The organism is Haloferax sp. ATCC BAA-644, from assembly GCF_000336975.1.
Taxonomy (GTDB): domain Archaea; phylum Halobacteriota; class Halobacteria; order Halobacteriales; family Haloferacaceae; genus Haloferax; species Haloferax volcanii.
Genome location: NZ_AOLF01000027.1, coordinates 1 through 52,556, shown reverse-complemented (window position 1 = coordinate 52,556; position 52,556 = coordinate 1). Strand labels below are relative to the sequence as shown.

Genomic DNA, 52,556 nt, shown 5'->3' with positions numbered 1-52,556 from the left:
CGCTCGCGCTCAACCTCCATTGGGGGTACACCGGGCTGTTCAACATCGGCATCGTCGGCTTCATGGCCGTCGGCGTCTACGTCACGGCAATCGTGACGAAGCCGACGTACGTCGCCGGCGGCGCGGCGCAGGTCGGCGGCCTCGGCCTGCCGCTTTGGGTCGGCATCCTCGCCGGGATGCTCGCGGCCGCGCTCTTGGGGCTCGTGGTCGCGCTCCCGGCGCTCCGGTTGCGGGCCGACTACTTGGCCATCGTCACCATCGCCATGTCGGAAATCGTCCGGTTCAGCTTCCTCTCGGGCGAACTCCAGCAGTTCCAGCTGTTCGGCAACCGCGTCGGCTTCGGCGGCGGTTCGGGGCTCATCCTCGACTTCGCCCCGCCGCTGGAGGCGCTGCTTCGCGGCGTCGGCCTCTGGGACGCGTATCTCGGCTTCGTCGACGCCTCCCAAGTGCTGGTGCCGACGAACCCCAAACCCGTCGTCGACGGTCTCGTCTACGGGCTGTTGCTGCTCGGGTTCGTCGGGGCGTTCTACTGGCTGCTCAAGCGCACCGGCGAGTCGCCGTTCGGTCGCGTGCTGAAGGCCATCCGCGAGGACGAGGACGTGGCCAACGCCCTCGGCAAGAACACCGACCGGTTCAAAATCAAGTCGTTCATGCTCGGCTGCGCGCTCATGGGGCTCGCGGGCATCCTCTGGCTCGTCCCGCAGGGCGCGGTGACGCCGAACTTCTTCCGGCCGCGCGTGACGTTCTTCGTCTGGATTGCGCTCATCATCGGCGGGGCCGGCTCGAACACGGGGAGCGTCCTCGGCGGGGCCGTCTTCGCCGCGGTGCTCTACCAGGGGCCGCGGTACTTCCAGAACCTCGTGACGGCGGTGTTCCCCAACTTCGACTCGCCGTCCGGCTTCGGACAGGCCATCTCGCCGCTCATCTCGCAGTTCGACCCCGTGCCGTTCCTCCTGTACACGGTCGACAGCATCCGGCAGCTCCAGTTAGTCGTGATGGGCCTCGTGCTCATCTGGCTGATGCACAACCGGCCGGAGGGGATGCTCGGCTACCGCAAGGAGACGGCGTCGGTCATCCCGCTGTCGCGGCCGCAGTCGATGGCCGCGGACGGCGGCGACGACGACTCGGTCCGCACCGACGGCGGCGTCGACGCCGCGGCTCAGGGAGGTGAGACCGATGAGTGACGCCGCCGACCAGCCCGTCGAAGACGTGGCGAACAAGGTCGACGAGGGCGCGCTCGGCGCGTTCGCCTCCGGCGTCGATACGTCGGTCGATTACCCGCTGCAAATCGAGGGACTGGAGAAGTCCTTCGGCGGCATCACCGCCGTGGACGGTGCGACCTTCGAGGTCGAATCGGGGACGCTCACGGGGCTCATCGGTCCGAACGGGGCCGGCAAGTCGACGACGTTCAACCTCATCACGGGCATGCTCAAGCCCGACGCCGGCACGGTCACGTTCAACGGCGAGGACATCACCGGCGAGGAACCCCACCAAATCGCCAACCGCGGGATGGTCCGGACGTTCCAAATCGCCCGCGAACTGAGCGAGATGACCGTCCTCGAGAACATGATGCTCGCGCCGAAACACCAGCGCGGCGAGGCGCTGTGGCGCTCGGTCATGCCGGGCGTCCGCGACGACGTCCGCGAACAGGAAGAAGAACTGCTCGAACGCGTCTGGGAGGTGCTCGACTTCTTCGACATCGCCCACATCGCGGAGGAGTACGCGGGCAACCTCTCCGGCGGCCAGCGCAAACTGCTCGAGATGGCGCGGGCGCTCCTGACCGACCCCGATATGCTGCTTTTGGACGAGCCGTTCGCCGGGGTCAACCCGACGCTGGAGAAGAAGCTGCTCGAACACGTCCACGAACTCCGCGAGCAGGGCTACACGTTCCTGCTCGTCGAACACGACATGGACCTCATCATGGACAACTGTGAACACGTCATCGTCCTCCACCAGGGCTCGGTGCTCACGGAGGGGACGCCCGACGAGATTCGGAGCAACGAAGCGGTCATCGAGGCCTACCTCGGAGGCAACGTATGAGCGTCGACGCCAACACCGACGCGACGAGCGGCGCGGGCGTCGAGGGCCGCGACGACGTGCTCTTGCGCGTCCGCGACCTCGACGCCGGCTACGGCGACCTCCAGATTCTCACCGACGTCGACATGGACGTGTTCGACGGCGAGTACGTCACCATCGTCGGGCCGAACGGGGCCGGCAAATCGACGACGATGAAGTCCGTCTTCGGCCTGACCGCCCACATGGGCGGCACCGTCCGGTTCAAAGACGAGGACATCACCGGCCGCCGACCCGAAGACATCATCCACGTCGGCATCGGTTACGTCCCGCAGAACGACAACATCTTCCCGACGCTGACGGTCGAAGAGAACCTCGAGATGGGCGCGTACATCCTCGACGAGGTGCCGCAGGACGCCATGGAGGCGGTCTACGAGCGGTTCCCCATCCTCAGAGAGCGGAAAGACCAGAAGGCCGGCACCATGTCCGGCGGCCAACAGCAGATGCTCGCGATGGGCCGCGCGCTCATGCTCGACCCCGACCTCCTGCTCTTAGACGAGCCCTCGGCGGGCCTCGCGCCCGACCTCGTCGAGGAGATGTTCGACAAAATCGACGAAATCAACGAGGCCGGCACGGCCGTCCTGATGGTCGAACAGAACGCGAAGGAGGCGCTCCGACGCTGTGACCGCGGCTACGTCCTCGCCAACGGACAGAACCGCTACATGGACACCGGCACGGCGCTCCTCGACGACGAACAGGTCCGGCAGGACTTCCTCGGCGGCTAGTCCGTCTCGGCGGGCCACGCTCTTTTTCGGCGCTCATTCGCAGACGTACTGGAACGACTCGACTGAGAGACCGGAATCCCCACCGTCACCGTTGCCGCCTTCGTCGCCGGCGTCGCCGCCACCGTCACCGCCTGAACTCCCGCTGAGCGTCACCGTCGTGTTCGTGTTCCAGCAGTAGCACGCCGCGTAGGCGACTGTTTCGGACGCCGTGGCCGTTTCGATAGTGAGTTCGTACACGTCGCCGATAGGGACCCCGAATCCGACGGTCGACTCGCCGGGCGGGACAGTCCGGGTCGTCTCCGAGACGACCGCGTCACCAGAGCTAGTCCCACCCACGTCGTCACTGTCGGCGTCCGCACCGTCGGGCCGAACGAGCGTCAGCGTCAGGTCGCGCTTCGCCTCGCTCTCGTTTTCGACGTGAACCGAGGCCGTCTTGGGCCAGCCGGAGCCGACCCGGAGCGAGCCATCTGCCGCGACGAGCACCGCGAGGGCTGGCCACCCCCATTTCTCCGGGATGTCCCATACGTGGGTCGCGGTGCGGCCGTCTTCGGTCTCCACGACGACCTCGTAGGTCCCGTGGGACGCCACGAGCGGCGGCGTCGAAACCTCGCGGTCGGTCGCCGCGTCGAAAGTGCGTTCGAAAACGCGGCTCCCGTCGTGGTCGATGGCGACGGTGAGCCGAGCGTCGGCGTCGCTCCGGTTCCGAATCGTCGCCCCCGGCGGCGCGAAGATGTCCGTCGCGCCCGGAACGGTGTACGGGAGGTCGGCGTCGTCGAGTACCGGCGTCACGCGCTGCCGCGCTTCGAGGTCGGCGTCAGACGTGACGACGAGTTCGAGGCGGCGCGCCTCGTTCGTGACCGTCCACTCGTAGTCGAGCGTCGCCCCCGTTTCGAGTTCCGCGACGACGCGGTAGCTGCCGTCGCCGACGAGGTCGTTCGCGACGTTCCGGCCGTAGCCGGGCCCGGCCCCGACATCGAGCGACCCGTCGAAGTGTGTCTCGTCGCCGTCGGTCACTCGGACCGACAGCGTGTGCGGTTCGTCGTCCTCGTTGACGACTGAGAGGCCGACGCCGGGGTCCGGCTTCGGTCCCGACGTGTTCGTCTCAGTCGTCGAATCGGCCGTCGAGTCGGTGGTTGTCGTGGTCGTCTGTGGGTTCGTTGGGGTCTCGACTGACTCGTTCGAGTCGGTGAGACAGCCGGCTGCGAGCCCGAGTGCCGAACAGGCGACCGTCGAGAGGAGGGCGCGGCGCTTCATCGACGCATAGCTGTCAGCGGTCGTATGAGTGTCTTGTGTCGGCCGAGTCGTGCGCGACAGCCGAGCGCGGCCGCTCGCGTCGGCGGCGACGAAGAAAAAACCGGGTCTGTCGAGTCGGTCTTAGCTATCCGGGCCGGAGAGCGCCGTCTCGATGACGGAGGAGTACGACGACTCGCCGATGTTGAACGCGACCTGGTTGTACACCTCGCCGTCGAACGAGTCGCTGAACACGCTCGCGAAGCGCTCCGAGAGCTGCTGGCCGTAGTCGTTGTTGACGTACAGCGTCGAGACCGAACTGGCTTCGAGGCGCTCGGCCATGACCTGCGCCATGACGCGGCCCTGCAGGAAGTCCGAGGGCGCGGTCCGGAAGATGAAGTCGTTGTCTTCGAGGTTCGAGACGGACAGCGCCGTCGAGGACGGCGAGCAGCCGACGATTTCGTTCGGGATGAACGCCTGCTGCGAGACGGGGACGTTCACGCCGGACGACGCGGACCCACAGACGGACGGAACGCCCGCGGAGACGAGCGACTGCGCGGCGGAGACACCGGCGTCCGGGGACGTTTGGGTGTCTTCGATTTGCGCGTTGACGGAGAGTCCGGCCGGGTTGGCGTCGTTGACCTGCATGACCGGAATCTGACCGGCCTGAATCATCGGCGCACCGACGGCCGCGAGGTCGCCGGTCTCGGGCAGGAGGATACCGATCGACATCTCGCGGTCGGAACCCCCGGGGCCGCTGTCGGCCGCCGGTCCGGAGCCGTCAGGACTGTCGCCTTCGAAGCTCTGGACGTCCTCTTGGCTCGTCGCGTTGTTGTCGGCGTCGAACGTCCAGATGGCGTACGCGGCTTCCGCCGGGTCGCCGTTCTCGTCGAAGTTGACGGACGACGACGCGCCCTGGTAGTCGATGTCTTCGCCGTTCGCGGCGGCCTCGACGCCCTCGACGAGGTTGTCGGGGCCGACGGTCATCCCGCCGGGGTTCGCCATCCGCCGCATCTGGTCTTTGATGGCCGGCCCGGAGTTTTCCCCCGCGGCGGCGTTCGCGAGAAGCTGAATCGCGACCGAGTCGTACGTCTGCGACGTGAAGACGCCCGGCGCAGCGTCGTACTCGTCTTCGAACAGCTGATTGAACGTGTCTTGGTTCGGGCCGCCCGCTGCGGGTGCCGTCCCGGTCACGTTCGCCATGTCGTTGCCGACCTGCCCGGGCATCGACCCGGAGCGCATCCCGTCGGGAACGAGTATCTCCTCGCTCCCGTCGGACGCACTGTAATAGTCGCGGAACAACTGAATACCGCTTTCGGGGTAGCCGATGACGACGAGTCCCTCGGGGCCGCCGCCACCGCCACCGCCGCCACCGATACATCCGGATAAGCCAGTCAAGCCTGCCGCGCCCGCGGCTCCCACTCCCTTGAGGAAGTCGCGGCGTACGATATCACGTACCATGTGAAAGCCAATGGCAACTCCTACTTATAAAACTTACCCCCTGAGTTTGAAAAGCCATGATAATTGCGACCGACGGCGGCGCGAGAATCGGTTGTGTGAAACTGCCTGTCAATGTGTTTTATATACTCGTCAGTCGAAGCCGGCGAACCGCTGCGTTCAAACCCGGTCGCGGGCGTCTTTGGGACAATGACCATCCCGTCGTTCGTCATCGGTATCGCCGGGGGCAGCGGTGCCGGAAAGACGACCGTGGCTCGACTCATCACGGAGAACGTCGGTGAGTCCGTGACCCGGATTCCGATTGACAACTACTACAAAGACCAGAGTCACCTCGATATGGCCGAACGCGAGCAGTTGAACTACGACCATCCCTCCGCGTTCGAGTGGGACCTGCTGTACGAACAGCTCTCGGAGCTCATGGAGGGGCGGGCGGTCGAGATGCCGCAGTACGACTTCGAGATTCACAACCGAAAGCCCGACCGTGAGACCGTCGAGCCGACCGACGTCATCATTCTCGAAGGGATTCTCGCGCTCTACGACGAGGACGTAAACGAGATGCTCGACCTTCGGCTCTACGTCGAGACCGACGCCGACGTTCGCATCCTCCGGCGCATCCAGCGCGACGCCATCGACCGCGGGCGCGACCTCCAAGGCGTCATCGACCAGTACCTCTCGACGGTCAAGCCGATGCACGAGCAGTTCATCGAACCGACGAAGAAACACGCCGACCTCATCATCCCCGAAGGGGCAAACAGCGTCGCCGTCACGCTGCTCGAAGAGAAGGTTCAGGCCGAAGTCGAGGGCGACGAGACGCGAACCTGGGAGCGCGACGCCATCGAGCGGGAGGTCCAAGAGCGGACCTCGTCCCGCGGGTCCGGAAACTAACTCGCCGTCGCGGGCCGAAAACAACCTCGAAACTTACGCCTTCTTACCGGTGACGAACTGCGCTGCGCCCTCGTAGAACCAGAAGTCGTTTTCGCGCATCGCCTTGCCGACGGCCTTGTGCAGTTCGACGAAGTCGTCGAACTCCTCGCCTTCGACGTGTTCGAAGATGTCCGAGAGCGAGACGACGCGCTCGGAGTCGAGTCGGATGGGGTGGTCGCCGTACTCCTCGACGAACGCCGCTTTGTTCAGCGGGAAGTCCTCGTCTTCGTCGACCTTCTTCGCGATGACCGCCTGGCCGTACTTGCGTCCGCCTTCGCTCCCCTCTTCGCCGTCCGGGTCGTGTGGCCAATCCATACCCGAGTGTTGGCAGGCCGATTCAAAGCCGTTACGCATCTGTTGATATCTGTCATGCGGAACGCCGCGTGGAATTGGTGTTTGCTACCGATGAACAAGAAATATACGCGTGGCACGTCATCGTTCTTGGAGTCATGCGAGCGACCGAGCGCCCGACGTTCGAATCCGAGGCGAGCAAGGTTATCTACGAGTACGTCGAGCGGCACGGCACCGCCAAGCGAAACGTCCTCCTCGACGTCGCGCCCGTGCCGTCCGACGAGTTCCGAACCGAACTCGACCGGCTGAAGTCCCGCGGCTACCTCGAAGAAGACGGCGGCACGCTCCAGTTGGCGCTCGACGTAGGCACCATCGAGGAACACGACACCGACGCCGGCATCGTCACTATCCGGCCCGGCCGTCAGCGCGACTTCGAGGGCCTCATCGACGCGATTCGAGACGTGACCTCCGAGGAGACGTACGTCGTCGCCGAAACAATCGCCGAACAACTCCTCTACGACGAGGCGGTCACGCGCCACAACCGCGTCGAGTCCCGCGTGTTCTTCGTCGCGACGCTCGGCGAGGAGGTCGTCGGCTGGACGCACCTCGACCTCCCGCAGGTGTCGCGCATCCGCGAGACCGCCCAGCAGACCGTCGGCGTCAAGGAGGACTACCGCGGGGCGGGCATCGGCAGTCTCCTGTTGCGCCGCGGCCTCGACTGGGCCGAAGCCAACGGCTTCCGGAAAGTGTACAACAGCGTCCCGATGACGAACGACCGCGCGCTGGAGTTCCTCGGCGACCACGACTGGGAGACCGAGGCGATTCGCAGAGACCACTACACCATCGGCGACGAACACGTCGACGAGGTGATGATGGCGTATCGGTTCTGAACTAGTCGGGGACTGTGGTCGCTTTTTCGGGGTCGTTGGTGTGGTTTGGAGCGGATGCGGTGGGACTGGGAGGTGAACAACGCCGAGACGGTCCCTCGCTCCGCTCGGGCTGCGACTCGTCTCGTTCAAATCCAAGTTGACCGAACCGACGCTCACGCCGGCGAGCACACGCTATGCGGTGCTCGCCGAGTTGTTCGCGTCAGAATGCGGTGGGACTGGGATTTGAACCCAGGATTCCGTGAGGAAACCTGCTTTCAAGGCAGGCGCGTTAGGCCACTCCGCCATCCCACCTTCACACGGGGATTTTGAGTCGGATACCTAAGAGTTGTCGCTTCGCTCAGTCGCGGACGAGTTCCAACACGCCGGCGGTCGGTTCGACCCGAAGCCCCTTCTCGAAGACGAACGTCGTCGTGTGCTCGGGGACGAGCCGCTCGGATTCGACCCGCGAGCGGAGCATCGGCACGACCGTGGCGAGGTCCGCGCCCGTTTCGAGGACCGGAAGCATCGGGACGTAGTCGAGGCCGTGACCCGCGTCGTCGGCGCGGCGAGCGAGCGTCTCGACTTCCGGCTCCGCGTAGGCGTCGGTGAAGTCGATGGGGTCGAGGAAGCCCGAGAAGTAGACGCGGCCCTCCGTCGAGGGGCCGAGGACGACCGGCGTGCTCCGGAGCTTCATCGCCGCGCTGTCGAGGTGCGTGCGGCCGAGCAGCGGCGCGATGGGTCGAACGACTGCCGCCGAGTGGACCTCCTCCTCGTTGAGCAGATGCGAGACGGTGTTACCCGCGCGGGCGGAGAACGTCGAGCCGACCTGCGGTTCGAACCGCGCGTCGTCGGTGCCGCCGAGGGCGTCGGCGACGACGCTCCGAATCTCGGCTACCGAGTCGTGGTCCCCGGCGAACTCGTCGGGGAGGTCGTCCTCGGCGCGGTAGTTGACGAGGAGGTCGCCGCCCGACCGCTCGACGGCGATACAGACGTCTTTGAGCATCGCGGCGTAGAGGTCCGCGGCTTCGGACTCCGAGAGCGGACTCGTCTCCGCGAGTTCCGAAAGCACCAGTCCCGGCCGCGGCGGTTCGGCGAGTACGGCGATGACCGTCATACCCTCCCCTCGCGCCGGGGAACCCTTGAACCCGCCGCTTGCGGGACGCGGCCCTGGACGCGACAAATCCCGTCCGCCCGACTCAGCGACTCTGCCGTCCCTTCGTCTGCCGGTAGTCCCGGCCGAACACGGACTCGCGGACGTGTTCGACGAACGCTTCGGCGTCTGCGTCGGTCAGGCGCTCCGGCTCCTTCATCGGGACGAGTTCGAAGCCGCGGCCGCGGATGGTCGTCGCGTGCTCCGCGTCGACGTCGAAGCTGTCGGCCGCGCGCGTGGTGTAGTCGAACGCGAGCGCCTCCAGCGCGGCCTGTCCGACGGGGACGATGATGTGCGGGTTTATCATCCGAATCTCCGCGTTCAGGTAGGGCTCGCAGGTCGCAACCTCGTCGTCGGTCGGCCCGCGGTCGGGGTGGCGACAGCGCGTGAGATACGTGAAAAAGACGTTCTGTACGTCCGGCTCGTCGGCGTCCGGATCGGACCGGACGAAGCCGAGGTCGCCGAGGATGCGCTGGACGCGCCGGCCGGCCTCGTCGCCGGTGAAGGGGACGCCGGTCCGCTCGGCGGCCGCCGTCGGAGCCTCGCCGACGAACAGGAACTCCGCGCCCACGTCGCCGTAGCCGTGGACGACCTGCTCGCGCGTCTCGCAGAGCGCCGAGCAGTTCGTGCAGTCGGTGTCCATCGAGAAGGGGTTCCGGAACTGGCGTTGGTGTGCGTCCACACCCTCGAATTCGGCTCCGGGACCAAAACCCGCCCGGTCCGCGCAGCTAGTCCATCACTCTCGACCCCGCCCCTGCACCGCCCGTCCACCTCTCGCTGACGGGCTTCGGCCGAGCCGGCGGTGGTGCGCGGTGAAAGTAAACGTGGGACGAGCAGGCGGACTCGTGGGTGAAGACGGCACTGTCGCTCGAATCGCGGAATCGAGAAAAGCGGAAGTGAAGCGACTGGCGTCGGTCGCGGGCCGGTTGCGAGGCGGGAGAGAGGCGAGGTGGGGAGTCAGTTCAGCGGTCGATGCCGCCCTGCGCCTTGATGTCCATGATGTGGCGGACGTTCAGGTAAATCTCCTCGGGCGAGGTGTCGCCGTCGGGGTCGTAGAGGTCGCTGACGCGGTAGAGGATGGCCGACACCTGCCGGCTCTCGGAGGACTCGCCGTAGATGTCGTCGGCGATTTCGCGGAGGAACGCGACGCGCTCGGGGTCCGCGGGGAAGTCGGCGTTCGAGTCCGGAGCCATCTCCCAGTCGACCTCCTCGGTATCGCCGTCGGTGTCCGCCCCGGCGTCCGCGCCGGCGTCAGCATCGGTGTCCACGTCCGCGTCAGCGTCGGGTCGCCCGTCGTCGCTCATCGCTCGCTGACGCTCCGCCGCTGGACGACACCGACCATGTCGGCGATGTTCTCGGTCATCACGCGGAACGCGTCGGCCGTCTCGTCGTCGTCTTCGAGGACGATGGGCTTGCCGCCGTCGCCGCCCTCGCGGACGGCCGGGTCGAGCGGGAGCGCCCCGAGGAACGGCAGGTCGTTCGAGGCGGCGAACTCGCGGCCGCCGCCCGCGCCGAAGATGTCGTGGCGGTTGCCGCAGTCGGGACACCGGAACGTGCTCATGTTCTCGACGATGCCGAGGACGTTCGTGTCGTGCTTGCCGAACATCCGGAGGCCCTTGTTGGCGTCGTCGAGGGCGACGTTCTGCGGGGTCGTGACGATGACCGCGCCCGTGAGCGGGAGCGTCTGGAGGATTGATAGCTGGGTGTCGCCCGTGCCCGGCGGCAGGTCGAGCACGAGGTAGTCGAGACTGCCCCACTCCACGTCCTCGACGAGCTGGGTGAGCAGCTGGTGGACCATCGGGCCGCGCCAGATGACCGGGTCGTCGTCGCCGACGAGGAACGCCATCGACATGAGCTTCATCCCGTACTTCTCGGGCGGGACGATGGTCTGGTCTTGGGTCGCCTGCGGCGCTTCCTCGGCGGCGACCATCCGCGGGACGTTCGGCCCGTAGATGTCGGCGTCGAACAGGCCGACGCGCGCGCCGAGCTTCGAGAGCCCCGCCGCGAGGTTCACGGCGACCGTCGATTTTCCGACGCCGCCCTTCCCGGAGGCGACGGCGATGATGTTCTTCACGCCGGGGAGCACCTCCTCGTCGGGGTCGCGGTCGGTCGGCACTTTGGCGGTGAGGTCGACCTCCAGCCCGTCCTCGGCGAGCACCTCGCGGATTCGGCGGCCGATATCCGTCTCCGCCGGGGAGTACGGCGCACCGAGCGCGAGCGAGATACGGACGGTGTCGCCGTCCACCTCGACGGCGTTCACCAGTCCGAGCGAGACGATGTCGTCTCCGAGGTCGGGGTCCTCGACCGCACGCAAGCGGTCGCGTACGTCGGCTTCGTCCATGTCCGTCACTCCGGCGGTGCGGCCGATAAGGGTTTTGTAAGGTCTCGTCGCGCGGTGACGGTCGCAGGCGACGACCCGACCGACACCGGCTTCGAGACGCCGACAGCGTAACTGATTCCAGTTACCACGACACGGTCATCGACAGCGAATTTATCAACGTACGCTCCCAGGATTCGGTATATGGTGCTGGTGGACGACTTCGGCCGCGAGGTAACCGGCGTTCGAATCTCTCTGACCGACCGGTGCAACTTCGACTGCGTCTACTGCCACAACGAGGGGCTGGGCGACACCCGCGGGCCGATGGACGCCTCGGACGAGGAGATGAGCGCCGACGACGTGGTCAGATTTCTCGAAGTCGTCGAGGAGTACGGCGTCGAGAAGGTGAAGTTCACCGGCGGCGAGCCGATGCTCCGCGCGGACCTCGAAGAGATAATCCGGCGGACGCCGGACTCGATGGAGACGTCGCTCACCACCAACGGGACGTTCCTCGGTGACCGCGCCGAGGACCTCGTCGCGGCCGGCCTCGACCGCGTGAACGTCTCGCAGGACGCCCTCGACCCCGAGGCGTTCGCTCAAATCACGAAGTCCGGCGCGTACGACAAGGTGATGGAGGGCGTCAAGGCCGCCGTCGACGCCGGCCTCACGCCCGTGAAGCTCAACATGGTGGTGTTCACGAAGACCGCGGGCCACGTCGAGGAGATGGTCGAGTACGTCGCAGAAAACCCGGGGTTACAGCTCCAACTCATCCAGTATATGCCCGAACTGACGGGCAAGCCGGAGTGGAACATCGACATCGAGCGCGTCCACCGGTGGCTGACCGACCTCGCCGACGAGGTGGAGGTCCGCGATATGCACCACCGCCGCCGCTACTACGTCGGCGAGGGCATGGTCGAAATCGTCGACCCCGTCGAGAACCCCGAGTTCTGCGCCAACTGCCATCGCGTGCGCGTGACGCACGAAGGATACCTGAAGGGCTGTCTCAACCGCAACGACGACCTGCGCCCGATGGGCGAGATGACCCGCGAGGACATCCGCGAGACGTTCGAAGCGGTCGTCGAAAACCGCGTGCCGTACTACGGCGAGTACCTCGTCCGCGACGGCGACGACGGCTGGACGATAAACGAGGAGTACATCGGGGCCTGAGCACGCCCCCTCCGACGCGCGAGTTTTTCCCCTCCGGGGACCTCTCGGGGCGCATGACCGTCACCGGTCGAGCGAGTGGTTCTCGCGACGGACGGAAGCGCCTCCGCGGCGACCGCCGCGACCCACGCGCTGTTTCTCGCCCGCGTCCTCGACGCGTCGCTCCACGCCGTCTCCGCGACCGGCACGCCACAGTCCTCCGCGGCCGAGACGACCGAAACCGAAACCGCCGGAGCGTCCGCCAGCGCCGCCTTCGAAGCGGAGGAAGCCGTCGGCGCGGTCACGCGCCGGGCGCTCCTCGCGGGCGTTCGTCTGACTTCGGAAGTCGTCGGCGGACCGGTCGCGACAGCGGTCGAACGCGTCGTCGGTGACGGCGACCTCCTCGTTCTCGGCCGCCACGGCCGCTCGGGTCCCGGTCGGTTCCTCGTCGGGTCGGTCGCGGAGCGCGTCCTCGACGCGCCGCCGGTTCCGATGCTCGTCGTCCCACCGAGCGCGGGCGACGGCGAGACTTCCGGGCCGCGCGGGTGACGATGAAACGCCGAATCCGTTTGTAGTTCTGTTCAATTTATACGTGCTCGCCACGAACCGTCGCGTATTGCTCGGGCGTCCGGGCGGCCGCAACGGACCGCCCGAACCCCTACAACCCGAACCGTCGCATCCGTTTACCGCTCCCCGGCCGCTGTATCGCACGCGAACTGGCTCCGGCTTCCGACCCCGACCGCGACTCCACCGACGCGTTACGAACGGAACTCTCATGAGCGAATCCCAATCGAGTCCACGTATGTCCGCACTCACGAAACTCCGCCCCTGGCTCGCCGCGATACTCGGCCTCGTCATTACGGGCCTCGGGCATCTGTATCTGCGACGCTGGCGGCGGGCCGCGTTCTGGGTGCTTCTCACGTTCGCGGTGTCCGCGCTGTTCGTTCCGGCGGAGGCGTTCGACCCGCTGACCGGCGGTGCGGTCATCCCGCCGTCGGAGTTCGCCGCGGTGCTCAGGGAACTGGTTCCCATCCTCGTGGTGAGTTTCGCGAGCGTCCTCGACGCCTTCTTCCTCGGCTTGCGGCAGGCCGCGGCGCGGGCGGACCGCCCCGCCGTCGAAGATGCCGAGGAGTCGGCGGCCACCGTCACCGACCCCGTCGCCGACCCCGACGCGGACACCGTTACGTGCCCCGAATGCGGCCGCGAGGTCGACGCCGACATCGACTTCTGTCACTGGTGTACGACCCCTCTCGACGACCCGGCCGACCGCTGAGATGCCACCGCGGGGTCGAAGAGTGCCCCCATCCGCACCCCCGACGGAGTCCACGCCGAACTGGCGCGACCCGACCTTACCGCTCTTTCTCGACGAAGTCGACGACCGCCTGCGCCCCCTGGAAGCCGTCGGCGAGGCGGTCGACGAGTTCGCCGTCTTCGAACAGGAGGAGCGTCGGGACGCTCCGAATCGTGTACCGCTCTGCGACCGACATATCCGTCTGCGGGTTCAGCATCGCGACGACCACGTCGGTTGCTTTCGAGACGTTGCCGAGGACGGGTTCGATGCTCTGACACAGCGTACAGCCCTTCGTGTAGATGTCGAGGAGGACGCGGTCGTGTTCGGCCACGAGGGCGTCGAGTTCCTCGACGGTGTCGATCCGAACGGGCTTCGTCGGCGCGGTCGCGGGCTCTGTCGAACTCATTGCCGGAAATACGTAACCTGAGTTCTTATGATTTTGGAGCGGTGGTGTACCATACCACGATTCGGCGGCGAGCGGCGGTGAATCGGGCTGTCACGCGAGGTTCCTTTCGTGATGTTTAAGTAATGCCCCCGTCTCGTAACGGATGCAATCGATGTAGGGGAATGTCGTCCCCGAGTCCGGAAGGGCGAAACTAACACGACCGAAGTGTTGCGGTAGCCAAGCCTGGCCCAAGGCGCTGGGTTGCTAACTCAGTGGCGTCAAGCCCCCGGGGTTCGAATCCCCGCCGCAACGCTCACAACACGACTTCCAAAGTCATGAGTGCAGAAGAACCACAGGACGGCTCTCCGGAGGAGGAAGAGGACCTCCGTTACTTCATCCGAATTGGTCAGACCGACCTTGACGGAACGAAGACGGTAGAGCGCAGTCTGACGGACATGAAGGGTATCGGCAAGCGCACAGCGCGCATCATCGCCGACGCCGCGGAAGTAAACCGAACGGCGCTGTTCGGTAAGCTCCCCGAAGGCGAGATCGACGCCGTTGTCGATGTCGTCGAGAACTTCGAGGACCACGCCCCCGAGTGGATGGCAAACCGACGGAAGGACTTCTTCTCCGGTGACACCGACCACATCACGGGTTCGGACCTCGAAGAGAAGCGGCGGCATGATATCAACCGCATGAAGATGATCAGCTCCTACAAGGGCGTTCGACACCAGCGCGGCCAGAAGGTTCGCGGCCAGCGGACGAAGTCCACTGGACGTACCGAAGGCACCATCGGTGTCAACGTCGAGGAGATCAAGGAGGCGCAGGCTGAAGAATGACGACGGGTAACAACACCAAGTTCTACGAGACTCCGAACCACCCGTTCCAGGGCGAGCGCATCGCGCAGGAATCGGACCTCCTCTCTCGGTACGGTCTCAAGAACAAGGAAGAGCTCTGGCGCGCGCAGTCCGAACTGCGCAACCTCCGCCGCGAGGCGCGACGCCTCCTCGGCGAGGCCCAGGGTGACGTCGAAGAAGCCGAGTCGCTCGGTGCCGAGTTCATGGCGCGAATGCGCCGCTACGGCATCCTCTCTGCGGAGGACGACATCTCCCAGACGCTGCGTCTCGACGTGACCGACATCCTCGAGCGTCGGTTCCAGACGGTCGCTTACCGCAAGGGGCTCGCACAGACGCCCCAGCAGGCCCGTCAGTTCATCGTCCACGGTCACGTGACCGTCGGCGGTGCGCGGACGACCGTCCCCTCCCGCAAGGTCGAGGTCGACGAAGAGGACACCGTGGCGTTCGACGAAACGTCGAAGCTCGCGGACGAACTGCACCCTGAGCGCGCGGAGGCCCAAGAATGAGCGAATCCGAAACCGGTGACAAGTGGGGCATCGCCCACGTTCACGCATCGTTCAACAACACGCTCATCACGGTGACTGACATCACGGGCGCCGAGACGATTGTCAAATCGTCCGGTGGTTCCGTCGTCAAGCAGAACCGTGACGAGGCATCTCCGTACGCGGCCATGCAGATGGCAGAGAGCGTCGCCGACCAGATTAAGGCGGCCGGTATCGCCGGTCTGCACGTCCGCGTTCGCGGTCCCGGTGGCAACGGTAACAAGAGCCCCGGACCCGGCGCACAGGCAACGATTCGCGCCCTCGCTCGCGCCGGTCTCGAAATCGGTCGCATCGAGGACGTGACGCCGATTCCGCACGACGGAACTCGCGCGCCGAAAAACAGCCGACTCTAACACACCATGGTAAACGACTTCCAGGTCGAGTTCATCGAACGCGAAGACCGACGCGCCCGTTTCGTCGCGCGCGGTCTGACCCCGGCGCTAGCCAACGGCATTCGCCGGGCGATGGTCGCCGACGTGCCGACGTTCTCCATCGACACCGTTCGGTTCGTGGAGAACACCTCGGTCATGTTCGACGAGATGATCGGGCTTCGTCTCGGTCTGGTTCCGTTGACCACGCCTCTCGACGACTTCGAGCCCGGTGACACCGTCACCGTCGCGCTCGAAGTCGACGGGCCGGCAACCGCCTACTCCGGGGACATCGAATCCGCGGACGACATGGTCGTCCCGGCGGACGAGAACATCCCCATCATCGAGCTGAAGGAGGGCCAACGCCTCGAGTTCGAGGCCGACGCCGTCCTCGGCTACGGAAAGGACCACGCCAAGAACCAAGGCGGGGTCGCCGTCGGCTACCGACACCTCCAGCGCGTGGAGGTTGTCGGCGATGCCGGCGAGTTCGATGAACAGGAGCCGAACATCCTCCGCGGCGTCATCGAAGAGGCCGCGGCGGAGCACGCCGAGGGGGACGCCGAAGACGGCGACCTCGTCGCGACGGAGACGTTCGGCAACGACCTGACGGAGCGGTACCCCGGAAAAGAGGTCGAAGTACACGACGTGCCCGGGGCGTTCGTCTTCAGTGTGGAGACGGACGGTTCGTTCGATGTCGACGAGCTCGTGACGCGCGCCGTCGCCTCCTTGGGTGACCGCGCGGCCGAACTCGAAGAGAAGGTCGCACTGTAAGAATGAACACTGCCCCGTCTCAACACCGGCGTTCGCCCGCCCCACGAGGGGTTACAGCCACCGATAGCGTGGCGTGTGACTCCCTCACGGCTGCGGGTCGGACCGAAGGTGTTTTTACGGGGCATGAAGTACAGCGGAATGCTTGCAGGGATAGCCAAGTCTGGCCAACGGCGCAGCGTTCAGGGCGCTGTCTCATAGGAGTCCGCAGGTTCAAATCCTGCTCCCTGCACTCCGCTTTCTCTCTGGAGGTAGACAATGAGTAAGACGAACCCGAGACTCAACAGTCTCATCGCCGAGCTGAAGGCGGTCTCGCGTGAGTCCGGTGCCAACGTCTGGCAGGATGTCGCGGACCGTCTCGAAAAGCCACGGCGCACCCACGCGGAAGTCAACCTTGGTCGTATCGAACGATACGCTCAGGAAGACGAGACCGTCGTCGTGCCCGGCAAGGTGCTGGGTAGCGGTGTGCTGCAGAAGAACGTCACAGTCGCGGCCGTGGACTTCTCGTCCACCGCTCGAAAGAAGATCGAGCAGGTCGGCGACACCGTGACGCTAGAACAACTCGCTGAACAGAACCCCGACGGGTCCAACGTACGGGTGATCCGATGAGCCTCGCAGAATTCGACGCAGACGTCGTCGTCGACGCTCGAAACTGCATCGTCGGTCGCGTCGCCTCGGAGGTCGCACAGCGCGCCCTCGCGGGCGAGACGGTCGCCGTCGTCAACGCGGAAGACGCCGTCATCACGGGCTCGGAAGAGGACGTGATGGCCAAGTACAGAAAGCGCGTCGAAGTCGGTTCGGACCAGGGTCCGTACTACCCGAAGCGTCCCGACCGCATCTTCAAGCGTGCCATCCGCGGCATGCTTCCGTACAAGAAGCCCCGCGGCCGCGAGGCGCTCTCGAACGTCCGCGTCTACGTCGGCAATCCGTACGACGAAGACGGCGAGATGCTCGAAGACACCTCGCTGGACCGCCTTTCGAACATCAAGTTCATCTCGCTCGGAGAGGTCTCCGAGAAGCTGGGTGCTAACGTCACATGGTAACGAACACGTCCGGTAAGAAGAAGACCGCAATCGCCCGCGCCACCGTGCGCGAAGGCGAGGGTCGAGTCCGAATCAACTCCCAGCCGGTCGAGCTGGTCGAGCCGGAGATGGCCCGCCTCAAGATGCTGGAGCCGTTCCGCATCGCAGGCGAGGACCTCCGCTCGCAGGTCGACATCGACGTGCGCGTCAACGGCGGCGGCGTGGCCGGTCAGGCCGACGCAGTCCGCACCGCGCTCGCTCGTGGGCTGGTGCAGTACCTGAACGACGCGGAGCTTCGCGACGCGTACATGGAGTTCGACCGCTCGCTTCTGGTCAACGACGTTCGCCAGTCCGAACCCAAGAAGTGGGGCGGACCGGGCGCGCGCGCTCGTTACCAGAAGTCCTACCGCTGAGGTGATCTAACCATGATGATTCCCGTCCGGTGTTTCACCTGCGGCACAGTGATCGGCGAACACTGGGACGAGTTCAAAGCCCGTGCTCGCGAGGGAGACGAGGACCCCGCTGACGTCCTCGACGACCTCGGGGTCACGCGTGCCTGCTGCCGGCGGATGATGGTGTCGCACAAGGACCTCGTGGACGTCGTATCCCCCTACCAATGATGCAACGGTACAACCGATACGAGAAGGCACGCATCCTCGGCGCACGAGCGCTGCAGGTCTCCTACGGGGCACCGGTTCTCGTCGATTCGGAACAGACAGAACCGATATTAATCGCCGCTGAGGAGTACGACGCAGGTGTACTTCCGTTCACCGTCAAACGAGAGGGTAAGTGACAACATGACTCGAATCACATCCGTAGCTCTGCGCCGCGTGCTCGACTCCCGTGGAAACCCGACGGTCGAAGCCGACGTGCTCACCGAATCCGGTGGGTTCGGTCGCGCTGCGGCCCCCAGCGGGGCATCCACCGGCGAGTACGAGGCAATCGAACTGCCGCCGACCGAAGCCATCGCCGCCGCGCGGCGACACGCCGTTCCCCGACTCGTGGACGAGGTCCACGCGGGCAACCAGCGCGAGGTCGACGCGACGCTCCGCGCCGCCGACGGTTCCGAGAACTTCTCGGAAATCGGCGCCAACAGCGCGGTCGCCATCTCGATGGCGGCGGCCAAGGCCGGTGCCGACGTGCTCGGTGCGCCCCTGTACCAGCATCTCGGCGGCGCGTTCCGCGGCGACAACTTCCCGACGCCGCTCGGGAACGTCATCGGAGGCGGTGAACACGCCAAGGAAGCGACGAACATCCAGGAGTTCCTCGCCGCGCCGGTCGGCGCGCCGAGCGTCTCCGAAGCCGTCTTCGCCAACGCGAAGGTCCACGCCCGCGCGTCCGAGATTCTCGACGAGCGCGGCGTGCCCGCCGCGAAGGGCGACGAGGGTGCGTGGGCACCGCCGGTATCGGACGCCGAGGCGTTCGAAATCATGGGCGAAGCGGTCTCCGACGTCGAGGACGAACTCGGCTTCGAGATCGGCTTCGGTCTCGACATCGCCGCCTCGGAGATGTTCGAAGACGGCGTCTACCACTACGGTGACGAGACGAAGACGACCGACGAGCAGATCGACTACGTCGCCGAGATGGTCGACGAGTACGACCTCGTCTACGTCGAAGACCCCCTCGACGAGAACGACTACGAGGGCTTCGCGGAACTCACAGAGCGCGTGGGCGACCGCACGCTCATCTGCGGTGACGACCTGTTCGTCACCAACGTCGACCGTCTGCAGGACGGAATCGACGTGGGCGCCGCGAACTCCATTCTCATCAAGCCGAACCAGATCGGGACGCTGACCGACGCGTTCGACGCCGTCGAACTGGCTTCCCGAAACGGGATGGACGCCGTCATCTCTCACCGCTCCGGTGAGACCGAAGACGCGACCATCGCACACCTCGCCGTCGCAACCGACGCGCCGTTCATCAAGACTGGCACGGTGCAGGGCGAGCGAACCGCCAAACTGAACGAACTCATCCGCATCGCGGACGACGCAGTATGAGCGACAACGAAAACGACGCGGTGGAGGTCGCCGACGAGGAACCCGAGACGGAGACCGAAGCGGTCGCCGAGACGGAACCCGCCGAGGCCGCCACCGAAGACGAGACAGCAGAGACCGCCGAGGCGGCCGACGACGCCGCCGAGGCCGAAGAAGCAGAGCCGGAACCGGCCTTCGACGAGGACGTCATGCCCGACGAAGACGCCGACCTGCTCATCCCGGTCGAGGACTACCTGGCCGCCGGTGTCCACATCGGTACCCAGCAGAAGACCAAGGACATGGTCCGGTTCATCCACCGTGTCCGCGACGACGGGCTCTACGTGCTCGACGTCAGCCAGACTGACTCGCGAATCCGCACCGCCGCGGACTTCCTCGCGAATTACAGTCCGGAGCAGATTCTGGTCACGTCCTCGCGTCAGTACGGTCGCTTCCCGGCCGAGAAGTTCGCTGACGCCGTCGGCGCTCGCGCCCGCACGGGCCGCTTCATCCCGGGTACCCTGACGAACCCGGACTACGCCGGCTACATCGAACCCGACGTGGTCGTCGTCACCGACCCGATTGGTGACGCACAGGCCGTCAAGGAGGCCATCACGGTCGGCATCCCGGTCATCGCGATGTGCGACTCCAACAACCAGACGTCGAACGTCGACCTCGTCGTCCCGACGAACAACAAGGGTCGACGCGCGCTGTCGGTCGTCTACTGGCTGCTGGCCAACGAGACGCTCGACCGCCGCGGCTCCGACACCGTCTACGCCCTCGAAGACTTCGAGGCGGAACTGTAGTTCGGGACGACCTTTCGATTCGACTTTTCTGACACTCGCCCGGTGAGCGGCGGCGCTGTCGCTCAGCTCGGTGCAGCCACGACGCCACCGACGCGAGTCGAGTCGACGCCACGCGAGACCGCGGCCCCGCGTCCGCCACAAACGGTTTTGTGCGCCGTTCCCATAGCTAAACATATGAGCAAACTCCTCCATCAGCTCACTGTGAGCGAACTCGCGGACCGGTTAGACGCGGGAGAGTCGTTCACCGTGGTCGACACGCGGCCGCCCGAGAGCTTCGAGTCGTGGCACATCGAGGGCGCGGTCAACGTCCCCTTCCACCCCGTCGACGGGCTCGGCGGCGACTGGGACTGGGACCGCGTCGGCGACCTCGTCGGTGAGGGGCCGGTCGTTGCCATCTGCGGGAAAGGGCTGTCTTCGACGTCGTTCGGGTTCGAACTGGCCGAACGCGGCTACGACGACGTGGAGGTCGTCAAAGGCGGCATGGAAGACTGGAGCAAGCTGTACGAGGTAGTCGAACTCGACACCGGCGACGACGATTTGTTCGTCGCGCAGGTCCAGCGCCGCGCAAAGGGCTGTCTCGGCTACGTCGTCGGCTCGCGGTCGGCCCGCGAGGCGGTCGTCGTGGACGCCACCCGGCAGATTCACGAGTTCGAACTCGTCGCCGCCGACGCCGGGATGACGGTCGCTGGTGTGCTCGACACGCACGTCCACGCCGACCACGTCTCCGGGGGACGGGCGCTTGCCGACCGCCTCGACGTGCCGTACTACCTCGGGTCGGAGGCGACCAACCGCGACGTAGCCTACGAGTTCACCGCGCTGGACGACGGCGGGACGCTGGCCGTCGGCGACTACGATATCGAGGCGATGTACGCGCCGGGGCACACCTCGGACATGACGAACTACCTCGTCGACGGTCGGTTCCTCCTCACCGGCGACACGCTGTTCGTCGAGTCGGTCGGCCGGACGGAGCTCCAGTTCGGTGATTCGGACGCCGCGACGGGGGCGGAACTCCTCTACGAGACGCTTCACGACACGCTGTTGTCGCTGCCCGACGAGACGCGCGTCCTCCCCGGCCACGTCTCCGTCGGGGCGGACGGGCGCTACGGCGTCGCCGCGCCGGGCGAACTCGTGAGCGCGACGCTCGTCGACCTGCGCGAGGGACTCGATTTGCTGTCGATGGACGAGTCGGCGTTCGTCGCCCGCGTCACCGAGGACACGCCCGAGAAGCCCGCGAACTACGAGCGCGTCATCGACATCAACACCGGGCGGGCCTCGGTCGGCGGCGAGGAGGAGGCGACTGAACTCGAACTCGGACCGAACAACTGCGCCGCCTGAGCCGACCGTCCGGCATCGGTCGGTGATTCGAGGCTTTTCAGGGCGGTATCGGTCGGTTCAGGACAGTTCGACCGCGCCTAACCGGCCGTCGAACAGGTCGTGGTCGAACCACGCCATGCGCCGGTCGCTGTATCGAATCTCGGGACCGAGCGACAGCGCGGTGCGCGCGCGGTCGAGGTCGGTGACGCCGACGAGGAACGCACACGGTCCCTCACCGACCTCGTCGATGCGCGCGTCGAGCGCGCCGTCCCCGGGTTCGCACAGGGCGAGCGGCGTGCCCGGAAGCGTGGCGAACTCGGGAAACGGGCCGTTGATATCGACCGGCGAGGGGTACCGGTGTCGCCGGGCGAACAGCGCCGCGGTCGCCTCGCGGTCGCGGGTGGCGACGACGACGGTCTGGAGGCCGCGAAGCGACGCGTTCGGCGCGGCCTCCGGAACGCGGTAGCCCCGCGGGGTGCGGTCGTGAATGAAAAAGGGGAGTCGCTGGTCCGACCCCTCGAAACACATGTCCCACTCGACGAGGCGGCCGTCCGGTCGGGCGCGGGAGGCCTCGTGCGGGCCGTCGACGGGGAGGCCGGCGTCGATGGCGGTCTTGGCGCTGGCGGCGGCGTCGTCGGTCTCCAGACACCACGCCGCGGGGCCGGCGTCGGCAGCGAGGTAGTCGGGCCAGAAGCCGGCGTCCGTGGCGTCGGTCCCGAGCGTCGGCGCGATGAGTTCGAGGTACGACCCGTCGGGGAACGGCACGACGGCCATGTGGGTCGTCCCGGTCCCGTGTTCGCCGCCGTACGTCGGCGTCAGTCCGACCTCGTTCGCGGCCGCCCGGAGTTCGTACAGTTCGGTCCCACCGAACGCGACGTGGTCGATGGTTCGGTCCATACGCCTTCCACGTCCGACTCGGTATAGTGCTTGGGGGCGGTCCTGTCCGCGAGTTAGCGAGTCAGACTCCCCCGACCGAAGCGTTTTGCGTCCGGCCCCCCCACGGTACGGTATGAACCTCTTTCGGAGCGTCAGAGCGGTCGCGGACGCTTCGGCGACCGGCTCCGGCACCATCGACTGGGACGCCGTTGCCGAGGCCGCAAAAGCCGCGACTGACCCCGGTTCGCTCGACCTCACGGACGCCGAACGCGCGGGCTACGCCGCCGATGTCCGCGACGCGCGCGACCGCCTCGCGGCCGTCGCCGAGGTGGAGTTCGACGTGCCCGAGGTCGTCGAAGTCCAGAACCGACACCACTGGATAGACGCGAACGTGGCGACGTTCCGCCGGGTGATGGTCCCGTTCGAGGAACACGGCCCCACCGTGTTCCCCGGGTTCACGCGCGCCGTCAACACCGGTTCGTTCGCGTTCGTCCTCTCGTTTCTCGGCAACAACGTCCTCGGGCAGTACGACCCGCTGCTCCTCGCCGACGGCGACGACGACCACGGCCTGTACTTCGTCCACCCGAACATCCGCCGGGTCGCGGACAGCCTCGACGTGGACTACCCGCGGTTCCGCCGCTGGATCGCCTTCCACGAGGTGTCGCACGCCGCGGAGTTCGGCGCGGCCCCGTGGCTCTCGACGCATCTCGAATCGCGGATGCAACGCGGGGTCGACGCCCTCGTCGACGGCGACCTCGACCGCGACGCCTTCCGCGAACTCGACACGGCGATGACGGCCGTCGAGGGCTACGCGGAACTGCTGATGGACCGGGCGTTCGACGACGACTACGAGGACCTCCGCCGGAAGCTCGACGAGCGTCGGCAGGGCGGCGGCCCGGTCGCCAAACTCGCGCGTCGGCTCCTCGGACTCGGCCTCAAGCGCCGGCAGTACGAACGCGGCGCTCGCTTCTTCGAGCACGTCGCCGACGAGCGCGGCGTCGCCGCCGCCTCACGGGTGTGGGACCACCCCGAGAACTTACCGACCGACGCGGAACTGGACGCCCCCGAGCGATGGGTCGCCCGGGTGTCGCCCTGAGGGAGGTGTCGCTACCGGCGGTTCACCGCGGTGAACTCGCGGCTCCACCGCCGCAGATACCACGTGAGGAGCCCCCCGATGACCACCCCACAGAGCAGCGCGACTGCGGCCTGAACGAGCGTCGCCCCCGCCTGCACGGCGACGAGCGCGGCCGACGCGCCGACCAGCAGGATGAAGCCGATTTTGAGTCGGCTGTTGGCGAGTCGCGTCTCCTCGTCGCTCATGCTCGAACCGACCATCGTCCCTCCGAAGTCGCGCCGTGCGGGGGGTGCCGCGATCGCCCGCCGAGCCTATCGTCCATATCCGTGTATTGGATGCCGAGGGCTTGAAACCGAGGTTCTCACTGGAAGCCGCGGTCGACGCCGTCGGACTCGATGAGGTCGTCGAGGTCCGACGAGAGCAGTTCGTCGGCGTCCGTGAACTCCTCCGCGAGGTCGTCGAGGCGGTCGGGCCGGGCGTCGAACTCGTAGTCCATCGGGCCGAACGCCGGACTGTCGAGCGCCTCCATCACGTCGGTGAAGAGGTCGTCGGCGGTGGTCGGCGCGTCAGCGTGGACCTTCACGGTCTCTTCGAGCCGTCGCGCCATCGAGTCGGCCTGCGACTCGTCTTCGGGCGGCTGCTGGACGGCGAACCTGCCGGCGTCGTCCTCGCCGTCGCCGCGCCGACGCGGGAACAGCGGGTCGAGGTCGTCGTCGATGCGGCGGGCGACGCGAGCGCCGACGCCGCGGACCTCGTAGGGGTTCTTCGCGTACGTCTTCAGTTGGTAGACACCGGCGTTGGGATGGGCGAGAAAGAGGTCCTCGCCGAGGCTCCGGCGGCGACTCCCCGCGACGGCCCGCCACGCGTCGGGGTCGCGGTCGCGGCCGTCGTCGACGACCTCCGAGAGGATGTCTTGCCACTCTCTGACGCGCATACGTGGGGGTAACGCGCGGGAGCGAAAGAGCGTGACGGTCGCGGGGGGTTCGGGTGCGCCCCGTCGCAGGCGCACGTCCGATCCCCGGGTTCCACCGACGGCTATTTGCCCGCGCCTCACCGACGGTTTCGACGTGAACCTTCGCGGTCCGCTCGTCGAGGTCGGCGAGCCGCGCGACGTCGAAACGAAGTACGGCGAGCGCTCGCTGGCGGAGGTGACGCTCCGCCCCGAACGCGGCACGGGCGAGCCCGTGACCGTCACCCTTTGGGGGAAGTGGACCCACGCCGCCGAGCACGCCGAACCGGGCATGGACATCCTCGTCACCGACGCCGAGGAGTCGGAGTACCGCGGCGAGACGACGTACTCGACGGGCTCCGAGTCGTTCGTCGTCGTCGAACCCGACTTCCTCGTGGACGTGACCGACATCCGCTCGTGGGTGCAGTGCTCGCGGATGTACTACCTGAACAAGCTCTCGGGCATTCCGCTGAACTACCCGGTGGTGAAAGGGACCATCGTCCACGACGTGTTCGGCGACCTCCTCCGCGGCCGCGACCTCGACTCGTCCATCGACGAGCGCATCGACGAGCGCGGCCTCGAACTCGGCCTGCTCGGCCGCGAGGTCGACGAGGTCGCGGACGAGGTGCGCCGCAACGCCGCCGCCATCGAGGGCTGGCTCTCGCAGGGCGTCCTCACCGACGAAGACGAGTGGCGCTCGGAGTACACCCTCATCTCACCGACGTTCGGCATCAAAGGCCGCGCCGACGCCCTCCGCCGGGGGTCGCCCGTCGAACTCAAGACCGGCAAGAACCTCAACCGCGACCCGCGGTTTCAGGACAAGATTCAGGCCGCCTCCTACGCGCTCATCCTCGAAGAGCGGGGCGTGCCGGTCGATACGGGGACGCTCCTCTACACGAAGAACACGACGCTCGACCGCACCGAGGAGTCCGGCGACCTCTCGCCGGCGAAGGACTTCTCCATCGGCCGCGGCCTCCTCGAGTTCGTCGTCCGCACCCGCAACGAAATCGCGGCGATGGAACACGACGCGTCGGTGCCGACCGGCTACGAGGTGAACTCGAAGTGCGAGTACTGCTTCGAGAAAGACACCTGTATGGTCGTCTCCGGCAGGCTCGACCAGGAATCGAAAGCCGGCGCAATCGGCACCCCGGTCCCCGAGGACGAACGCGACTACTTCGACCGCTTCTACCGCGCCGTCGAGGAGGAGCGCCGGGCGGTCCACAACGAGTACCGCAAACTCTGGGACCAGAGCGCCGAGGAGCGCGCCGACGACGACCGGGCGCTCATCGGCCTCGAACCCCTCGGCCGGACCGAACGCCCCGACGGTACGTGGGAACTCCGGGCCAAACAGACCGACGACGCGGTGTCGAAACTCCGGGCGGGCGACGTGGCGCTCGCCAGCGACGGCCACCCCGTCGAGGGCCACGCCGAACTCGCGCGCATCGTCGAACTCGGCGACGAAATCGTCGTCACGACCGACGAACCCGTCCCGCTCCGCCGCCTCGACGTCTACCCCTCCGAACTCACCGTCGACCGCCTGCTCACCGCGCTCCACGACGCGGTGCTCAAGGGTTCGCCCGACCGGAAAGACGTGCTGTTCGGCCGCCGCGACCCCGAGTTTGCGGACCGGTCTGCGGGCCGAACGTTCATCGACAACAACGACGCCCAGGACGACGCGGTGCGCCTCGCGGTCGACGCCGACGACCTCGCGCTCATCCACGGGCCGCCGGGGACGGGCAAGACCTACACCATCGCCCGGACCATCCGCGCGCTCGTCGGAGACGGCAACCGCGTCCTGCTGTCGGCCTTCACGAACCGCGCGGTCGACAACGCGCTCGAAGCCCTGCGCGACCAGGGGTTCGACGATATCGTCCGCGTCGGCACCGAATCGGGCGTCCGCGAGGACATGCAGGACGTACGCCTCTCGCGGAGCGGCGACCCGAACGCGCTCGCCGCCGCCCTCCGCGACGCGCCGGTCGTCGCCGCGACCACCGCCTCCTGCGGGTCGCGCGTGATGCGCGAGCAGTCGTTCGACGCCGCGCTCGTCGACGAGGCGTCGCAGATAACCGAACCCGGGACGCTCGCCGCCGTCAACCTCGCAGACCGGTTCGTCCTCGTCGGCGACCACAAACAGCTGCCGCCGGTCGTCCGCGCCGAAAACGACCTCCAGACATCGCTGTTTCAACGGCTCATCGAGACGTATCCCGACGCCTCGGTCATGCTCGACCGCCAGTACCGCATGTCCCAGCGGATTCAGGCGTTCGCCTCGAAGGAGTTCTACGACGGCGCGCTCCGCCCGGCGACGGGCGCTGTCGCCGCCCAGCACCTCCGGGACCTCGGCGTCGACACCGCGGACCTCCCCGCCGAACTCGCGGGCCAAGTCGCCTTCGTCGACCCCGACGGCCGGTGCGTCGGCAACACGAACCCCGTCGAGGCAGACCGCGTGGCGGAGGTCGTCGCCGCCTACGAGGCCGCCGGCGTCGACGCCGACGATATCGGCGTTATCGCGCCGTTCCGGGCGCAAGTCGCGGAAATCTCCCGCCGAACCGACGCGACCGTGGACACGGTCGACCGGTTCCAGGGCTCCTCGAAGGAGGTCATCGTCGTCTCCTTTGTCGCCACCGGCGAGTTGGACGGCCCGCTGTTCGAGGACCACCGCCGCATCAACGTCGCGTTGACGCGGGCGAAGAAGGCGCTGTGTCTCGTCGGCGACGCCGACGCGCTCGAATCCGACCCGTTCTACGACCGGATGCTCGCGTGGGCGCGGCGGTAGGCGTCTCCGCGGCTCCTCGGCCGCGAACCGCCGGCCCGTCGCCCTGTCGCCCCGTCAGCTCACGTCGATGTCGAGGTCCGCCTCATCGTCGTTGATTTCGGCTTTGACGCGCTCGTGGAACTCCCGGAGCGCCGCGCTCTCGTCTTCGGCGAGGACCACGTCACTCGCGGTCAGCGTGGCGAGGCCGAACGCCCGCGGCGTCGGCGACGAGACCTGCTGGCCGACCACGTCCACGTCGCCCGCCTGAATCGCCGCTATCGCGTCCTCGATGGCGGCGAGGTTCAGTTTGTCTTCGAGAATCTCGCGGTAGGTCTCTTCTATCACCGCGAACTCGTCGAGGTCCTGCGCGAACGACAGCAGCATCTCAGAGGAGACCTGCTGTTGGGCGGCGGACTTCTCGTAGCCCTTGTAGCGCTTGAGAATCATGAGCGAGCGCGTCGCGTTGATGCGGAAGTAGCGCTTCAGGAGGTCGGTCCCGTCGAGGGCGGCCCGCAGGTCGGCTTCGACCGCCTCGGGCGTGAGGTCGCGGAGGACGCCCGCGAGGTCGACTTTTCGGTTGAGCGGCATCGAGAGCGAAAAGCCGTTGTCGGCGACGGCGACCTGCACGTTCGCGTTCGTCCGGCGGGCCGCGTGGTACGCGAGGAGCCGCGAGAGACCGTCGTTGAACCGCCGGCCGTAGGTGCAGTGGACGTAGAACTGCCGGCGGTAGGCCTCGCGGTCGAGTTCGGTCTCCACGACGAGCCTGTCGGGGGTCGCCACGCTCTCGGGGCCGGCGTATCTGACCTGTTCGTCGAACATCCGGGTGACGGCGCGCACGCTGTTCTCGTCGAGCGGGAACTCCCGGAGCCACGACCTGACGGCGGGCGCGCCGCCCGCGTCGAGGCGGTCCACGAGGGCGGCCTGAAACGCCGCGAGTTCGCGGCCGAGGTCGTACGAAAGCGGCAGGCGCTCGGAGAACCACGAGGGGACCGTCGGGCGCTGTGCGGTGCGGTCGACGTACACCTTCGACCCGCGGCGGTAGCGGTAGGCGAAGTGGTCGCCGCCGAGGACGAACACGTCGCCTTTCTCCAGCGTGTCGAGGTAGCCCTCGTCGAGCGTGCCGACCCACTGGTCGGCTCCGCGGACCAGCACGTCGCAGGTGAAGGAGTCGGGAATCGTGCCGATGTTGGTCATGTAGATGACGCGGGCCATCCGGCCGCGCTTGCCGATGAGGGGTTCGCCCACGGGGAACTCCTCGTAGTGGTGTTCGCCGTCCGGTGGGTCGTTGGTGTCGCGCCAGATTTTCGCGTAGACGTTCTTGTCTTCGAGGCCGTCGTAGTCGGCGGTGAGATAGCGGAACAGGCGCTCGAAGTCGTCGTCCGAGAAGTTCCGATAGGGGTAGGCTCGCCGGAGCGTCTCGCGGAGTTCCGACTCGGGGCGAATCGCGTTGATTGCCATCCCGTACACCTGCTGGGCGGCCACGTCGACGGCGTTCTCGGGGATGAACACGCGGTCGACGAAGCCGGATTCGGCCTTCGAGAGCATCACCGCGCACTCGACGAGCTCGTCCCTGTCGAGGGCGATGACGCGGCCCTCGACCGTCTGGCCGAGTTGGTGGCCCGCGCGGCCGACCCGCTGGAGGAGCGCGGCGACCGACTTGGGTGAGCCGACCTGCACCACGAGGTCGATGTGGGGCATGTCGATGCCGAGTTCGAGGCTCGTGGAGGTGGTGACGACGCGCAGCTCGCCGGCCTTCAGCTTCGATTCTATCTCCTGTCTGCGCTCTTTCGAGAGGCTGCCGTGGTGACAGCCGGAGTTCGACTCGTCGATGCCGTCGAACCCCTCGCGGAGGTTGTGAAGGACGCGCTCCGCGCCCGACCGCGTGTTGGTGAACACGAGCGTGTTCGTGTGCGAGGCGACGAGGTCGTGCAGGCGGTCGTAAAACCGGCTCTGGACCTCGCTTCGGGGCGTCCGAATCAGGTCGTCTGTCGGACACTCCAGTCGCACGTCGAAGTCGCGGACGAACCGCGTGTCCACGAGTTCGTAGTTGCGCGGCTCGCCGTCTTCGCGGCCGACGAGGAACTCCGCGACCGTGTCGAGCGGTTCGACGGTGGCCGAACAGCCGATGCGCGTCGGCGACGACGTGGCGAGGTCCTCCAGTCGCTCTAACGACACCGACAGATGCGTGCCGCGTTTGTTCTCCGCGAGGCTGTGAATCTCGTCGACGACGACGTACTCGACGGTTCGGAGCTTCTCTTTGAACTTCGGTGAGTTGAGCAGAATCGCCAGCGTCTCGGGCGTCGTGTTGAGGATGTGCGGCGTCTCCGAGAGCATCTTCTGGCGGTCCGCCGAGGAGGTGTCGCCGTGGCGGATGGCGTGTCTGATGTCGACCGTCTCGCCGCGGTCGGCGGCGATGTCGGCGATGCCCTCTAACGGCTCGGTCAGGTTCCGGTGGATGTCGTTGGCGAGCGACTTCAGCGGCGAGACGTAGAGGCAGTACACCGAGTTGTCGAGGCCGTCCGGCGACTCGCGCTCGCGGCGGAACAGCTCGTTGATGATGGCGGTGAAGGAGGCGAGCGTCTTGCCGGACCCCGTCGGCGCGCAGATGAGAGCGTTGTCGCCGTCGTGGATGTGCGGGATAGCTCCGCGCTGGGGTGGAGTGAAAAAGCCGCCGTTGCCGGGGACGAACTCACCGAATCGGTCGACCCACCACTCCTGGACGGCGGGCTCCAGCAGGTCGAGCACGTCCTCGTCGGCGACCGACACCGACTCGGGGTCGAACTCGTAGTCGCCGCCTCTCGACGCGAGAAGCGAGCGGCCGCGCCGGGTCATTACCTCGGGGTTAGCCTGCGCGGGTATGAGGGTTGTGCCTGTGCCCGCGGCGGCCGACCCGACGAGCACAAGGACTAACGCCGCCGCCGTGGTAGCTCTGCGCATGCGCGTCACGTTCCTCGGCACCGGCAGCGCGATGCCCGTCACCGGCCGCGCCCAGACCGGACTCCTCCTCGAATCGGACGGCAACGCCCTCCTCGTGGACTGCGGGTCGGGCGTCCTCGCCCGCCTCGCCGAGACGGAAGTCGGCTACGAGGGCGTCTCGTCGGTCCTCCTCACGCACCACCACCTCGACCACGTCTCGGACCTCACGGCGCTCGTGAAAGCCCGGTGGCTCGCCGGCGCTGACAGCCTCGAAATCGTCGGGCCGGAGGGGACCGAGGAACTGGTCGAGGGGCTGTTCGACGTCCACGACTACCTAAAGGGCCGCCTCGACGTGCAGGTCCGGGAGGTCGGCCCGACCGAGTTCGGCGTCGCCGGCTTCGACGTGTTGGGCTTCGAGGTCCGCCACTCGATGCCGACGCTCGCCTACCGCTTCAGCAACGAGCGGGGGGAGGCCGACTTCGTCTTCTCGGGCGACACCGAGGCGTTCTCGGCCCTCGGCGACTTCGCCGACGGCGCGAGCGTCCTCGCGCACGACTGCTCGTTTCCCGACGACGTGGACGTGTCGAACCACCCGACGCCGTCGCAGGTGGGCGAGGCGCTCGCCGGGCGGGACATCGATTCGGTCTACCTGACGCATCTCTACCCGCACGCCGACCGCGTCACCGACGACCTCCGGGCGAGCGTGAGCGAACGGTTCGACGGCGAGGTTCGGGTCGCAAAAGACGGGCTGGTCGTCGAACTCTGAGTCCGAGTCCGAATCCGAGTCCGACGCCGACTACTCGCTACTCCCGCGGATGACGGTGCCCGGCGACTCGCCGGCGACGAACGCCGACAGTCCCTCGGGGCCGAAGACGTGCGCCGGCGCGCCGAGCGCGAGCAGTTTTCGCACTTTCGCGGCCATGCCGCCGGTCACGTCGGTGGAGTCCGACCCGCCGAGCGCGTCCGCCGCGTCCGCGAACGCCGTAATCTCGGGAATCACGTCGCCGTCGGCGTCGAGCACGCCGGGGACGGTCGAACAGAGGCCGACGCGGTCCGCGCCGAGCCCCGACGCGAGCGACACCACGAGGTCGTCGCCGCTGACGATGGTCGCGCCCTTGCCCGCGTGCGCGACGACATCCCCGTGGAGGACCGGGACGAAGCCCTCGTCGAGCATCGTCTCGGTCGCCGCGAGCGGAAGCGCCAGCGAGCCGTCGGTCTCGCGCGCGCCGACCGAAAGCGGGTGGACCGGCAGGGCCGCGACGCCGCGCTCTTCGAGGGCGTCGAGGACGGCGTCGTTGAGGCGCTTCATCGCGTCGTGGATGGCGCGGACGCCGCGGGCGTCGTGACTGCCGGTCTCCGAGGAGACGCCGTGTTCGGCGGCGTGGTGGTGGCCGAAGCTCCCGCCGCCGTGGACGACGACGACGCGGTCCGATTCAGCGAGGGTCGCGACCGCGTCCGCGGCGGCCGCCAGTCCCGCCTCGTCGACCGTCTCCGGTTCGTCCTTGTCGGTGACGACGCTCCCGCCGAGTTTGAGGACGACGAGGCTCACGCCGAGTCCGCCCCCGTCTCCGTCCCGTTCCCGTCGTCGGGGGAGCGCTCGCGCTCAGCCTCGACCTCGGCGTCCGCGTCCGGCGGCACCTCGACTCTGACGCCCTCGGTGGCGAGTTCGGCGCGGAAGGCGTCCTCGCAACCGGGGGTGAACCGGAGCGCGGTCTGCGTCTCGGGCGTCGGGTCCAGGGAGACGATACAGCCGCCGCCGCCCGCGCCGGTCAGTTTCGCGCCGTACGCGCCGGCCTCGCGGGCGGCCCACACCATCGAGTCGAGCGAGCGCGAGGAGACGCCGAGGGCTTCCAAGAGGCCGTGGTTGAAGTTCATGAAGCGGCCGAGTTCGGAGAGGAGTTCTTCGGGCGGGTCGTCGGCGTCGGGGTCCGCCTCGGCCAGCAGTTCCTCGCCCCGGCGGACGATGTCACCGACGGTCGAGACGGTGTCGGCGGCGAAGTCGTACTCCTCGCGGAGCGCGCGGACGCCGGAGACGAGCGCGCCGGTGTCGCCCGCGCCGCCGTCGAAGCCGATGACGAACGGGAGCGGCGGCGCATCGATGGTCCGGCAGTCATCGCCCTCGACGCGGACGGCCCCGCCCATCGCGGAGCAGAAGGTGTCGGCGCGGGAGGCCTGTCCGTCTTGGACCTCGTGTTCGGCTTGGTAGGCGCGTTCCGCGAGTTCGCGGGGCGCGAGTTCGACGCCGAGTTCGCGGGTCGCGGCGTCGATGCCGGCGACGACGACCGCCGCCGAGGAGCCGAGGCCGGCCCCGAGCGGGATGTCGCTTTCGACGGTGATGTCGAAGCCGGCGTCGGGCGCGTCGGCGGCGTCGCGGGCTTGGTCGACCGCGGCGTCGATGTAGCCCATCGCGGCCTCCACGAGCGGTGCCGGAACGTCCACGTCGGGCCGGTCGCCGGTCGAGCCGCGGTACTCGACGGTGAAGCCGTTGAGACTCAGGTCCTCGGCGCGGACGCGGACGTGGTCGTCCTCGCGGGCGGCGACGGTGACGGTCGCCCGGCGCTCGACCGCGCAGGGGACCGCCGGCTCGCCGTAGACGACTGCGTGCTCCCCGAACAGGTACACCTTGCCGGGAGCGCTCGAAACGGTCATACCCCGGAGTTGCTACGGGATTCGCTTAAGGGTATCCGACCGCGGTCGAACACGGGGCCGGTCGTCGGGGTGGGCGGTCAGTGGGAACGGTCGTAGAAAAACGGTGTTCGGAGCCGCCGGTTCAGGCGTCGATTTCGACTTCGTCGCGCTCGTCTGCGTCGTCGTCGAGGTCGGCCAGTTCGTCGAGGTCGTCGTCACCCCGGATGTAGCGGACCGCCGCCGCGATGCCGACGAGGAGGACGAACCCGACGAGCAGCGCCATACCGGGGCCGCCGCTCGACTCGGATTCGTCGGTCTCGTCGGCGTCGAGCTCCGCGTCGTAGTCGTCGTGCGATTCGTCGTCGGCGTCGGTGAGGGCGTCGACGCCCTTGGAGAGGAGCGGCGCGCTGTTGGTCGGACTGAACTCGAAGCCGTCGTGCAGGTGAACCTCGAAGAGGGTGAAGTCGGCCATACCCATCAGTACGCTCACAAGATGGATATGCCTTGTGGCGACGGACTGATGCGGGCCGTCTCGGGCCGCCGCGGGACGCCGCGAGCCACGACGCCCTGCTCGGCTTCCGGTGTGGTGTGCTGGAGTCGCTGTGTTCTTGTTTCGCCGCCCCCGAACGTCCCGTATGGACGACGACCGACGCGCCTTCCTCGAAGACCTGCTCACCACACCCAGTCCGTCCGGCTACGAGGTCGCCGGCCAGCGCGTGTGGGTGGACTACGTCTCGCAGTTCGCCGACGACGTGACGGTCGACGACTACGGCAACGCCGTCGCGGTCCACGAGGGAACCGGCGAGGACCCGGAAATCGCCTTCACCGGCCACGCGGACCAAATCGGCTACATCGTCCGCGACATCGACGACGACGGTTTCGTCCGTATCGGCCCCATCGGCGGCGCGGACCGCACCGTCTCGAAGGGCCAGCATGTGACGGTCCACGGCGACGACGGCGACGTGGCGGGCGTCATCGGCCAGACCGCCATCCACCTCCGCGACGTGGGCAGCGAGGAGTACGACGACCTCGAAGAGCAGTTCGTCGATATCGGCGCGACGAGCAAGGGCGACGCGAAGGACCACGTCGAAGTGGGCGACCCCGTGACGGTCGAAGCGCGGGTCCGCGACCTCGCGGGCGACCGCGTCGCGGCCAACGGGATGGACAACCGCGTCGGCACGTGGTCGGCCGCCGAGGGGCTGCGCGCCGCCGTCGAGGCCGACGTGGATGCGACGGTGTACGCCGTCAGCACCGTCCAGGAGGAAGTCGGCGTGCAGGGCGCGAAGATGGTCGGCTACGACCTCGACCCCGACGCGATGGTCGCCGTCGACGTGACCCACGCCACGGACAACCCCGACGTGCCCGGCAAGCGCAAAGGGCCAGTCGAACTCGGTGAGGGACCGGTCGTCTCCCGCGGGAGCGCGAACCACCCGAACGTCGTCGCGCTCGCCCGCGACGCGGCCGGAGAGGCCGACATCGGCGTGCAGTTGCAGGCCGCCGGCATCCGCACGGGAACCGACGCCGACGCCTTCTACACGAGTCGCTCCGGCATCCCCTCGCTCAACATCGGCATCCCGAACCGCTACATGCACACGCCCGTGGAAGTCGTCTCCACGAGCGACCTCGACGACGTGGCCGAACTCCTCGGGTCGATGGCCGCGCTCGCGGGCGACGTGGAGTCGTTCGGCGTCGAACTGTGAGCGTTCCCGTCGACCCGTCGGCTGGCGGGCGGTGACTCCGCCATCTGTGCGTAGTTGTCGCACACGCCTCCGGCCGAAAGAAAACCGTTAAAAGTCGCCACACGGTGTTTCCACGTATGGCTGGAACTATCGAAGTACTCGTTCCCGGCGGGAAGGCGAACCCCGGTCCGCCGCTCGGCCCGGAACTCGGCCCGACCCCCGTCGACGTGCAGGACGTCGTCAACGACATCAACGACCAGACGGCTGCCTTCGACGGCATGGAAGTCCCCGTCACCGTCGAATACGACGACGACGGCTCGTTCAGCATCGAAGTCGGCGTCCCGCCGACGGCGGCGCTCATCAAGGACGAAGTCGGATTCGACACCGGCAGCGGCGAACCCCAGGAGAACTTCGTCGCCGACATGTCCATCGAACAGCTGAAGAAGGTCGCAGAGCAGAAGTCCTCTGACCTGCTCTCGTACGACCTCAAGAACGCCTCGAAGGAGGTCGCCGGGACGTGTGCGTCCCTCGGCGTCACCATCGAGGGCGAAGACGCCCGCACGTTCAAACAGCGCATCGACGGCGGCGACTTCGACGACCACTTCGACGACGAGTAATCGTCTCGGAACCGTCTCGGCGGTTCGAACCGCCCTTTCCGTCGGGCCGAGTCGACTCGGCCCGCTTTCTTCTCTCCACTGACCCGATTCGACCCGGAGCGGCCCGACCGTCGACGACCTCACATCGCTCGCGTGCTCGCCAGCCCGCATGTGTGGCTGTGGCACGCGAAACCCCCGAATTCGAGGGTTTCGGTTCCCGTAGTTCGACGGACTTAAGTTGAGCCTACTCGTCCTGCCGGACGAGGCAGGCAGTAGCCTGTTTCACTGACCCGTAGGAGCAATCCTGCGTACTACGGAGGTGAATAATGGCAGACACAATAGTTGACGCAGTCTCTCGCGCTCTCGACGAGGCACCCGGGCGGAACTTCCGCGAAACGGTTGACCTCGCCGTGAACTTGCGAGACTTAGATCTTAACGACCCGTCGAAGCGTGTCGACGAGAGCATCGTGCTCCCGTCTGGCACCGGCCAGGACACCCAGATTGTGGTGTTCGCGACCGGTGAAACCGCGCTCCGCGCAGAGGATGCCGCCGACGAAGTTCTCGGGCCCGATGAGCTCGAAGACTTCGGCGACGACACCGATGCGGCGAAAGACCTTGCCGACGAGACCGACTTCTTCGTTGCCGAGGCTGGACTGATGCAGGACATCGGTCGCTACCTCGGTACCGTGCTCGGTCCCCGTGGTAAGATGCCGACCCCGCTTCAGCCCGACGACGACGTCGTCGAGACGGTGAACCGGATGAAGAACACGGTGCAGCTCCGCTCGCGTGACCGTCGGACGTTCCACACGCGCGTCGGCGCAGACGACATGACGCCCGACGAAATCGCGGAGAACATCGACGTCATCGTCCGTCGTCTCGAAGCGACGCTCGAAAAGGGCCCGCTCAACATCGATTCCGTCTACGTGAAGACGACGATGGGGCCGTCCGTGGAGGTGCCCGCATGAGCGAATCCGAGGTTCGGCAGACCGAGGTCATCCCGCAGTGGAAGCGCGAAGAGGTCGACGAGCTCGTCGACTTCATCGAATCCTACGAATCCGTCGGCGTCGTCGGCGTCGCGGGCATTCCGAGCCGCCAGCTTCAGTCCATGCGCCGCGAGCTTCACGGCTCGGCCGCCGTGCGCATGAGCCGGAACACGCTCGTGAACCGCGCGCTCGACGAAGTCAACGACGGCTTCGAGGAGCTCAAGGAGTACATCGCCGGGCAGGTCGCCCTCATCGGCACGAACGACAACCCGTTCGCCCTGTTCAAGGAGCTTGAGGCGTCGAAGACGCCCGCGCCCATCAACGCCGGTGAAGTCGCCCCGAACGACATCGTCATCCCCGAGGGTGACACCGGTGTCGACCCGGGTCCGTTCGTCGGCGAACTCCAGCAGGTCGGGGCGTCCGCCCGCATCATGGACGGCTCGATCAAGGTGACGGAAGACTCCAACGTCCTCTCCGAGGGCGAGGAAGTCTCCGAGGAACTCGCGAACGTCCTGGCGGAACTCGGCATCGAGCCCAAGGAGGTCGGTCTCGACCTCCGCGGCGTCTTCTCCGAAGGCGTCCTGTTCGAGCCCGACGAACTCGCCATCGACGTGGACGAGTACCGCGCCGACATCCAGTCGGCCGTCTCCGCCGCGACGAACCTCTCTGTCAACGCGGTCTACCCGACCGCCCAGACCGCGCCGACGCTCATCGCCAAGGCGACGAGCGAGGCCAAGGCCGTCGGTCTGTTCGCCAACATCGAGAGCCCGGACTTCATGCCCGAGCTCATCTCGAAGGCGGACGCCCAGCTTCGGGCGCTCGCGGCGAACATCGACGACGAAGAGGCGCTTCCCGAGGAACTCCGCGGCGTGTCCGCGGCTGACACGGGTGCCGCCGAGGAAGAAGAATCGACTGACGAAGAAGCAGCGGACGCCGACGAGGCAGACGCCGACGCCGACGAAGACGCCGCCGACGACGACGGCGACGACGAAGACGCTGGCGACGCCCTCGGCTCCCTGTTCTAACAACACACAAGGTACACAACAATGGAATACGTCTACGCTGCGCTCATCCTGAACGAGTCGGACGAAGAGGTCAACGAAGAGAACATCACCGCGGTCCTCGAGGCCGCCGGTGTCGATGTCGAAGAATCCCGTGTCAAGGCGCTCGTCGCCGCGCTCGAGGATGTCGACATCGAAGAGGCCATCGAGACGGCCGCCGCCGCCCCCGCGCCCGCTGCGGGCGGTTCCGCCGGTGGCGAGGTCGAGGCCGCTGACGACGACGACGAGGAAGACGCCGAAGAAGAGGCCGCTGACGAAGGCGGCGACGACGACGGCGACGACGACGAAGAAGCCGACGGCGAGGGCCTCGGCGCGCTCTTCGGCTAAACTTCCGCGAGACCCCGCCGCATCCGCGGCGACGCTCGCTTCGAAACTCCGATTTCTTTCGATGGAACCCGCAAGCGGCGGCTCCGTCCGTCTCCTGACTCGGATACTAACCGCGCTGGCAGCGCCAGCATCGCCGTCGGCGTCGGTGGCGGTGAGGGCGCGCTGCGGCGCGCGTAGCTTCATACCCGAAGCCGCGGCCACTCCGCCTCGATGCTCCTCATCGGCGGCGCGGCCGTCACCCACCTCGGCCGAGTGGCGACGCTCGCGTCGTCCGTCGCAGCCGACCCGACGACCGCGGCCCTCCTCGGCGTGATCGCCGGCGTCTGCCTCGGAACCTGCTCGGGGCTGGTCCCCGGTCTCCACGCCAACGCCTTTGCCCTGCTTCTCGCCGGAGTCGCCTCGGAGTTCCCCGGCCCGCCGGTCGCCGTCGCGGCGGCCGTCCTCGCCGCCTCGACCGTCCACACGTTCCTCGACGTGGTGCCGGCGTTGACGCTCGGCGTGCCCGACGCCGCGCTCGCGCCGGGCGCGTTGCCGGCGCACAAACTCGTCCTCGGCGGGCGCGGGCGGGAGGCGCTTCGGCTGTCGGCGCTCGGCAGCGGTGCGGCGCTCTGTCTGGCGGTGCCGGTCGCGGTGCCGCTCACGGAGGTGCTGGTCGAGGGCTACCCCGTCGTCCGCGACCACCTGCGGCTGGTTCTGGTCGGCGTCGCCGCCGCGCTCGTCTGGACCGAACCGAGTCGACGGGCGAAGCTGGCGGCCTGCGTGACCATCGCCGCCTCGACGGGGCTGGGCCTCGCCGTCCTCGACCGGCCGTTCGGGGGGCCGCTCCCCGTCGGCGGGGTGTTGGCCCCGCTTTTGGCCGGGCTGTTCGGCGTCCCGGTCCTCTTGGCGGCGCGGCGGGGCTCCGGCGTGCCGCCGCAGGGCGACGCCGCGCTCGCAACGTCGCCGGGGTCGGTCGCGCGGAGCGTCGCTGCGGGGACCGGTGGGGGCGCGTTCGTCGGCTATCTGCCCGGCGTCTCCGCCGGCGTCGCCGGCACGCTCGCATTGGCCGTTCTCCCCGGCCGCGACCCCGACGAATCGACGCGGGCCTACGTCGCCGCCACCAGCGCCGCCACGACGGCGACGACGGTGTTCGCGCTGTTCGCGCTCGCCGGCTTGGGAACGCCCAGAACGGGCGCGCTCGTCGCGCTCACCGAGGCGAAACTCCCGACGGGACTCGGCCTCGCGGTGCCGGTGACGGTCGTCTCGGGGCTCTGCGGGGCGGTGTTGGTTCCGGTCGTCGGCGACCGGGCGCTCGCGGTTGTCGGACGGCTCGACCAGCGCCGACTCGTCGCCGCCGTCTGCGCCCTGCTCGTCGCGCTCTCGTGGGCGTTCGCGGGGGGCGGCGGCGTCGCCGTCCTCGTCGTCGCCGCGGTCGTCGGGCACCTCCCCGTCCGGTTCGGCTGTCGGCGCGTCCACCTGATGTGCGTCCTCATGGGACCGTTGGCGCTCGGGTGAGTCGTGTCCACGCGGGCCACGGATTTCCCCCGCAGGAACCCGGAAAGACAACGGTTAAAAGTCGCGCGCCGGTTTATGAGCGTATGAGCGAGTCCGAACAGCGACACGCGCACCAGTGTGTGTCCTGTGGCATCAACATCGCCGGCATGAGCGCGGCGACGTTCAAGTGCCCCGACTGCGGCCAGGAGATTTCGCGTTGTTCCAAGTGCCGCAAGCAGAGCAACCTCTACGAGTGTCCCGACTGCGGCTTCATGGGTCCATAATCATGGGAAAAGTAGCTGCTAAAATCAAGGTCATGCCGAACAGCCCCGAACTCGACCTCGACAGCCTCGAGGACGCGCTCGAAGACTCCCTGCCCGAGGGTGCGAAAATCAAGGGCTTCGAACGCGACGACGTCGCGTTCGGACTCGTCGCCCTCCTGCCGACCGTCATCGTCCCCGACGACGCCGGCGGCACCGAGGCCGTCGAGGAAGCGTTCATCGAAGTCGAAGGCGTCGAGAGCGTCTCCGTCGAGAACGTCGGCCGTATCTGAACTGACGACCGACTTTTTTCGCAGGCAAGTCCCGGAGCGACCGCGTCGCCCGTCGTCAGCGGCGCTCCATGAAGTAGACGCCGAGGACGACGCCGAACGTGAGCCCGAGCATCACGCCGATGGGTAGCGAGTTGCCGATGACGCCCGCGACGCCGCCGAGGAGGAACCCGAGAGACAGCCCGATACCGAACTGCTCGGCGCTGTGGCTCGACCCCTCGTGGTCGTCGGAATCGACCATCGCGCGGTCTGTGGGTTCGGTGTAGCTCTGTCGCTGTACGGACTCCGCGCTCAGGGAGACTGACTCCTGGGACATACCTCACTATTCATCGTGCTATTCAATAACCCTTACTCGCGTTCCCAACTCGCGGCAACGACTGGTCGACCACCGGTGCGTGAGGGCGCGCGAGGACGGGCGAGTGCGGACGAGGCGCGGGGTCCGAGCCTCAGAACGCCGCGTCGAACGCCCGCTCGAGGTCGGCTTTCATGTCGTCGATGTGCTCGATGCCGACCGAGACGCGAATGAGGCCGTCGGTGAGGCCCGCTTCGAGTCGCTCCTCGCGGGGGATGGCCGCATGAGTCATCGCCGCGGGTTGTTCGATGAGGCTCTCGACGCCGCCGAGGCTCTCGGCGAGCGTGAACACCTCGGTCTCCTCGACGACGGTCGAGGCCTGTTCGAGCGAGCCGTCGAGTTCGAACGAGAGCATCCCGCCGAAGTCGTCCATCTGCTCGGCCGCGAGGTCGTGTTGCGGGTGGGAGTCGAGCCCGGGGTAGAACACTTCGGAGACCGCCCCGTGGTCGTCGAGCCACGCGGCGAGGTCGCGGGCGTTGTCGCAGTGGCGGTCCATCCGGACCGGGAGCGTCTTCGTCCCGCGAAGGACGAGAAAGCAGTCGAACGGCGAGGGCGTCGCGCCGACGGAGTTCTGGTAGAAGCCGAGTTCCTCGTCGAGTTCCTCGTCGTCGGTGACGAGCGCGCCGCCGACGACGTCGGAGTGGCCGCCGAGATACTTCGTCAGCGAGTGCGAGACGATGTCCGCGCCATGGTCGAGGGGGCGCTGGAGGTACGGCGTGGCGAAGGTGTTGTCGACGGCGCACAGCGCGTCCACCTCGTGGGCGATGTTGGCGAGCGCGCCGATGTCGTTGACGCGCATGAGGGGGTTCGTCGGCGTCTCGACCCACACGAGTTCGGTCTCCTCGCGGACGGCGTCGCGGACGGCGTCGTGGTCGGTGGTGTCGACGAAGTCGAACTCGAGGTCGTACTTCTCGTACACCTGCGTGAAGATGCGGTGGGTGCCGCCGTAGACGTCGTTGCCGGCGACGACGTGGTCGCCCGCCTCGAGGAGGTTGAGCACGGTGTTTATCGAGCCCATCCCCGAGGCGAAGGCGCGGCCGTACGAGCCGTGTTCGAGCGCCGCGAGGTTCGATTCGAGGTCGGTTCGCGTCGGGTTCCCGGTGCGAGAGTACTCGTAGCCGCGGTGGTCGCCCGGCCCGTCTTGGGCGTACGTCGAGTTCGCGTAGATGGGCGTCATGAGCGCCCCTGTCTCCTCGTCGGGCTCCTGTCCCGCGTGGATGGCGCGCGTCTCGATGCGCCGCTCGTCTTCGGACATACGAGAAGCGCGGCGCCGACTCGGGTTAAGTCCGTCCCTCCCGCGCGACCACGCGGGAGATACACACGCGCGGTTCGTAACGTGCAATTTATAATGGCGACGCAAGTATTCGTTCTCACGACTATGCCGAGCTCCAACGGTCCGATGAAGGGGACGCGAGGAAAGCTCTCGAACAAGCCGCGCGAGCGCGGCACTTCGCCGCCGCAGCGCGCCATCGCGGAATTCGAGGAGGGCCAGAAGGTCCACCTCAACATCGACCCGAGCGTTCGCGAGGGTCGCTTCCACCCGCGCTTCAACGGTCTCACCGGTGAAGTCACCGGGAAGCAGGGCCGCGCGTTCAAGGTCCAGATCAACGACGGCGGCAAAGAGAAGACGGTCATCGTCCGTCCCGCTCACCTGCGCGCCCAGCAGTAAGCGATGACCATCTTCAAAGAAAAGCTCGACGAGGAGTATCTGACGACCTCCGAGGTCAAGGAACTGCTCGCCGAGGTTGAGGCGGAACGCGCCGCCGACGAAGAGCGCGAGATGCGCTACGAACTGGCCCGCGCGATAGAACACGTCAACCGGTTCGCCCACCTCGACCCCGAGGAATCTCGCGAACTCGTCGAGGAGCTCGCCGAGCTCGAGAAGGTCGACGGTCCGACCGCCATCAAAATCGCGGACCTCCTTCCGCAGTCGCGCGACGAGCTTCGCGCGGTGTTCGCCCAGCAGCGCTACGCGCTGTCGGGCGACGAACTCGACGAAATCCTCAACGTCGTCGCGAAGTACGTCTGACCGCGTGACAGCGCGGCCAACTATTTAAATATCGGCTCGCCGTAACTACTGGTATGACACGTACGGAGAGCGGTGACGCCGACGCCACGACCGAGTACGTCGTCGTACTCGACGTACTCCGCCACGGGCGTCAAGGAGACGACCGAAGGCGCTTCGACGCGGCACCCATCGCGTACGCGCTCGGAGAGTCCGATTTCCGTCTCCTCGAGTTGACCCTCGTCGAAGACGCCGACGTGAGCATCGGCGACCGACTCGTCGTCTCCCCGGCCGCCGACCGCGAGCTGATTCAGTCCGTCGAAGAACTCTCGTACGGCGACCTCTCGAACACGGCGACGGCCGAAGTCGACTACGTCGTCGAGGACATCGTCGAGGCCGACGAACGGCGGTTCGTCGACTTCTACAACGACGCACAGCCCATCACCCTGCGGCTCCACCAGCTCAACTTGCTGCCCGGCATCGGCAAGAAGCTCCGCGACAAGATTCTCGAATCGCGCAAGCGACAGGGGCCGTTCGAGTCGTTCGAGGACCTCGAAGCACGCGTCTCGGGGCTCCACCGCCCGAAGGAGGTCATCGTCGAGCGCATCCTCGACGAACTCCGCGACAACGACGTGAAGTACAAGACGTTCGTCGGACGCGACGGCCGGTAGCGGAACGGGACTTTTACCCGCTCCCGCACGATACCTCTCCCAATGACGAGCGACGGCAGCGAACAGGTCCGCGAGGTCGCCGCGCGCGACCCGGACGCCCTCATCCGGCGGGCGGGCGCTCGCGGGAACCCCGACCACGACCAGCACTTCCTCGTCGACGACCGCGTCGTCGACCGAATCCCGACGTATCTCCCCGAGGACGCGGACCGCTCGCACGTCCTCGAAATCGGCGGCGGGCCGGGCGTCCTCACGGACCGACTGCTCGGCGTGGCCGACCGCGTGACCGTCGTCGAACAGGACCGGACGTTCGCCGCGCACCTGCGCCGCGAGTTCGCTGACGAGGTCGAATCGGACCGGCTCACCGTCGTCGAGGGCGACGCGCTCGACGTCGACCTCCCCGAGTTCACCGCGTGCGTTTCGAACCTCCCGTACGGCATCTCCTCGGAGATTTCGTTCCGGCTGCTCCCCCGCGGCAAGCCGCTCGTGTTGATGTTCCAAAAGGAGTTCGGCGAGCGGATGGCCGCCGAGGCGGGCACCTCGGAGTACGGTCGCCTCTCGGTGAGCACCCAGCACTACGGCGAGGTCGAACTCTGCGAGCACGTCCCCCGCGAGGCGTTCGACCCCAAGCCCGCGGTCCAGAGCGTCGTCGTCCGAATCACGCCGCACGAGCCGGAGTACGAGGTCGACGACGAGGCGTTCTTCCTCGACTTCGTGAAGGCGCTGTTCACCCAGCGGCGAAAGACCATCAGAAACGGTATCCGCAACACGGCGCACATCTCCGGGCTGTCGGACCCCGAAGCGGTCGTCGAGGCCGCCGACGAGGACGTGCTCCGAAAGCGCGCCGGCAACATGGCACCCGCCGAGTTCGCCGAACTCGCGCAACTCGCCGCGTCGGTCGGCCTATAATCCATGACGCTCCCCGCACTCGCCGCGGCGCTCTTCCGCCTCGCCTCGACGGCAACTCCCCTCCAGAGCGGTACGGTTCTCGACATCGCGTCGCTGTTCCCGACGTTCGAACTCCGCGTCGCCGCGAGCGTCCTCGTGACCGTCGCGGTCGTCGCCGTCTGGCGGCTCGGCGCTCGACTCCACGACAAGGAATTTGAGGCCGTCTCGATGCCGGTGTGGCATCTCTCGGTGACCGTGCTTCGACTCGTCGTCGTCGCCGGCGGCGGGGGGTTCGTCTTCGCGCTCTGGTCGCTGTCGGGCGACATCGGCACGATTTCGGCGCAGTACGACCTCGGCAGAGAGACGTTCGTCCGCATCGCGCTGTCGGCGGCGTTCGTCGTCGGCGCGTACGTCCTCACGAGCGTCCTCGGCCGGTTCATCGGTGAAATCGCGAGCACGCGCCCGGAGATTTCGGACCACCAGCGCGAAATTATCTACCGCATCGCGCAGGTGACGACCTACCTCACCACGCTCGCGGTCATCCTCGGTATCTGGCGGGCTGACCTCGGCGGCTTCCTCGTCGGCGCTGGCTTCCTCGGCATCGTGGTCGGGATGGCCGCGAGACAGACCCTCGGGTCGCTCATCGCGGGCTTCGTCATCATGTTCTCCCGGCCGTTCGAAATCGGTGACTGGGTCGAAGTCGGCGACCACGAGGGAATCGTCACCGAAATCACGGTCGTGAACACGCGTATCCAGACGTTCGACGGCGAGTTCGTGATGATTCCAAACGACGTGGTGAGTTCGGAGAGCCTCGTCAACCGGAGCCGAAAGGGGCGGCTCCGCCTCGACATCGAGGTTGGCGTCGACTACGACGCCGACATCGACCGCGCCGCAGAGGTGGCGCAGGCGGCCGTCGAAGACCTCGACGAGGTGCTGTCGGTGCCGAAGCCGCAGGTCGTCGCAAAGCGGTTCGGTGACTCGGCGGTCGTCCTCGGGGTGCGCCCGTGGATAGACCGCCCGAGCGCCCGGCGGTGGTGGCGCGCGCGCACCGCGACCATCTCGGCCGTCAGCGAGGCGTTCGACGAGGAGGGAATCGCGATCCCGTTCCCGCAGCGCGCGCTGTCCGAGCGCGACCCTTCGGGTCCGATTTCGCTCACGGACCAGCGACCCGAGGCGAGCCCCGAGGCCGACGGCGGCGTCGAGGGAGGCGACGAATGACCGACCTCGCCGAGCGCCGCGGGATGAACACCTCGGTCTACCAGCCCGCGGAGGACTCCGGGCTGCTCGCGCAGGCCGCGGTCGGGCGCGTCTCGGGGCGCGTCCTCGAAGTCGGGACCGGCTCAGGCTGGGTCGCAGAACGGCTCGCGACGAAGACCGACGCGGACGTGGTCGCGAGCGACCTCAACCCCCACGCTTGCCGGCAGGCGGCCGAGCGCGCCGCCGCCCTCCGCGAGGAGGGCCACCGCGGGTTCGAGGTCGTCCGCGGGAGCCTCGTCGAACCGTTCCGCGACGACGCCTTCGACGCGGTGGCGTTCAACCCGCCGTACCTCCCCGAGGAACTCGAAGCCGCGCGCGACGACTGGATGGAGGTCGCGCTCACCGGCGGCGAGGACGGCCGCGAAATCATCGACCCCTTCCTCGACACCGTCGGGCGCGTGCTCAAACCCGGCGGCACGGTCTTCCTCCTCGTGAGTAGCTTCACCGGCTACGACGAGGTGCTCGCCCGCGCCGAGGCGAACGGCTTCGGCCACGAGGTCGTCGTCCAGGAGTCGTACCCCTACGAGACGCTCACGGTGCTCGCGCTGGATAACTAATGCGCATATATTGATACAGGAAATATTATACACCGTCATTTCTTAGCGAGAGGTGATGACTGAACTCGTCTCGACGACACCGGGACTGTATCCCCTCCCGGATTGGGCGAAACAGGAGCTTTCGGACCTCAAGGGCCACCAGAAACACGACCTCATCTCCGGTAACGAGGGCGGCGACATCGTGGGCGCGTACGACCGCGCCCGCGAGGAAGTCGTCTCCGAACAGACCGACGCCGGCCTCGACCGCGTCGTCGAGGGGCAACTCCGCTGGGACGACATGCTCGCGCACCCGCTGACGGTCCACGAGAACGTCGAGACCGGCGGCATCGTCCGCTACTACGACAACAACAACTTCTACCGCGACCCGCAGGTCAGCGGCGAACTCACCTTCTCCGGCGACGTCGCGGCCGAACTCGACGCTACCGCCGACCTCCTCGGTGGCGACGAGTCGCTGCAGGCGGTCCTCCCCGGCCCGTACTCGCTTTCGGACCTCGCGACCGACGAGCACTACGGCGACGAGGCGGAGTTCCTCGACGCCGTCAGCGAGTTCCTCGCGGACGAGGTCGACGCCTTCCCCGACCACGAGACGCTGTTCCTCCTCGAGCCCTCGCTCGTGTTCTCGCCACCGGGCGAGGACGTCGACGAGCGCGTTCCCGAGGCCATCTCCGCCGTCTCCGACGCGACCGACGCCGACGTGGTCGTCCACACCTACTGGGGCGCGCTCGACGAGAAGGTCCACGCGCACCTCATGGACGCCGACGTCGACGCCATCGGCTTCGACTTCGTCGCCGGCGACCGCGACCAGACGCTCTACAACGTCAACGAGTACGGCACGAAAGACGACATCGCGCTGGGCCTCGTCGACGGCCAGAACACGCTGGTCGAAGACCCCGAGACGGTCCGCGAGCGCGTCGAGTGGACCCTCGACAACGTCCAGAGCCAGACGTTCGACACCGCCTACGTGACCTCCAACACCGAACTGTTCTACCTGCCGGAGAACCGCGCGACGGAGAAACTCGCCGCCCTCGCGGCCGCCACCGAGGACGAACTGGAGGTGGAAGCATGAGCCGCGACGCCGAGAACCGCGAGCAGTTCCGCCCCGAAGCTCACGACACCGAGCACTTCCTGCTCACCACCGTCGTCGGCTCCTACCCGAAGCCCAAGTGGCTCAACCGCGCCAACGACCTCGCGGAGGACCCCGACTCCAAGTTCACCCAAGAGCACCTCCACGAGGCTCACGACGACGCCTGTCGCGTCATCACCCGCGAACATGAGCGCTCCGGCCTCGACACCGTCGTCGACGGCGAGATGCGCCGCGAGGAGATGGTCGAGTACTTCGCCCACCGCATCCCCGGCTACGAGTTCAACGGCCCGGTGAAGGTGTGGGGCCACAACTACTTCGACAAGCCCTCGGTCGTCGGCGAGGTCGAGTACGACGAGCCGTGGCTGGTCGACGAGTTCGAGTTCACGAGCGACGTGGCTTCCAAGCCCGTCAAGGTGCCCATCACGGGCCCGTACACGCTGGCGAGCTGGTCGTTCAACGAGCACTACGACTCAGAGGCCGACCTCGCGTACGCGCTGGCCGACCTCGTCAACGAGGAGATCGAACAGCTCGTCGAGGCGGGCGCGACCTACATCCAAATCGACGAGCCCGCGCTGGCGACGACGCCGGACGACCACGCCATCGTCGGCGAGTGTCTCGAACGCATCGTCGCGGGCGTCCCCGACGAGGTCCGCATCGGCCTCCACGTCTGTTACGGCGACTACTCGCGCATCTACCCCGAACTCAACGACTACCCCATCGACGAGTTCGACGTGGAACTCTGCAACGGCGGCTACGAGCAGATTGACGTGTTCACCGACCCCGAGTTCGAGCCGGACCTCGCGCTCGGCGTCGTGGACGTGCACACCGCCGAAGTCGAGACTGTCGAGGAGATTAAGGAGAACATCAAGCAGGGCCTGAAAGTCGTCCCGCCGGAGAAGCTCACCGTCTCGCCCGACTGCGGCGTGAAGCTCCTCCCCCGCGAGGTCGCCTACCAGAAGATGGAGAACATGGTCAAAGCCGCCCGCGAGGTCGAAGCCGAACTCGACGCCGGCGAAATCGACCTCGACGCGCCCGTCCCGCAGGCCGACTGAGCCCCCACCGCCGCGTCCGCGTTCGTTCTTTTTCGTCCGTCACGACCCGCGACCCCAGAGCCGCGGGCCTTCACCGCGTTCGGTCGCGCCCCAGCGGACGGCGAACACCGCCGCGAGCGCGAGGGCCACGAGTTCCATCTCGACCATGTGGCACGCGTTCGCCGGGCGGCGAGAAAACCGTTGTTCGCCGCGCGGTGGACGGTCAGGCCGCGGTGAGGGTCGGCCTCGACCGGCCTCGCGTGGCTGGTGGTAGTATTCCGCACACCCCGTCGCAGACGACGCGATGTCCGACGGCTGGAGCGCGGACGAGAGGGGAGACGTGGCCGTCGCTCCTCTCGGCAGAAAGCGTGAGAACCGCGAGACGAGACTTACTCGTAGAGCCAGGTCTCGTCGACGCGCTCGTAGTCGACGAGTTCGTTCTCGTCGAAGAAGAGCGCGATTTCGCGCTCGTTCGCGCCCTCGTCCTCGTGGTCGGAGCCGTGGATGACGTTCCGGCCGAGGTCGAGACCGTAGTCGCCGCGGATGGTGCCGGGAGCGGACTCTGCGGGGTCCGTCTCGCCCATCATGCGGCGGACCTGTCGCGTCGCGTCCTGCCCTTCCCAGACCATCGCGAAAACGGGACCGGACGTGATGAAGTCGACGAGACCCTCGAAGAAGGGCTTGCCCTCGTGCTCGCCGTAGTGGTCGTGGGCGAGCTCCTCGTCGATTTGCATGAACTTACCGGCGACCATCTTGAGACCGCGGTCCTCGAAGCGGGAGACGATGTCTCCGATGAGGCCGCGCTGGACGCCGTCGGGCTTGACCATCACGAAGGTGCGCTCTGCGTCGGACATCTAGTTGTCCTCCGACTTGCCGCTCGCGCGGCGGCCGGCCTCCGTCCACTCGAGGTCGCGGGCCTCGCGGCCGAGGAAGTAGTTCTTCTCGGCCTTCGAGTCCTTGAAGTGGAGGATGGTGCCGTCGGTCTTGACGTACATCGTGCCCGTGCCGGGCTCGATTTCCTCACCGCTGTAGTCGCACGTGCGCTTTTCGACCATTGTTACTGCCCTCCGATGGAGTCGGCGTCACGCTGGGTCTCGCGGAGCTGGAGGATGTCGCCCTCGCGGACGGGACCCAGCACGTTTCGCGTGATGATACGGCCCTGGTTGGAGCCTTCGCGGATGCGGCACTTGACCTGCATGGCCTCGCCGTGCATCCCAGTCTTTCCAACGACTTCGATGACTTCGGCAGGCGTCGAGTCGCTGGCTTGTTCGTCCGCGCTCATGGTCGGTTATCGAAGGTCCTCGACCTTAGTCGCGATATCCTCGACATCGTCGGACGCGTCGCCGGCGTCGACGATGGCGGCCGCGGCACTGCCGACTTCGAGGCCGGCGGCGTGGCCGATGTCGTCCTGCGTCTCGACGAAGATGAACGGAATGCCCTTCTCGTCGGCGAGTTCGGGCAGGTGCATGACGATTTCCTCGGGGGAAACGTCTTCCGCGATGAGGACGAGCTGGGCGTTGCCCCGCTCGATGGACTTGGTCGTTTCGTTGGTTCCTTTCTTCACGATACCAGTATCTCGGGCGACCTCGAGCGCCTCGACGGCGCTGTCAGCGAGGTCGGCCGGTACGTCGAAGTCTACGTAGACAGCCATTGTTGTTCACCTATATCCTGCTCGCGGGCTCGACTCCCTCGCCGGTATCACACCGGTCGGTCGGTCGCGACCGGTCAACGATATCCCTACGGCGAGGAGGTTCATCAACCCCGGACAGGCTGTAACCATCCTTTGCTCCGGCCCCCATAAAAGCGCTTTCAAAATCGTAGCGCCGTGCGACGCGTCCGCACGACCCGCGAATCGCCTGATTTCTCGGCGACGGGACTGTCGAAATATCCGTGTCGATCGGTCACTCGACCCATCATGTGCTGGGCGTGACGCCCGACTGGAACCGCCGCTTCACCGACCGGCGGACGAGGTCGCTCGCACCCGACCGAAGGAGGTGAATAGCCGCGCCGACGTATCCATCCCATGACCGAACTCGGCGACGACCCAGACGTCGAGGCGCTCGCCGCCGCCCGCCGCGAGGAGGCGCTGGCGACGAACCAGCGACGCCTCCTCGTCCTCGCCGGCGACCGGGACGCCGGCATCGACGCCGCCTTCGACGCGGTCCGCGGGGCCGACGTGCCCGACGACGAGGTGACGTTCGTCACCGCCCGCGAGGGCTTTCGCTTCCACCGCGTCGAGCCGAAGCGCGCCTCGTCGCTCCTCGGAACGACCCGGACGCTCGTCGTCCTCGACGCCCACGAGAAGTTCTCGGCGAACGCGCTCGGCCGCGTCGCCGGCGCTGTCGACGGCGGCGGCCTGCTCGTCATGCTCACCCCCTCTCTCGACGACTGGCCGACTCGCCGCGACTCGTTCGACGAGCGACTGGCCGTCCCGCCCTTTTCCGTCGCGGACGTGACCGGTCGCTTCCGCGGCCGGCTCGTCTCGACGCTCCGGGACCACCCCGGCGTCGCGCTCGTCGACCTCGATTCGGGGACCGTCGAGCGCGACGGGGCGTACCGACAGGGAATCAGCTTCGACGCCGCCCCGCCGCGGGTGCCGACGGAGAAAGACCGCCGATTCCCGCGGCGCGCCTACGGGGACTGCCTCACCGCCGACCAGTCGGACGCGCTCGCCGCGCTCGAAGCCCTGACGGAACCGGGGACCGCCGTCGTCGTGGAGGCCGACCGCGGCCGCGGGAAGTCGAGCGCGGCGGGCCTCGCCGCCGGGAGTCTCGCCTTCGAGGGCGCGGACGTGGTCGTGACGGCGCCCGGCGAGCGAAACGCCGCCGAGGTGTTCGCCCGCGCCGAGCGACTCCTCTCCGAACTCGGCGCGCTCCGTGGCGGCGGCGCGGACGACTTCGACATCGCGGCCGAGAACGGAGGTCGCGTCCGCTACGTCCCGCCGACCGAGGCCGGCGCCGCGGCGGCCGACGCCGACGCGCTCGTCGTGGACGAGGCCGCCGCCCTGCCCGTCAGGCTCCTCGAATCGTTCCTCGCCGCGCCCGCGGTCGCCTTCTGTACGACCGTCCGCGGCTACGAGGGCGCGGGCCGCGGCTTCGCCGTCCGATTCCGCGACCGCCTCGACGACGCGGACCGCGAGGTGACCGACGCGCGCCTCGACGACCCGATTCGCTACGCCGCCGGCGACCCCGTCGAGTCGTGGACGTTCCGCGCGCTCCTCCTCGACGCTCGGCCGCCGGTCGACCAACTCGTCACGGACGCGACGCCCGATACCGTCTCCTACCGGGCGCTTTCGCCCGACGACCTCCTCTCGGACGAACACCTGCTCCGCGAGGCGTTCGGCCTGCTCGTCCTCGCGCACTACCGGACCGAACCGGACGACCTCGCCCGCCTCCTCGACGCGCCGAACCTGACGCTCCGGGCGCTCACCCACGAGGGCCGGGTCGTCTCGGTCGCGCTCCTCGCCCGCGAGGGCGGCCTCGCCGCCGACACCCGCCGCAAGATGTACGACGGTGGCCGCATCCGCGGGAACATGCTCCCCGACGTGTTCACGAGCCAACTCCGCGACGAGGGCGCGGGCGTCCCCGTCGGCTACCGCGTGATGCGCATCGCCACCCACCACGCGGTCCGGTCGTCCGGCCTCGGCTCGCGGCTCCTCACGGAGCTACGCGACGAGTTCGCGAGCGACGCGGACTACCTCGGCGTCGGCTTCGGCGCGACCCCGGAACTCCTCTCGTTTTGGCACGACAACGGCTACGGCACGGTCCACCTCTCGACCACCAGAAACGACACCAGCGGCGAGTACTCGGCGCTCATGATGCGCCCCCTATCGCCCGCCGGCCGCGACCTCCGCGACCGCCACGCGAACTGGTTCCTCGGCCGCGTCGGCGACGTGCTCGGCGACGCCCTCTCTGACCTCGACGCCGACGTGGCGCGGGCCGCCCTCGCCGCCGTCGATAGCTCCCTCTCACCCGACCTCTCCGAGTACGAGTGGCGCGTCGTCGTCGGCGCGTCGTACGGCCCGGGGCTCTACACGACCGCGCCCGGCGCGTTCCGCCGTCTCGGACTCGCGCACCTCACGAACCCCGAGCGGGCCTCGCTCACGCCCCGAGAGGAGCGACTGCTGGTCCGCAAGGTCCTCCAGACCCATCCGTGGGACGCCGTCGCGGACGAACTCGACTTCCACTCGACCGCGGGCGCGATGCGCGCGCTCGGCGACGCCTACGAACCGCTCGTGGACGAGTACGGCACCGACGCGGCCCGCGAGGAACGCGAGCGATTCCGGTGAGGCCCGCCCGGGGGAGCGGCCGAGCCTCAGTCGCTTGTCCGCCGACACACCGATAGTCGCCGGTGCCGACGCTCTCCGTATGGCCGAGTGCAGCGAACTCGACTGCGAGAACGTCGCGGCGGTCAGGCTCTACGTGCCGTGGGACGCCGACAGGAACGTCTGTACGGCCCACGCGAGGGCGCTCGTTCAGCAGGACGGCGTCGTCGCCGAACCCCTCGACGGGGCCGAAGACGACTGGTCGTAGCGCGACGGGCCGTGGCGCGACCGGTCGTGGGCGAGACCCGCGAAGCCGACGCGTCGCTGGCAAGTGCGACGACGCGCAGAAAATCAGGGTCGGAGACGGAGCGAGTCCGCGCTCACCGGAGCGAGACGGCCATCATCACTTCGTCGACGTAGTCGCCGTCTATCTTGTAGTGGGCGTCGCGGACGGCTTCGGTCTCCCAGCCGTGGCCTTCGAGGAACGCGATTGCCTCCTCGTTGGTCGCCGGGACGCTGTTGTAAAGCTTCTCGAAGCCGCGCTCGCGCGCCCAGTCGACGCCGCGGTCGAGGAGTTTGCTCCCGATGCCGTGGCCGCGGAACTCCGGGCGCGTGCCGACGGTCAGGACGGCGGTGTGGCTCAGTTTCTCCGCCTCGGGCAGGTCGAGGTGGACCCAGCCGGCGAGTTCGTCGCCGACCGTGGCGACGAACACCATCCGGGAACTGACCTCGTTGTGTCGGAGGACGACTTCCTCGTGGTCCAGCAGGTCCGCGACCGTCTCGGCCTCGATGTACCGGCCCTCGTCTGCGACCTCGTGAATGGCGTCGACGAGGCTCTCTAAGTCGACGTTCTGGGCCATCCGAATCGTCACGTCGAGGTCACCGAGTTCGACCGTCTCCGCCTCGCCGGGCGCGTAGGCCACCTCGACGTGGTTGCCGACCTTTCGGATGTAGCCGTCGCGTCGCAGGACGGTCAGGTGCGCCCCCAGCGCCGCCGGCTCGAAGTTGAGCGCCCGCCGTACCTCGTCCTCGCGGACGGTCCCGTGGCGCTCGATGTACTCGTAGATGTCCTTGCGGTCTTT

At 67.5% G+C, this 52,556-nt stretch carries 63 protein-coding genes and 3 tRNA genes (1 of these 66 running past the window's edge); 43 read left to right on the top strand and 23 right to left on the bottom strand.

Going from position 1 to position 52,556, the window contains the following annotated elements; all coding sequences use genetic code 11:
• The 3 genes in view from C458_RS12580 to C458_RS12570 are tightly spaced (each overlapping or abutting the next) and all read left to right on the top strand, a layout consistent with a single transcriptional unit that may run on beyond the window.
• Positions 1 to 1,184, top strand: the 3' portion of a protein-coding gene (locus tag C458_RS12580; protein ID WP_008576179.1) for a branched-chain amino acid ABC transporter permease. It extends 184 nt beyond the left edge of the window; the window shows 1,184 of its 1,368 coding nt (coding positions 185-1,368); the start codon falls outside the window, past its left edge; its stop codon occupies positions 1,182 to 1,184.
• A complete protein-coding gene (locus tag C458_RS12575; RefSeq protein WP_008576178.1) occupies positions 1,177 to 2,040 on the top strand; it encodes an ABC transporter ATP-binding protein in 864 nt (287 codons plus the stop codon). Before C458_RS12580 ends, C458_RS12575 begins: the two co-directional genes overlap by 8 nt.
• On the top strand, positions 2,037 to 2,798 hold the full coding sequence (locus C458_RS12570) for an ABC transporter ATP-binding protein (protein WP_008576177.1): 762 nt from the start codon (positions 2,037 to 2,039) through the stop codon (positions 2,796 to 2,798). Before C458_RS12575 ends, C458_RS12570 begins: the two co-directional genes overlap by 4 nt.
• Before the next feature lie 33 nt (positions 2,799 to 2,831).
• Here C458_RS12570 and C458_RS12565 read toward each other — a convergent pair whose 3' ends face one another.
• Both C458_RS12565 and C458_RS12560 read right to left on the bottom strand, forming a co-directional pair.
• On the bottom strand, positions 2,832 to 4,052 hold the full coding sequence (locus tag C458_RS12565) for a hypothetical protein (protein ID WP_008576176.1): 1,221 nt from the start codon (positions 4,050 to 4,052) through the stop codon (positions 2,832 to 2,834).
• Positions 4,053 to 4,172: 120 nt separating this feature from the next.
• Positions 4,173 to 5,489, bottom strand: coding sequence for an ABC transporter substrate-binding protein (locus C458_RS12560; protein WP_049896881.1), 1,317 nt, complete (start codon positions 5,487 to 5,489; stop codon positions 4,173 to 4,175).
• A gap of 186 nt (positions 5,490 to 5,675) precedes the next feature.
• On the opposite strand from C458_RS12560, the gene udk reads away from it, so the two are divergent.
• Complete coding sequence (udk, locus tag C458_RS12555) at positions 5,676 to 6,371, top strand: uridine kinase (protein ID WP_008576174.1); 696 nt, start codon at positions 5,676 to 5,678, stop codon at positions 6,369 to 6,371.
• Positions 6,372 to 6,404: 33 nt separating this feature from the next.
• Here udk and C458_RS12550 read toward each other — a convergent pair whose 3' ends face one another.
• Positions 6,405 to 6,725, bottom strand: a complete 321-nt coding sequence (locus tag C458_RS12550; protein ID WP_004043039.1) for a DUF5785 family protein — start codon at positions 6,723 to 6,725, stop codon at positions 6,405 to 6,407.
• A gap of 134 nt (positions 6,726 to 6,859) precedes the next feature.
• On the opposite strand from C458_RS12550, the gene C458_RS12545 reads away from it, so the two are divergent.
• Entirely contained in the window at positions 6,860 to 7,591 is a 732-nt protein-coding gene (locus C458_RS12545; protein ID WP_004043038.1) for a GNAT family N-acetyltransferase, read from the top strand.
• 207 nt (positions 7,592 to 7,798) lie between these two features.
• On the opposite strand, the gene C458_RS12540 is transcribed toward C458_RS12545, so the two are convergent.
• The 5 genes from C458_RS12540 to C458_RS12520 form a co-directional block, all read right to left on the bottom strand.
• Positions 7,799 to 7,882 (bottom strand) — tRNA-Ser (locus C458_RS12540).
• Positions 7,883 to 7,928: 46 nt separating this feature from the next.
• The gene (locus C458_RS12535) at positions 7,929 to 8,684 is read right to left on the bottom strand and encodes a hypothetical protein (RefSeq protein ID WP_008576173.1); all 756 of its coding nucleotides are present in this window, start codon (positions 8,682 to 8,684) and stop codon (positions 7,929 to 7,931) included.
• 82 nt (positions 8,685 to 8,766) lie between these two features.
• On the bottom strand, positions 8,767 to 9,402 hold the full coding sequence (locus tag C458_RS12530) for a uracil-DNA glycosylase family protein (protein WP_008576171.1): 636 nt from the start codon (positions 9,400 to 9,402) through the stop codon (positions 8,767 to 8,769).
• 280 nt (positions 9,403 to 9,682) lie between these two features.
• Positions 9,683 to 10,024: a hypothetical protein gene (locus C458_RS12525; protein WP_008576169.1), complete on the bottom strand. Its 342-nt coding sequence runs from the start codon at positions 10,022 to 10,024 to the stop codon at positions 9,683 to 9,685.
• Complete coding sequence (locus C458_RS12520) at positions 10,021 to 11,061, bottom strand: Mrp/NBP35 family ATP-binding protein (protein WP_008576168.1); 1,041 nt, start codon at positions 11,059 to 11,061, stop codon at positions 10,021 to 10,023. Before C458_RS12520 ends, C458_RS12525 begins: the two co-directional genes overlap by 4 nt.
• Positions 11,062 to 11,241: 180 nt before the next feature.
• On the opposite strand from C458_RS12520, the gene moaA reads away from it, so the two are divergent.
• The 3 genes from moaA to C458_RS12505 all read left to right on the top strand — a co-directional run bounded on the left by moaA (position 11,242) and on the right by C458_RS12505 (position 13,453).
• Positions 11,242 to 12,204 carry a GTP 3',8-cyclase MoaA gene (gene moaA, locus C458_RS12515; protein ID WP_008576166.1) on the top strand — a complete coding sequence of 321 codons (963 nt, stop codon included), beginning with the start codon at positions 11,242 to 11,244 and terminating at the stop codon, positions 12,202 to 12,204.
• 75 nt (positions 12,205 to 12,279) lie between these two features.
• A complete protein-coding gene (locus C458_RS12510) occupies positions 12,280 to 12,729 on the top strand; it encodes a universal stress protein (RefSeq protein WP_008576165.1) in 450 nt (149 codons plus the stop codon).
• Positions 12,730 to 12,982: 253 nt separating this feature from the next.
• Positions 12,983 to 13,453, top strand: a complete 471-nt coding sequence (locus tag C458_RS12505; RefSeq protein ID WP_008576163.1) for a zinc ribbon domain-containing protein — start codon at positions 12,983 to 12,985, stop codon at positions 13,451 to 13,453.
• A 76-nt stretch (positions 13,454 to 13,529) separates the two neighbouring features.
• On the opposite strand, the gene C458_RS12500 is transcribed toward C458_RS12505, so the two are convergent.
• A complete protein-coding gene (locus C458_RS12500) occupies positions 13,530 to 13,877 on the bottom strand; it encodes a co-chaperone YbbN (protein WP_008576160.1) in 348 nt (115 codons plus the stop codon).
• 206 nt (positions 13,878 to 14,083) lie between these two features.
• On the opposite strand from C458_RS12500, the gene C458_RS12495 reads away from it, so the two are divergent.
• The 14 genes from C458_RS12495 (at position 14,084) to C458_RS12435 (ending at position 21,524) form a co-directional block, all read left to right on the top strand.
• A tRNA-Ser gene (locus tag C458_RS12495) sits at positions 14,084 to 14,168 on the top strand.
• Between the two features lie 23 nt (positions 14,169 to 14,191).
• Positions 14,192 to 14,695, top strand: coding sequence for a 30S ribosomal protein S13 (locus tag C458_RS12490; protein WP_008576158.1), 504 nt, complete (start codon positions 14,192 to 14,194; stop codon positions 14,693 to 14,695).
• Positions 14,692 to 15,219: a 30S ribosomal protein S4 gene (locus tag C458_RS12485; protein WP_008094949.1), complete on the top strand. Its 528-nt coding sequence runs from the start codon at positions 14,692 to 14,694 to the stop codon at positions 15,217 to 15,219. The genes C458_RS12490 and C458_RS12485 overlap by 4 nt, the downstream gene beginning before the upstream one ends.
• Positions 15,216 to 15,608 (top strand): 30S ribosomal protein S11, encoded by a 393-nt coding sequence (locus tag C458_RS12480; RefSeq protein ID WP_004043027.1) that lies wholly within the window; start codon positions 15,216 to 15,218, stop codon positions 15,606 to 15,608. Before C458_RS12485 ends, C458_RS12480 begins: the two co-directional genes overlap by 4 nt.
• Before the next feature lie 6 nt (positions 15,609 to 15,614).
• Positions 15,615 to 16,394 (top strand): DNA-directed RNA polymerase subunit D, encoded by a 780-nt coding sequence (locus tag C458_RS12475; RefSeq protein WP_004061327.1) that lies wholly within the window; start codon positions 15,615 to 15,617, stop codon positions 16,392 to 16,394.
• Between the two features lie 144 nt (positions 16,395 to 16,538).
• Positions 16,539 to 16,623: transfer RNA gene (locus tag C458_RS12470), tRNA-Leu, on the top strand.
• A gap of 26 nt (positions 16,624 to 16,649) precedes the next feature.
• Positions 16,650 to 17,000, top strand: a complete 351-nt coding sequence (locus C458_RS12465) for a 50S ribosomal protein L18e (protein WP_004043025.1) — start codon at positions 16,650 to 16,652, stop codon at positions 16,998 to 17,000.
• On the top strand, positions 16,997 to 17,434 hold the full coding sequence (locus tag C458_RS12460; RefSeq protein WP_004061328.1) for a 50S ribosomal protein L13: 438 nt from the start codon (positions 16,997 to 16,999) through the stop codon (positions 17,432 to 17,434). The genes C458_RS12465 and C458_RS12460 overlap by 4 nt, the downstream gene beginning before the upstream one ends.
• Positions 17,428 to 17,826, top strand: a complete 399-nt coding sequence (locus tag C458_RS12455; protein ID WP_004043023.1) for a 30S ribosomal protein S9 — start codon at positions 17,428 to 17,430, stop codon at positions 17,824 to 17,826. Before C458_RS12460 ends, C458_RS12455 begins: the two co-directional genes overlap by 7 nt.
• A gap of 12 nt (positions 17,827 to 17,838) precedes the next feature.
• Positions 17,839 to 18,033, top strand: a complete 195-nt coding sequence (locus C458_RS12450) for a DNA-directed RNA polymerase subunit N (RefSeq protein WP_004061330.1) — start codon at positions 17,839 to 17,841, stop codon at positions 18,031 to 18,033.
• Positions 18,030 to 18,206 carry a DNA-directed RNA polymerase subunit K gene (locus tag C458_RS17930; protein WP_004043021.1) on the top strand — a complete coding sequence of 59 codons (177 nt, stop codon included), beginning with the start codon at positions 18,030 to 18,032 and terminating at the stop codon, positions 18,204 to 18,206. The genes C458_RS12450 and C458_RS17930 overlap by 4 nt, the downstream gene beginning before the upstream one ends.
• A gap of 4 nt (positions 18,207 to 18,210) precedes the next feature.
• Positions 18,211 to 19,410 carry a phosphopyruvate hydratase gene (gene eno / locus C458_RS12445; protein WP_004043020.1) on the top strand — a complete coding sequence of 400 codons (1,200 nt, stop codon included), beginning with the start codon at positions 18,211 to 18,213 and terminating at the stop codon, positions 19,408 to 19,410.
• Positions 19,407 to 20,189 carry a 30S ribosomal protein S2 gene (gene rpsB, locus C458_RS12440; RefSeq protein ID WP_004043019.1) on the top strand — a complete coding sequence of 261 codons (783 nt, stop codon included), beginning with the start codon at positions 19,407 to 19,409 and terminating at the stop codon, positions 20,187 to 20,189. Before eno ends, rpsB begins: the two co-directional genes overlap by 4 nt.
• Before the next feature lie 174 nt (positions 20,190 to 20,363).
• Positions 20,364 to 21,524: a rhodanese-like domain-containing protein gene (locus C458_RS12435; RefSeq protein WP_008576152.1), complete on the top strand. Its 1,161-nt coding sequence runs from the start codon at positions 20,364 to 20,366 to the stop codon at positions 21,522 to 21,524.
• Positions 21,525 to 21,581: 57 nt separating this feature from the next.
• Here C458_RS12435 and C458_RS12430 read toward each other — a convergent pair whose 3' ends face one another.
• On the bottom strand, positions 21,582 to 22,400 hold the full coding sequence (locus C458_RS12430; protein ID WP_008576150.1) for a VOC family protein: 819 nt from the start codon (positions 22,398 to 22,400) through the stop codon (positions 21,582 to 21,584).
• A 112-nt stretch (positions 22,401 to 22,512) separates the two neighbouring features.
• Here C458_RS12430 and C458_RS12425 point away from each other — a divergent pair, with 112 nt between their 5' ends.
• Entirely contained in the window at positions 22,513 to 23,475 is a 963-nt protein-coding gene (locus C458_RS12425; RefSeq protein WP_008576148.1) for a zinc-dependent metalloprotease, read from the top strand.
• Between the two features lie 11 nt (positions 23,476 to 23,486).
• On the opposite strand, the gene C458_RS12420 is transcribed toward C458_RS12425, so the two are convergent.
• Entirely contained in the window at positions 23,487 to 23,714 is a 228-nt protein-coding gene (locus C458_RS12420; protein ID WP_008576146.1) for a hypothetical protein, read from the bottom strand.
• A gap of 101 nt (positions 23,715 to 23,815) precedes the next feature.
• On the bottom strand, positions 23,816 to 24,388 hold the full coding sequence (locus C458_RS12415; RefSeq protein WP_008576144.1) for a hypothetical protein: 573 nt from the start codon (positions 24,386 to 24,388) through the stop codon (positions 23,816 to 23,818).
• 133 nt (positions 24,389 to 24,521) lie between these two features.
• Here C458_RS12415 and C458_RS12410 point away from each other — a divergent pair, with 133 nt between their 5' ends.
• Positions 24,522 to 27,176, top strand: coding sequence for an AAA domain-containing protein (locus tag C458_RS12410; RefSeq protein WP_008576142.1), 2,655 nt, complete (start codon positions 24,522 to 24,524; stop codon positions 27,174 to 27,176).
• Between the two features lie 54 nt (positions 27,177 to 27,230).
• Here C458_RS12410 and C458_RS12405 read toward each other — a convergent pair whose 3' ends face one another.
• Positions 27,231 to 29,987: an ATP-dependent helicase gene (locus tag C458_RS12405; protein WP_008576140.1), complete on the bottom strand. Its 2,757-nt coding sequence runs from the start codon at positions 29,985 to 29,987 to the stop codon at positions 27,231 to 27,233.
• Between the two features lie 103 nt (positions 29,988 to 30,090).
• Here C458_RS12405 and C458_RS12400 point away from each other — a divergent pair, with 103 nt between their 5' ends.
• Positions 30,091 to 30,837 (top strand): MBL fold metallo-hydrolase, encoded by a 747-nt coding sequence (locus C458_RS12400; protein ID WP_008576138.1) that lies wholly within the window; start codon positions 30,091 to 30,093, stop codon positions 30,835 to 30,837.
• A 30-nt stretch (positions 30,838 to 30,867) separates the two neighbouring features.
• Here C458_RS12400 and C458_RS12395 read toward each other — a convergent pair whose 3' ends face one another.
• The 3 genes from C458_RS12395 to C458_RS12385 form a co-directional block, all read right to left on the bottom strand.
• Entirely contained in the window at positions 30,868 to 31,620 is a 753-nt protein-coding gene (locus C458_RS12395; RefSeq protein WP_008576135.1) for an isopentenyl phosphate kinase, read from the bottom strand.
• Positions 31,617 to 32,720 (bottom strand): mevalonate kinase, encoded by a 1,104-nt coding sequence (gene mvk / locus C458_RS12390; RefSeq protein WP_008576133.1) that lies wholly within the window; start codon positions 32,718 to 32,720, stop codon positions 31,617 to 31,619. Before mvk ends, C458_RS12395 begins: the two co-directional genes overlap by 4 nt.
• 121 nt (positions 32,721 to 32,841) lie before the next feature.
• Positions 32,842 to 33,171: a hypothetical protein gene (locus C458_RS12385; protein ID WP_008578091.1), complete on the bottom strand. Its 330-nt coding sequence runs from the start codon at positions 33,169 to 33,171 to the stop codon at positions 32,842 to 32,844.
• A 163-nt stretch (positions 33,172 to 33,334) separates the two neighbouring features.
• On the opposite strand from C458_RS12385, the gene C458_RS12380 reads away from it, so the two are divergent.
• The 8 genes from C458_RS12380 (at position 33,335) to C458_RS12345 (ending at position 39,371) form a co-directional block, all read left to right on the top strand.
• A complete protein-coding gene (locus tag C458_RS12380; RefSeq protein ID WP_008576130.1) occupies positions 33,335 to 34,399 on the top strand; it encodes a M42 family peptidase in 1,065 nt (354 codons plus the stop codon).
• 116 nt (positions 34,400 to 34,515) lie between these two features.
• On the top strand, positions 34,516 to 34,995 hold the full coding sequence (locus C458_RS12375) for a 50S ribosomal protein L11 (RefSeq protein WP_008094977.1): 480 nt from the start codon (positions 34,516 to 34,518) through the stop codon (positions 34,993 to 34,995).
• A 305-nt stretch (positions 34,996 to 35,300) separates the two neighbouring features.
• On the top strand, positions 35,301 to 35,939 hold the full coding sequence (locus C458_RS12370) for a 50S ribosomal protein L1 (RefSeq protein ID WP_004043003.1): 639 nt from the start codon (positions 35,301 to 35,303) through the stop codon (positions 35,937 to 35,939).
• The gene (locus C458_RS12365; RefSeq protein WP_008576128.1) at positions 35,936 to 36,982 is read left to right on the top strand and encodes a 50S ribosomal protein L10; all 1,047 of its coding nucleotides are present in this window, start codon (positions 35,936 to 35,938) and stop codon (positions 36,980 to 36,982) included. Before C458_RS12370 ends, C458_RS12365 begins: the two co-directional genes overlap by 4 nt.
• Before the next feature lie 21 nt (positions 36,983 to 37,003).
• Positions 37,004 to 37,345: a 50S ribosomal protein P1 gene (rpl12p, locus tag C458_RS12360; protein ID WP_004043001.1), complete on the top strand. Its 342-nt coding sequence runs from the start codon at positions 37,004 to 37,006 to the stop codon at positions 37,343 to 37,345.
• Between the two features lie 210 nt (positions 37,346 to 37,555).
• A complete protein-coding gene (locus C458_RS12355; protein WP_008576123.1) occupies positions 37,556 to 38,839 on the top strand; it encodes a tripartite tricarboxylate transporter permease in 1,284 nt (427 codons plus the stop codon).
• A gap of 83 nt (positions 38,840 to 38,922) precedes the next feature.
• Positions 38,923 to 39,102 (top strand): HVO_2753 family zinc finger protein, encoded by a 180-nt coding sequence (locus tag C458_RS12350; RefSeq protein ID WP_004042997.1) that lies wholly within the window; start codon positions 38,923 to 38,925, stop codon positions 39,100 to 39,102.
• A gap of 2 nt (positions 39,103 to 39,104) precedes the next feature.
• Positions 39,105 to 39,371 (top strand): elongation factor 1-beta, encoded by a 267-nt coding sequence (locus C458_RS12345; protein ID WP_004042995.1) that lies wholly within the window; start codon positions 39,105 to 39,107, stop codon positions 39,369 to 39,371.
• Between the two features lie 55 nt (positions 39,372 to 39,426).
• On the opposite strand, the gene C458_RS12340 is transcribed toward C458_RS12345, so the two are convergent.
• Together C458_RS12340 and C458_RS12335 are read right to left on the bottom strand one after the other, a co-directional pair.
• Positions 39,427 to 39,684, bottom strand: coding sequence for a hypothetical protein (locus C458_RS12340; RefSeq protein ID WP_008576120.1), 258 nt, complete (start codon positions 39,682 to 39,684; stop codon positions 39,427 to 39,429).
• A 130-nt stretch (positions 39,685 to 39,814) separates the two neighbouring features.
• Positions 39,815 to 40,975, bottom strand: a complete 1,161-nt coding sequence (locus C458_RS12335) for a cystathionine gamma-synthase (protein ID WP_008576118.1) — start codon at positions 40,973 to 40,975, stop codon at positions 39,815 to 39,817.
• A gap of 123 nt (positions 40,976 to 41,098) precedes the next feature.
• Between C458_RS12335 and C458_RS12330 the strand changes: the two genes are divergently transcribed.
• From C458_RS12330 to C458_RS12295, 8 genes are read left to right on the top strand one after another with little or no spacing between them, the layout of a single operon-like run.
• Positions 41,099 to 41,389 (top strand): 50S ribosomal protein L21e, encoded by a 291-nt coding sequence (locus tag C458_RS12330; RefSeq protein WP_004061361.1) that lies wholly within the window; start codon positions 41,099 to 41,101, stop codon positions 41,387 to 41,389.
• Between the two features lie 3 nt (positions 41,390 to 41,392).
• On the top strand, positions 41,393 to 41,749 hold the full coding sequence (locus C458_RS12325) for an RNA polymerase Rpb4 family protein (RefSeq protein WP_004042989.1): 357 nt from the start codon (positions 41,393 to 41,395) through the stop codon (positions 41,747 to 41,749).
• 53 nt (positions 41,750 to 41,802) lie between these two features.
• Entirely contained in the window at positions 41,803 to 42,396 is a 594-nt protein-coding gene (locus C458_RS12320) for a DUF655 domain-containing protein (protein ID WP_008576115.1), read from the top strand.
• Positions 42,397 to 42,438: 42 nt separating this feature from the next.
• A complete protein-coding gene (locus C458_RS12315; protein ID WP_008576114.1) occupies positions 42,439 to 43,302 on the top strand; it encodes a 16S ribosomal RNA methyltransferase A in 864 nt (287 codons plus the stop codon).
• Positions 43,303 to 43,305: 3 nt separating this feature from the next.
• Complete coding sequence (locus tag C458_RS12310; RefSeq protein ID WP_008576113.1) at positions 43,306 to 44,499, top strand: mechanosensitive ion channel family protein; 1,194 nt, start codon at positions 43,306 to 43,308, stop codon at positions 44,497 to 44,499.
• On the top strand, positions 44,496 to 45,095 hold the full coding sequence (locus C458_RS12305) for a HemK2/MTQ2 family protein methyltransferase (RefSeq protein ID WP_008576111.1): 600 nt from the start codon (positions 44,496 to 44,498) through the stop codon (positions 45,093 to 45,095). The genes C458_RS12310 and C458_RS12305 overlap by 4 nt, the downstream gene beginning before the upstream one ends.
• A gap of 55 nt (positions 45,096 to 45,150) precedes the next feature.
• Positions 45,151 to 46,161 carry a vitamin-B12 independent methionine synthase gene (locus C458_RS12300; protein ID WP_008576109.1) on the top strand — a complete coding sequence of 337 codons (1,011 nt, stop codon included), beginning with the start codon at positions 45,151 to 45,153 and terminating at the stop codon, positions 46,159 to 46,161.
• Entirely contained in the window at positions 46,158 to 47,231 is a 1,074-nt protein-coding gene (locus C458_RS12295) for a methionine synthase (RefSeq protein WP_008576107.1), read from the top strand. Before C458_RS12300 ends, C458_RS12295 begins: the two co-directional genes overlap by 4 nt.
• Before the next feature lie 368 nt (positions 47,232 to 47,599).
• On the opposite strand, the gene ndk is transcribed toward C458_RS12295, so the two are convergent.
• The 4 genes from ndk to rpl7ae are packed head-to-tail and all read right to left on the bottom strand — an operon-like array spanning position 47,600 to position 48,861.
• The gene (gene ndk, locus C458_RS12285) at positions 47,600 to 48,064 is read right to left on the bottom strand and encodes a nucleoside-diphosphate kinase (protein ID WP_008576105.1); all 465 of its coding nucleotides are present in this window, start codon (positions 48,062 to 48,064) and stop codon (positions 47,600 to 47,602) included.
• Positions 48,065 to 48,265 carry a 50S ribosomal protein L24e gene (locus tag C458_RS12280; RefSeq protein ID WP_004974594.1) on the bottom strand — a complete coding sequence of 67 codons (201 nt, stop codon included), beginning with the start codon at positions 48,263 to 48,265 and terminating at the stop codon, positions 48,065 to 48,067.
• A 2-nt stretch (positions 48,266 to 48,267) separates the two neighbouring features.
• Complete coding sequence (locus tag C458_RS12275; protein WP_004042966.1) at positions 48,268 to 48,492, bottom strand: 30S ribosomal protein S28e; 225 nt, start codon at positions 48,490 to 48,492, stop codon at positions 48,268 to 48,270.
• A gap of 6 nt (positions 48,493 to 48,498) precedes the next feature.
• Complete coding sequence (rpl7ae, locus tag C458_RS12270) at positions 48,499 to 48,861, bottom strand: 50S ribosomal protein L7Ae (protein ID WP_004042964.1); 363 nt, start codon at positions 48,859 to 48,861, stop codon at positions 48,499 to 48,501.
• Between the two features lie 372 nt (positions 48,862 to 49,233).
• On the opposite strand from rpl7ae, the gene tmcA reads away from it, so the two are divergent.
• Together tmcA and C458_RS18490 are read left to right on the top strand one after the other, a co-directional pair.
• Positions 49,234 to 51,498: a tRNA(Met) cytidine acetyltransferase TmcA gene (gene tmcA / locus C458_RS12265; protein ID WP_008576102.1), complete on the top strand. Its 2,265-nt coding sequence runs from the start codon at positions 49,234 to 49,236 to the stop codon at positions 51,496 to 51,498.
• Between the two features lie 79 nt (positions 51,499 to 51,577).
• Complete coding sequence (locus C458_RS18490) at positions 51,578 to 51,742, top strand: hypothetical protein (protein WP_008576100.1); 165 nt, start codon at positions 51,578 to 51,580, stop codon at positions 51,740 to 51,742.
• A 112-nt stretch (positions 51,743 to 51,854) separates the two neighbouring features.
• Here the strand turns inward: C458_RS18490 and C458_RS12260 are convergent.
• Positions 51,855 to 52,556: GNAT family N-acetyltransferase (locus C458_RS12260; RefSeq protein ID WP_008576098.1), on the bottom strand; the 702-nt coding region annotated here is incomplete at its 5' end.

What these genes read in the sequence shown, in the direction of transcription:
- C458_RS12280 (WP_004974594.1), bottom strand. Translation starts at nt 48,265, where the DNA reads ATGGTCGAAAAGCGCACGTGCGACTACAGCGGTGAGGAAATCGAGCCC.
- C458_RS12570 (WP_008576177.1), top strand. Translation starts at nt 2,037, where the DNA reads ATGAGCGTCGACGCCAACACCGACGCGACGAGCGGCGCGGGCGTCGAG.
- C458_RS12355 (WP_008576123.1), top strand. Translation starts at nt 37,556, where the DNA reads ATGCTCCTCATCGGCGGCGCGGCCGTCACCCACCTCGGCCGAGTGGCG.
- C458_RS12430 (WP_008576150.1), bottom strand. Translation starts at nt 22,400, where the DNA reads ATGGACCGAACCATCGACCACGTCGCGTTCGGTGGGACCGAACTGTAC.
- C458_RS12405 (WP_008576140.1), bottom strand. Translation starts at nt 29,987, where the DNA reads ATGACCCGGCGCGGCCGCTCGCTTCTCGCGTCGAGAGGCGGCGACTAC.
- C458_RS12365 (WP_008576128.1), top strand. Translation starts at nt 35,936, where the DNA reads ATGAGCGAATCCGAGGTTCGGCAGACCGAGGTCATCCCGCAGTGGAAG.
- C458_RS12480 (WP_004043027.1), top strand. Translation starts at nt 15,216, where the DNA reads ATGAGCGAATCCGAAACCGGTGACAAGTGGGGCATCGCCCACGTTCAC.
- C458_RS17930 (WP_004043021.1), top strand. Translation starts at nt 18,030, where the DNA reads ATGATGCAACGGTACAACCGATACGAGAAGGCACGCATCCTCGGCGCA.
- C458_RS12575 (WP_008576178.1), top strand. Translation starts at nt 1,177, where the DNA reads ATGAGTGACGCCGCCGACCAGCCCGTCGAAGACGTGGCGAACAAGGTC.
- C458_RS12315 (WP_008576114.1), top strand. Translation starts at nt 42,439, where the DNA reads ATGACGAGCGACGGCAGCGAACAGGTCCGCGAGGTCGCCGCGCGCGAC.
- C458_RS12335 (WP_008576118.1), bottom strand. Translation starts at nt 40,975, where the DNA reads ATGTCCGAAGACGAGCGGCGCATCGAGACGCGCGCCATCCACGCGGGA.
- moaA (WP_008576166.1), top strand. Translation starts at nt 11,242, where the DNA reads ATGGTGCTGGTGGACGACTTCGGCCGCGAGGTAACCGGCGTTCGAATC.
- C458_RS12425 (WP_008576148.1), top strand. Translation starts at nt 22,513, where the DNA reads ATGAACCTCTTTCGGAGCGTCAGAGCGGTCGCGGACGCTTCGGCGACC.
- eno (WP_004043020.1), top strand. Translation starts at nt 18,211, where the DNA reads ATGACTCGAATCACATCCGTAGCTCTGCGCCGCGTGCTCGACTCCCGT.
- C458_RS12340 (WP_008576120.1), bottom strand. Translation starts at nt 39,684, where the DNA reads ATGTCCCAGGAGTCAGTCTCCCTGAGCGCGGAGTCCGTACAGCGACAG.
- udk (WP_008576174.1), top strand. Translation starts at nt 5,676, where the DNA reads ATGACCATCCCGTCGTTCGTCATCGGTATCGCCGGGGGCAGCGGTGCC.
- C458_RS12535 (WP_008576173.1), bottom strand. Translation starts at nt 8,684, where the DNA reads ATGACGGTCATCGCCGTACTCGCCGAACCGCCGCGGCCGGGACTGGTG.
- C458_RS12455 (WP_004043023.1), top strand. Translation starts at nt 17,428, where the DNA reads ATGGTAACGAACACGTCCGGTAAGAAGAAGACCGCAATCGCCCGCGCC.
- C458_RS12550 (WP_004043039.1), bottom strand. Translation starts at nt 6,725, where the DNA reads ATGGATTGGCCACACGACCCGGACGGCGAAGAGGGGAGCGAAGGCGGA.
- C458_RS12520 (WP_008576168.1), bottom strand. Translation starts at nt 11,061, where the DNA reads ATGGACGAAGCCGACGTACGCGACCGCTTGCGTGCGGTCGAGGACCCC.
- C458_RS12415 (WP_008576144.1), bottom strand. Translation starts at nt 24,388, where the DNA reads ATGCGCGTCAGAGAGTGGCAAGACATCCTCTCGGAGGTCGTCGACGAC.
- C458_RS12350 (WP_004042997.1), top strand. Translation starts at nt 38,923, where the DNA reads ATGAGCGAGTCCGAACAGCGACACGCGCACCAGTGTGTGTCCTGTGGC.
- C458_RS12450 (WP_004061330.1), top strand. Translation starts at nt 17,839, where the DNA reads ATGATGATTCCCGTCCGGTGTTTCACCTGCGGCACAGTGATCGGCGAA.
- rpl12p (WP_004043001.1), top strand. Translation starts at nt 37,004, where the DNA reads ATGGAATACGTCTACGCTGCGCTCATCCTGAACGAGTCGGACGAAGAG.
- rpsB (WP_004043019.1), top strand. Translation starts at nt 19,407, where the DNA reads ATGAGCGACAACGAAAACGACGCGGTGGAGGTCGCCGACGAGGAACCC.
- C458_RS12310 (WP_008576113.1), top strand. Translation starts at nt 43,306, where the DNA reads ATGACGCTCCCCGCACTCGCCGCGGCGCTCTTCCGCCTCGCCTCGACG.
- C458_RS12300 (WP_008576109.1), top strand. Translation starts at nt 45,151, where the DNA reads ATGACTGAACTCGTCTCGACGACACCGGGACTGTATCCCCTCCCGGAT.
- C458_RS12370 (WP_004043003.1), top strand. Translation starts at nt 35,301, where the DNA reads ATGGCAGACACAATAGTTGACGCAGTCTCTCGCGCTCTCGACGAGGCA.
- C458_RS12500 (WP_008576160.1), bottom strand. Translation starts at nt 13,877, where the DNA reads ATGAGTTCGACAGAGCCCGCGACCGCGCCGACGAAGCCCGTTCGGATC.
- C458_RS12475 (WP_004061327.1), top strand. Translation starts at nt 15,615, where the DNA reads ATGGTAAACGACTTCCAGGTCGAGTTCATCGAACGCGAAGACCGACGC.
- C458_RS12375 (WP_008094977.1), top strand. Translation starts at nt 34,516, where the DNA reads ATGGCTGGAACTATCGAAGTACTCGTTCCCGGCGGGAAGGCGAACCCC.
- mvk (WP_008576133.1), bottom strand. Translation starts at nt 32,720, where the DNA reads ATGACCGTTTCGAGCGCTCCCGGCAAGGTGTACCTGTTCGGGGAGCAC.
- C458_RS12305 (WP_008576111.1), top strand. Translation starts at nt 44,496, where the DNA reads ATGACCGACCTCGCCGAGCGCCGCGGGATGAACACCTCGGTCTACCAG.
- ndk (WP_008576105.1), bottom strand. Translation starts at nt 48,064, where the DNA reads ATGTCCGACGCAGAGCGCACCTTCGTGATGGTCAAGCCCGACGGCGTC.
- C458_RS12485 (WP_008094949.1), top strand. Translation starts at nt 14,692, where the DNA reads ATGACGACGGGTAACAACACCAAGTTCTACGAGACTCCGAACCACCCG.
- C458_RS12560 (WP_049896881.1), bottom strand. Translation starts at nt 5,489, where the DNA reads ATGGTACGTGATATCGTACGCCGCGACTTCCTCAAGGGAGTGGGAGCC.
- C458_RS12330 (WP_004061361.1), top strand. Translation starts at nt 41,099, where the DNA reads ATGCCGAGCTCCAACGGTCCGATGAAGGGGACGCGAGGAAAGCTCTCG.
- C458_RS12325 (WP_004042989.1), top strand. Translation starts at nt 41,393, where the DNA reads ATGACCATCTTCAAAGAAAAGCTCGACGAGGAGTATCTGACGACCTCC.
- rpl7ae (WP_004042964.1), bottom strand. Translation starts at nt 48,861, where the DNA reads ATGGCTGTCTACGTAGACTTCGACGTACCGGCCGACCTCGCTGACAGC.
- C458_RS18490 (WP_008576100.1), top strand. Translation starts at nt 51,578, where the DNA reads ATGGCCGAGTGCAGCGAACTCGACTGCGAGAACGTCGCGGCGGTCAGG.
- C458_RS12320 (WP_008576115.1), top strand. Translation starts at nt 41,803, where the DNA reads ATGACACGTACGGAGAGCGGTGACGCCGACGCCACGACCGAGTACGTC.
- C458_RS12525 (WP_008576169.1), bottom strand. Translation starts at nt 10,024, where the DNA reads ATGAGCGACGACGGGCGACCCGACGCTGACGCGGACGTGGACACCGAT.
- C458_RS12465 (WP_004043025.1), top strand. Translation starts at nt 16,650, where the DNA reads ATGAGTAAGACGAACCCGAGACTCAACAGTCTCATCGCCGAGCTGAAG.
- C458_RS12435 (WP_008576152.1), top strand. Translation starts at nt 20,364, where the DNA reads ATGAGCAAACTCCTCCATCAGCTCACTGTGAGCGAACTCGCGGACCGG.
- C458_RS12490 (WP_008576158.1), top strand. Translation starts at nt 14,192, where the DNA reads ATGAGTGCAGAAGAACCACAGGACGGCTCTCCGGAGGAGGAAGAGGAC.
- C458_RS12400 (WP_008576138.1), top strand. Translation starts at nt 30,091, where the DNA reads ATGCGCGTCACGTTCCTCGGCACCGGCAGCGCGATGCCCGTCACCGGC.
- C458_RS12345 (WP_004042995.1), top strand. Translation starts at nt 39,105, where the DNA reads ATGGGAAAAGTAGCTGCTAAAATCAAGGTCATGCCGAACAGCCCCGAA.
- C458_RS12505 (WP_008576163.1), top strand. Translation starts at nt 12,983, where the DNA reads ATGTCCGCACTCACGAAACTCCGCCCCTGGCTCGCCGCGATACTCGGC.
- tmcA (WP_008576102.1), top strand. Translation starts at nt 49,234, where the DNA reads ATGACCGAACTCGGCGACGACCCAGACGTCGAGGCGCTCGCCGCCGCC.
- C458_RS12380 (WP_008576130.1), top strand. Translation starts at nt 33,335, where the DNA reads ATGGACGACGACCGACGCGCCTTCCTCGAAGACCTGCTCACCACACCC.
- C458_RS12565 (WP_008576176.1), bottom strand. Translation starts at nt 4,052, where the DNA reads ATGAAGCGCCGCGCCCTCCTCTCGACGGTCGCCTGTTCGGCACTCGGG.
- C458_RS12545 (WP_004043038.1), top strand. Translation starts at nt 6,860, where the DNA reads ATGCGAGCGACCGAGCGCCCGACGTTCGAATCCGAGGCGAGCAAGGTT.
- C458_RS12295 (WP_008576107.1), top strand. Translation starts at nt 46,158, where the DNA reads ATGAGCCGCGACGCCGAGAACCGCGAGCAGTTCCGCCCCGAAGCTCAC.
- C458_RS12385 (WP_008578091.1), bottom strand. Translation starts at nt 33,171, where the DNA reads ATGGCCGACTTCACCCTCTTCGAGGTTCACCTGCACGACGGCTTCGAG.
- C458_RS12275 (WP_004042966.1), bottom strand. Translation starts at nt 48,492, where the DNA reads ATGAGCGCGGACGAACAAGCCAGCGACTCGACGCCTGCCGAAGTCATC.
- C458_RS12460 (WP_004061328.1), top strand. Translation starts at nt 16,997, where the DNA reads ATGAGCCTCGCAGAATTCGACGCAGACGTCGTCGTCGACGCTCGAAAC.
- C458_RS12420 (WP_008576146.1), bottom strand. Translation starts at nt 23,714, where the DNA reads ATGGTCGGTTCGAGCATGAGCGACGAGGAGACGCGACTCGCCAACAGC.